Raw genomic sequence first — 57,671 nt, forward strand, 5'->3', positions numbered from 1 at the left:
ATCGCATCATGCTCTGATACTTGGCGTCTCTATCTGTCGAGCTTCTTGAGAATATTTTTGTCGGCGCAGCCATGAACGAGCGCGCCTGACCTTGGGGATGCTGCTCGCCAAAGTCGCCGGCGGCGAGACCAGCCCTTCCACCTAAAAGAATTCTCTGCGAGAACGATGCCTCCCGCCAACTGGCCTCCGATCCGGTTGCTCCTGGCGGCCAACAATGCCCACGGCGAAATAGACGTCCGGTCGTTTTTCGAATTGGCGCGCCGGGGAAGACCAAGGAACAACGTCCAGCGGTGATGTCTGCGGGTCAACCGCGCGGTGGGCGCTCGCCGTCGCTTTCGCACAGTTAGTTGTGAATGTCGGTTGCAGCGACCGCTGCGTGCCCGAATGCGACCGCGAGCTGGTTGAAAGACACAGGAGGCGAATGAGGGCTTCGCTTTGGATAGTGAGGGCGCATCGCCTGGCTTGATCCGGCGACGCGAGTCCGACGGCGAGGGATATCTATGAGGAAGCCTGGATGATCAGACCGCCAAGACGACAGGGCGAATACGCGGATCGGGAGATCGATTGCCAAGAGGCCTCGATTTTTTACTATGTGGTGATCGCCTTAGTCCTCGAATTGATCGCTGGACATTACCTCAAGAAAATAGGTGCTGAATTGAAAGCACACCGCAAGGGCATATAGCGCGTCGTCCTGCGGCGGGTCTGCGGGCCCGTGCCGATGGAGTCGTGCTCACCTCGCGTCCCGGCTGTCCTCGGCGCTGCCTTGCTGCGCTGATTCTGGGCGCGACCTTTATGTAGAAGACCCGCCGCTATATTTGCGAAGCGACGGGCCTCCACCCCATGCCCCATACTTGACCATGCAATTGCGGTGCCAGACGTATTGAACCATTGCGAGGCACCTTATCGCTTTTACACAGCGGAATTACCGCCGAGCCGGAACGCTTGCTTGTCTCGTGGGTTGAGATGCAGGAGATGCAGGCGTGGCCAAGAAGCTGTCCATCGCCGGAATATTGCGACTTACCTCTGACCAACTGAAGAGGATCCGGAAACGCGTCGCCAATGGCGGTCACGTGGACCAGATGCAGGAGGTCGATGCCCTGGTGGGCCTCGCTAAAGAAATGGCCGACCGGCAACTAGCCGGGTTAGAAAGCCCGGCAGATGAAAACGATGGCTCTGTGCAAGACGGTGACGATGCAAAGGACTGGCGTGGCGCCGGCCACCCCCCCGCGAGCGACTGACAGTCGCTCACAAAATCATCCCCGAAATCGTTCGGTGAACCACGCTTTTTGCCACCCACCACCTTTCATCGGCTTATGGGTCATCAGGCGCTTCGGCAAGTGCTCGGTGTGCACTTCAAGCAGGGGCTCGTTAATTCCTTTAGGCGATGGCGGGGTGCAGACGAAGGATTGTCATTGAAGTGCCCCGCCAGGAAAGCCGATGGAATCTGCGTTATCCGATCCTCGTTCAACGGCATGTGCGATTTGTTTCAGCATCGCATGAGCCGCGCCTGCCGACATGACGAGGCGGCACACAATCACGTGTTCGAACTTTCCACGCTCGTAGATCGCTCGCTGCCGGCTGTAAAATATGCACCGGAAATTCCCGTCTCCCAAATTTTCCATGTCGGCCATCCCTGAAATGAAGACATCGGGGATGATGGCCGTTTCGACTAAGTCCATAATGGGATCGGTCATGATGCGTCTCCCCAATTGCCCCAATTGCCGGGTTCCAATACCCGGCGTTGCTGACACCTGCAATTTGCAGGCTAAGGGAGCAACTGTCGTTTGATCAACTTGGAGATTGGGGGTAGCCGGCACCTGCAATGGGAGAAGGATCTCGCATGCCGCATCCGCCTTACTATATTAGCAGTAGCGCATGAAGGGGATTAGAGTGCCACCCCAGCCGGCGCCGCTCCCAATCCCCTCACGCCGGTTAGGCCCGGCGGCCCGCTGGTCACCCCGATAGGCTGTCGGGCCGTCCTATCAAAAGCACGGTGTTGACCAACGTGAGACGAGATCGAACCAACAACCCCGGCAACCGGCATCAAGGGCAGGCGCCACGGGCTGCCGGCCAACGACCAAGCAGGGCATTTCCAGTTCTGCCCCGTCTGTGGCCAGACATCATGCGTGACCTCGGCCAGGCGCTCCACAATGCAGATTCTGACCATGAGCCGCTGCCGACAGAACAATAGGTTCCCTCACAGTGTTCGTTCGAATGATGCTATTCCGTTGCCTTGAGCGCAAGTTTTTGGGCAGGCCACCACAGCGCCTCCTCTTACGCTCGCTGGTGGTCAAGGCCCAGCGGCCTCCAGCTGCCAGTCCCCCTCGCAACCAAGCCGCTGGGCCGTCTCCGGTAGAGGCAACGCGCAAGGCGATGCTGGCGCCGTTTGCGAGGGAGTCGCCAAATCGCTGACGGATTCCGCAGAAAAGGCACTGAAACAAGCCGTAGGCCGTCTTGGCGAAGCCCTGACCAATTCGGAACGGGTTCGCAGCGGCGTTTGAGGAGGTCGACCGACGATCCTCCGGCGCCCTTGACGATTCATGGGGCTCCTCGCCCCATCAGTTACGCACCGTAATTTCCCGCCTCACGCGGCTGCGTCAAGCCCTTGCGCCGGCACATAGTTGAGTATCGGGCCTAGCCAGCGCTCGACCTTGGCGAGCGGCATGCTCTTGCGCCTCGCCTAGTCCTCGACCTGGTCGCGTTCGACCTCGGGCACGCCGAAAAAATAGCTTTCGGGATCCGACAGGTAGATGCCGGAGACGGAGGAGCCGGCCAGATGTCAAAGCTATCAGTCAGGCTGACGCCCGCGTTGCGCTCGCCGTCGAGCAGGCGGAAAAACGTCGCTTTCTCGGCGTGATCGGGCTGCGCCGGATAGCCGGCGCCGGGTGGATGCCGAGATAGGGTTCGCCGATCAGCTCGTCCGGTGCCGGGTCCTCATCGGGTGCATAGGCCCCCAGAACTCCTGTGCAGTGATCGGCCCAATCTCCAATCCCAAGACTGAAGCGTAGCGCTACTCTGTAGGTGGGCGTATGCGCACTTATACTCTACCCAACCGGAGCGGTTCATCCAAAATCCGTTCAGTGCGCAGATGCCGAGATCGAACGAAGGCCTTTAGTCCGTCGCAATCCAACGCATGCCCGAAGGCATAACCCTGCAATATGTCGCAGCCCAAGCTCTTGAGTGTCTGTGCGTGCTCCATCGTCTCGACACCCTCCGCTACGACCTCGATACCCAGGGATTTGCCGATTTCGATGATCGACGAGACGACCTGCCTTCGTTGCGGCGATTTGACAATTGGAATGACCAGTTGGCGATCTATCTTCAACCGGCGAGGCTGCAGCTTGAGCAAGCTGACTATAGAGGCATAGCCCGTTCCAAAATCGTCTATTTCTACGTCAATGCCGAGCGCTTTTATCTGCTCAAGATTCCAGGTAACAAAGTCATCATTCTCGTCAAGAAAAATTGACTCAACGAGCTCGAATGAAACTGTCCCCTTCTTGATATTCAGCTTCCTGAGGCTCTTTATGAGTTCCTCATCCTGAAGGCGGCGTGCCGAAACATTTACCGACACCCGCGGAATGTGAAGATTCGCAGCAGACCACCCTTCGAGATCCAAAAGCGATTGCTCTAATATGTTTCGATCGATGATCGAGACGACATTCAATTCTTCCGCAATCCTTAGGAAGACGTCGGGCGCCAAAATACCCTTCTCCGGATGCCGCCATCGCGCCAGCGCCTCAACCCCAACAATTTCAAGCGTTTTTGCGTCAAATTGCGGCTGGTAGAAGGGAATGAACTCGTTGCGCTCAAGACCGCCGAGAATTTCGTCAGCAATCCGTTTTGTGTCGACGATCTCGCTCTGCATTGCCTCGGTGAAGAATTCGTATCGATTGCGCCCACGCCTCTTTGCTCGGTAAAGCGCGATGTCAGCGTTGACCAGCAGGTGTTTGGCTTCGATATCTTTTCCGTTATCGACTGCAATGCCCACGCTGACGCCAAAACGGCATCGATGGCCCTGATAGTAGACCGGTTCCCGCATCTGGCAGATGACCCGGTCAGCGAGCAGCGCCAGTTGCTTGATATCGTCATGCACCACGCACAGGACGATGAATTCATCTCCTCCGATCCGAGCGACGAAACCCTCACCATCGACCTTGGATCGGAGGACAGTCGAGGCGTGAACAAGCATTGCGTCGCCTGCGGCGTGACCAAGCGTATCGTTGATGTGCTTGAATCGATCCAGATCAATGTGAAGCAGTGCCGCATACCCGCCGGTCCGCCTGGCGTTTGCCGCGTAATCTTCCAGCACCTGGTCAAGGTAACGCCGGTTGGGCAAACCGGTCAACGAATCGTGGAGCGCAATGTGCTCTATGCGCGCCTTAGCCGACTCGAGTTCTGCATTTTTCGACTCGGAAAGCTGTTTTGCGCGAACCAGGTCCTTGTTCAGCAGGACATCGGCTGTCACATCCCATTCGGCGCCAATCATTTTTGGGGTGTCGTTTGCGACCCGGTAAATTATCGCCTTGGATCGGACATGGCGAATCTCGCCATCCGGCCGAATAATCCGGTACTCCGACAAATATGGCCCGCCGCCGGCCGTCGCGCGATCGAAATCGGCGTTGGCGCCAGCCAAATCATCCGGGTGGATTGCTCCCGCCCAGTCCAGGTAGCCGCGGCACTCCCCAGCTGGTTTGCCGTATATTTCATTGACGCGGTCGTCCCATTTAAGTTCGTTGGTCGCGAGATCGTGTTCCCAAACGCCAATAGCCGACGCTTCCAGAGCGAGTTCCAGGCGTCTCGACAATCGACTCAATTCCGCATAGTTGCGCTGTCTCTCGCCAATCAGACGACCCGTGACCAGGAATGGGATCACAACCAAAGCCCCGGCCACCGCCATGATGGCGCGCAAGAACCACGCGTTGTCGGGCGTCGAAGGCCAGCCGTTTTTGGGAATGGCTGCGATCCGCCACGAACCGGACGGGAGCAGAACGTCGGCTGTCACCGGATTGCTTTTGGCGACGCGCTCATTGCCGAAGAATTGCTCTCCACCTGGACCGAGAGCGTCCTTACCGATCAGCGCTATGTCAATCCCGAGATCATCGTCAAGCAGGCCGCTCGCCTTATAAAGGCGCTGAACGTCGACAACGGCCGAAATGATGCCCCAGAACCTTTCGGTGTTGCCCGCGCTGCGTACAAAGACCGGAATACGACCGACGAAGCCCTGCCCGCCCTGCCTCAAGTCGACGGGACCGGCAAGAATTAGCTCGCGCTCGTCTCGCGCCCTTAGCGCGGCCACACGCTGCCGCTCGTCCTTGCGGTAATCGAGGCCTATCGCCTTCTCGTTGCCCTCCATCGGGTACATCAGGGAAATGACCAGATCGGGCGCGCCGGCAATATTCTTCAATTGCGAGCCCCTGCCAAACAGGTTGCGCGCCAGCGAGGCGAAGCGTTGCTGTCCCATATAGGGCTCAGTCACGACCGTCGCGACCAGTCCCCGCACCAGTTGAAGGTTTCCATTGATGTTACCTTCAAGCTTGGCGCGGATAAGATTGACCTTTGCCAGGACATCCGCTCGGGCGGCTTGATCCGAGACGACTTTGTTCTGGTGGTCCGCGAACGCTGCGCCAACGGCAATAACTATCACCGCCATTGCCGCCGGGATATTTGCCGACGAGAAAACGGCCTTCTTAATACCGCCGAACCTAGCGCGGAAAAGAGCCAATAGGCGATTCCTCAAATGCTATTCAGGTTCTGGGCCAACCCGACCAGGGTATATTAGCTATCAATATTTAATTTTGACCTTCACGGGTCCTAAAATTTTTGCACGTTCCAACCGCCTGAGGTGGCCGGGGTGGTTGACACGGACCTGCGGCTCCGGTTGACACCTTGGAACTGTCTGCAGTCGCTGAAGGTGTGGATTTGTGCTCCGGCATGCGGCGGCCGAGATCATTGGTGACGCCGATATAGATCGTGCCGCGCTACTTGCCCGCGGTCATATAGGCATAGCCGGCCATGGTCGAAGGATAACTTGCGCCTTTGCGGATACAAGCGTCGTTCTGAGCCGCTGCATTCTTCGGCTGATGTCACGGCATGGGATCCCAGGGTCTGCGCCGTGTCGCTTCGCCCCTTGCTCCGCCCTAGGATGACGAAGGCGCGCGGTGGGATTTAGCTAATCGCCAGCGTTGGATCAGCGGCTGCAGGCCGGCCGGCAGCGACCGTCAGTCAAAGAACCAAATCCCTGCGCAGGGGAACTCTAGTGACCCTCAATCGCCTTGGGGGTAACCAGGTAGGGTATCTTGCCGACGCTGCGCTTCGTCGCGCCGATGGAATAGGCCATCGGGATCTTGGGAGAGTTCTCTGGCAAGCCGAACATATCCTTGCCGGCCCTCACGGCAAATGAAAAGTGCTGCCACGAAACCGTGTCATGCTCATTGAGAAAATCCAGCGTCAGCCCAGCTGAAATCAGCGCGTTCACCACGTCACTGACCGGATGAATCCACTCATAGTAGCGCGGATGTTTCAAGACGCGGTCGTCGCCGGTATAGGTGAGTTCCTCGTTCCAAGCGAGTGGTCGAGCTATTGGCGTTCGCCAGTCATGCTTGAACTCCAGCGCCGCAGCCTTGCGGTCACACTGGAACATCAACGGATGGCCCTCGGCGAGATAGAGCCGGCCGCCGGGCCGCAGGAGATCGGCAACCACCCGCGCCCAGCGGAACACGTCGTCAAGCCAGTTTACCGAACCCCAGGTAACGTAAGCGATGTCAAAGGTTCGGCCAAGCGCTTCGACTGCCTCGAACAGTGGCGCCTCCACGAAGCGCACGTCAGTGCCTGCCTTTGCAGCGAAATCCCGCGCCGCTGCGATCGCCGTCGGTGAAAAGTCGAGCCCGGTCACGCTGCCCGCGCCCAGATTCTTCAAGCTGATTGTGTCAAGCCCGATATGGCATTGCAAATGGACGATATCCTTGCCGACAATGTCACCGACCTCGCGCGTTTCCAGCTCATAGAGATTGGATCCGCCAGCCAGCACATTTTCTATGTGGTAGCTGCCCGTTGTGTCGGTCGAATGCAGCTCGGCCCGATCATCCCAATTAAGGCGGTTCGCACCCAGAAACGGTTCCAAATTGCCCCCCAAGTCCCTGCCGAGACTAATATTTGGTAAACAGAACGTTAATATACTTTGCAGCTAAAGTGTCGCGCGTCAATCCGAGGCGGTACGGCGCACCACCGGGGCTGAACTGAAAACGCGTGTGCGCAGGGTCCTGCGATACGACCCACCTGTGCCCTTTATGCAAGCCTCGCGCTTCACCGGCCCCCCCGATCGATTGGGTCAGCGATTTCGGCAAGCCCCATGGCGAGGTCGGTCGACGGGCAGCGCCGAAAGAAGTTTGTTGTCGTGCGAAACGTCGCGGGGCTACGACTGAAACTCCGGCTGTGGCTGCATTGTCCGGAGATCGATCGGCATAGATATGTGTTCGTGCGTGATCATCCAGCGGTCGCTCATCTTCCGCAAACCCGACGTCACACGCACCCAATAGTCGGCTTTCTCCCCGTTCGTTCTTTTGCTTCTGACGTGGCACAGACTATGGCAGAATGCCACGTCGTCTCTGACTGTGACGAGCAGCTCGTGCACTTCATAATCAATCGGACCGTCAACCGTGGCAAACCACGCCTCGAAGTTCTCTCGATAGGCATCGGCGCTCTCAATCCGCTGCGGCGCCTGATGTCGAATACGACAGTAGCCGCGGCATAGTGTGCCATCAGGGCTTCTATATCCTTGGCCCGCAATGCCTGCACCAGGTCATCCAGGCCTTTGCGGATTTCCGCTTCTTCAGTCGGGGTCTGCATAGGGTTCTCCTTCATTGCATGAGGCATTAGCCCTGAGCGGGCGAGGCCGTTGCTCTCGAAATATCAAGTCGGTCGTGCTCGATCTCGCGGATGATCTGGGCCATGTGCTGCGCGCCAGGCGCTGCCCCTCGGCGTCCCGGAAGATCAAATAGAGCTCCCCGAATCTTTCCCAGCCTCCGGCAGACGAAGCGGAGGAAGACGACGCACCTGGTCATCGGCCGCGATGGCCAGGTCAAAAGCTGCTGCCTTACTCCGCGGCTTCGGCGAAGGGGGTCGGCACATAATTGAGTATAGGGCCGAGCCAGCGCTCGACCTCGGCTAGCGGCATGGCCTTGCGGCGCGCGTAATCCTCGACCTGGTCGCGTTCGACCTTGGCGACGCCGAAATAATAGCTTTCGGGATGCGACAGGTAGATACCGGACACGGAGGAGCCCGGCCACATCGCAAAGCTTTCGGTCAGGCTGACGCCGGCGTTGCGCTCGCCGTCGAGCAGGCGAAAAAGCGTCGCTTTCTCGGTGTGGTCGGGCTGCGCCGGATAGCCGGGCGCCGGGCGAATGCCGCGATAGGGTTCGCCGATCAGCTCGTCCGGCGCGAGTTCCTCGTCCGGCGCATAGGCCCAGAACTCCTTGCGCACGCGTTCGTGCAGGCGTTCGGCGAAGGCTTCGGCGAAACGGTCGGCCAGCGCCTTGACCATGATCGACGAGTAATCGTCGTTGGCCCTTTCGAAGCGCTCCGCGATTGCCGCTTCCTCGATGCCGGCGGTGACGATGAAACCGCCGAGATAGTCGGCCTTGCCGCTGTCCAAAGGCGCGACGAAATCCGATAGCGCGACGTTCGCCTTGCCGTCGCGCTTGGTCAGTTGCTGACGCAGCGTGAAGAAGGTCGCCAGCTCCTGCGACCTGGCGTCATCAGTGAACAGCCTGATGTCGTCGCCGACGGTATTCGCCGGCCAAAAGCCGATGACGCCCTTCGGCGCGAACCATTTTTCCGCGATGATCTTGGCCAGCATCGCCTGGGCGTCGTCGAAGAGTTGGCGTGCCGCCGGTCCTTGCGCCTCGTCGTCGAGGATTTTCGGGTAACGCCCCTTCAGCTCCCAGGTCTGGAAGAACGGCGTCCAGTCGATATAGCGCGCGAGCTCGGCCAAATCCCAGGCTTCGAAGGTTTTCAGACCGAGGAAGGACGGTTTTGGCGGCTCGTAGGCCCACCAGTCGATCCTGTGGGCGTTGGCCCGCGCCTTGGCGAGCGGCAGGCGCTGCTTGTCGGCTTCGCTGCGCGCATGCGCGTCGGCAACCTTCTTGTACTCGGCACGAACATTGTCGACATAACCGCCCCTGGTCTCGTTCGACAAAAGTGCCGACACCACGCCGACGGCGCGGCTGGCATCGGTGACGTAGACCGTCTGGCCCCTGATATAACGTGGATGGATCTTTACCGCTGTATGCACGCGGCTGGTCGTAGCACCGCCGATCAACAGCGGAATGTCGAAACCTTCGCGCTCCATCTCGGCGGCCATATGCGCCATCTCGTCGAGCGAGGGCGTGATCAGGCCGGACAGGCCGATGATGTCGACCTTTCGCTCGCGCGCAGTCTGCAGGATTTTTGCCGCCGGCACCATGACGCCGAGGTCGATGATCTCGTAATTGTTGCAGGCCAGAACGACGCCGACGATGTTCTTGCCGATGTCGTGGACATCGCCCTTCACCGTCGCCATCAGGATCTTGCCGGCGGTCTGGCGCTCGCCGGTGTCAACGCCATTGGCGGCGTTCGCCAGCTTCTCCGCCTCCATGTGCGGCAGCAGGCCGGCCACGGCCTGCTTCATGACGCGGGCGGATTTCACCACTTGCGGCAGGAACATCTTTCCCGCGCCGAACAGGTCGCCGACGACATTCATGCCTGCCATCAAAGGACCTTCGATGACATGCAGCGGACGCTCGGCGGCACGTCGCGCCTCGTCCGTGTCGGCGTCGATGAATTCGGTGATGCCGTTGACCAGTGCGTGCGAAATGCGCTGCTCGACCGGCCAGTCGCGCCAGGCGAGATCGCGTTCCTGCGCTTCTTTGCCCGCCGTGCCCCTAAAACGTTCGGCGAGTTCCAGCAGGCGTTCGGTCGCGGTGCCGCCGCCCTTCGGCTGACGGTTGTTGACGACGTCCTCGCAGGCTTCGCGCAGCTCCGGATCGATTGTGTCATAGACGGCAAGCTGTCCGGCGTTGACGATGCCCATGTCCATGCCGGCCTGGATGGCATGGTAGAGGAACACCGCATGCATGGCCTCGCGCACCGGTTCGTTGCCGCGAAACGAGAAGGAGAGGTTCGACACGCCGCCCGATATGTGGACATGGGGAAGCGTCGCGGTGATCTGCCTGGCGGCTTCGATGAAGTCGACGCCGTAATTGTTGTGCTCGTCGATGCCGGTAGCGATGGCGAAGATGTTCGGATCGAAAACGATGTCCTCGGGCGGGAATCCGGCCTGCTCGGTCAACAGTCTGTAGGCACGGGTGCAGATTTCGACCTTGCGCGCCTGGGTGTCGGCCTGACCGTCCTCGTCGAAGGCCATGACGACCACCGCCGCGCCATACGCGCGGACGAGCTTCGCATGGTGCAGAAAAGCCTCCTCGCCCTCCTTCATCGAAATGGAATTGACCAGCGGCTTGCCCTGCGCGCATTTCAGCCCGGCTTCGATGATCTCCCATTTGGAACTGTCGATCATCACGGGAACGCGGGCGATATCTGGCTCGGCGGCGATCAGGTTGAGATAACAGACCATCGCCTGCTTCGAATCGATCAGGCCTTCGTCCATATTGATGTCGATGATCTGTGCGCCATTGGCGACCTGGTCGCGGGCGACGTCGAGCGCGGCGGCATAGTCGCCCGCCGTGATCAGCTTCCTGAATTTCGCCGAGCCCGTGACGTTGGTGCGCTCGCCGACATTGACGAACGGAATCTCGTCGGTCAGCGTGAACGGCTCGAGCCCCGAAAGGCGCATCTTCGGCTCGATGTCGGGAACAGCGCGCGGCGGATGTTTCTTCACTGCCTGTGCGATGGCGCGGATGTGGTCGGGCGTCGACCCGCAGCAGCCGCCGACGATGTTGACCAGGCCGTCGCTCGCGAAATCCTCGATCTGCGCGGCCATGAACTCCGGGCTTTCGTCATATTGGCCGAATTCGTTGGGCAGACCGGCATTCGGATAGGCGCAAACAAAGGTGTCGGCGACGCCGGATATTTCGTCCAGATGCGCGCGCATGGCTTTGGCGCCCAGCGCGCAATTGAGGCCTATCGTGAACGGGTTGGCGTGGCGGACCGAATGCCAGAAAGCCGTCGGCGTCTGGCCCGACAGCGTGCGGCCGGACAGGTCGGTGATCGTGCCGGAAATCATCACCGGCAGATGCACGTCCTTCTCGATGAAGATCTCGTTGCAGGCGAAGATTGCCGCCTTGGCGTTCAGCGTATCAAAGATGGTCTCGATCAGGATGATGTCGGCGCCGCCGTCAATGAGACCGCGCAGCTGCTCGCCATAGGCAAGGCGCAATTCGTCGAATGTCACGGCGCGGTAACCGGGATTGTTGACGTCCGGGGACATCGAGGCGGTGCGGTTGGTCGGCCCCAGCGCACCGGCGACGAAACGACGCTTGCCGTCCTCCTGCTCAGCCCTTACCGCTGCCCTGCGCACCAGCCGTGCACCGTCGCGGTTCAGAGCGTAGACCGCGTCCTCCATGCCGTAATCCGCCTGGGCGATGGAGGTCGAGGAGAAGGTGTTGGTTTCAAGGATGTCCGCCCCGGCGATGGCGTATTGATAGTGAATCTCCTCGATCGCCTTGGGCTGCGTCAGGATCAGCAGGTCGTTGTTGCCCTGCTGATGGCAGGCGCACTCGGCGAATTTGTCGCCGCGGAAGTGGTTCTCGTCGAAGCCCAGGCCCTGGATCTGCGTGCCCATGGCGCCATCGAGAATGAGGATGCGTTCGCGCGCCGCCGCCGTCAGCGCCGCAAGCACTTCCGAACCGTCGGGCTTGGCCGCGACGGGGCCGAACAGGTCGTCCAGCGATGATGGGTTTTGCGACATATTTCGTCCTCAGGGCGACGGTCGCGCTTAAGCGACATAAAGACATCTTTATGTGAATATACGCTATTTGCTTGCTGCTGTCACCCCTGCCGCGGGAAGGCTCAGGGGAATGGCTCGACGTTTGCGCTGCCCCTCATCCGCCTGCCGGCACCTTCTCCCCGTATAGTGACTGTATAGTGACGGGGAAAAGGGAAGCTAGCCGCGAGGCCGCCGGCTGTTCCGCAACGTTGCCAATTTGCGAAACCGTTTGCGATGCGCCTTTCTCTCCGTCGCTATACGGGGAGAAATGCCCGGTGTCCGAACCGGATAGATAGGTAACAGAATGGACTGATTGCATGGGTGACAGTTTTCTAGTCCGCCGGGAGGACCGGCGATGGTTTGGCGAGAGACTGGCATCATGGATGGGCGGCTTCGGTTTGTTGTGGAGTGCCTGGCGGGTGATGAGACGATGACGCAGCTTTGTGCGGCCTACGGCATATCGCGCAAGATCGGCTACAAATGGCTGGGACGGTACCGGGAGTTCGGCCCGGAAGGTCTGCATGACCGGCCGCGGGCGCCGCTCAATCATGGCCGGGCGACGGCCGTGGATCTGGTGGAGCGGATCGTTGCGGCGAAGGAGGCACATCCGCTGTGGGGGCCGAAGAAGATCATGGCGCGGCTCAAGCGCACCGCACCCGAGCTGCTGTGGCCGTCGGCCTCGACGGCTGGCGTGATCCTTGCGCGGCATGGCCTTGTCGGTCGGCGGCGCGCCCGCTGGAAGGCGGCGGGCAACGGACCATGGCCGCAAGCCGAGGAGCCGAACGCGGTGTGGACGGGCGATCACAAGGGCTGATTCCGGACCCGTGACGGGTGGCGCTGCGAACCGCTGACGGTGATGGATGCGTCGTGCCGCTACCTTTTGGCGCTCGAAGCGACGGGCTCGACGGCGGACGAGGAAACCTGGCCGGTATTCGAACGGCTGTTTGGGAAACATGGCCTGCCGGATCGGTTCAGAAGCGACAATGGCCCGCCCTTCGCGTCGGCCGGCGTCACCGGGCTGACGCCGCTTGCGGTTTCGGCATCACACTGGAGCGGATCGCGCCCGGCAAGCCACAGCAGAACGGACGCCACGAGCGCTTCCACCTGACCATGCTGCCGCTGGCCAAGGCGCCGGAGGCCGACAGAACCGCCCAGGGCCAGGCCTTCGAGGCCTTCCGGCGCAGCTACAATGAGGAGCGTCCGCATGAGGCGCTGGCCATGGACACCCCGGCGCAGCATTACCGGCCGTCGCCGCGCGCCATGCCTGCGACACCGCCCGAGCCCGACTATCCGGCCGAGGCGGCGGTGCGCAGCGTGCGCCACAATGGCGAGATCCGGTGGAACGGCGGCTTCGTCTACGTTTCCAAGGCGCTGGCCGGCGAAGCGGTCGCCGCCATCGAAACCGAGGATGGTCAATGGGCGCTCAGCTTCCATGCCCACCCGCTCGGCATCCTCGACACCAGGCGCATGAAGCTTGTCCGCCGCAGCGCCGCGCCAACCAAACCGCATGGCGCTGCGGCGGACACTACAGGGGGAAAACTGTAACCCATGTATCCGGTTCAAAGTGTTACCCATCTATCAACTGGACACCGGCAGGGCAATGAGGGGCGGCGCCGACTGACGATACTTGAGGAGCCCTCTCACTAGGCCGGTTCAAACGCCCCTGCTTTACCCCACCCACTTCTCGTAGTCCGACACCAAGAGGTGCAGCGGCGCGACATCCTCGTCGACATCCGCGAAGCGGCCGATCGGCTCGCGGAAGACATTGTCGGTGAGATCGTCGTTGACGGTCGACACCTCGCCGATCAGCACATCCTTGCCCTCGGCCCAGAAGGCATGCCAGACGCCTGGCAAAAGCGTGACGCTCTCGCCCGGATCGAGCTTCAAGAGCCCGCCCGCCGGCAGCCGGTGGATGGTCCCGTCGACCGGCACAGACACTTCCGCCTTCGGATCGATGCCGCCATCGCGATCGTGCATGAACAGTTCCAGCACCAGCTTGCCGCCACCACGATTGATGATGTCTTCGGCCTTGATGTTGTGACGATGCATCGGCGACAGCTGATCCTTGCGCGAGATCATGATCTTCTCGGCATAGAGCATGCCCATGCCGTTCTTCATATCCTCGTAGCGACCGTTGCGAACGGTGAACAGGAAGAGGCCGAGCTCGTCGAACTTGCCCTGGCCGTAATCGGTGATGTCCCAGCCGAGCCGCGAGGAGAAGATGGCCGACGAATCCTGCCGGCGCGCCTTCATCTGTTCCGGGGTCCAATAGGCGAAGGGCGGCATGATGTAGCCGAACGAACGGATAAAGGCATCGGCGTCGCGGATGATGTCGTTGATAGCGGAGCGTTTCATGGTTGTGGTTCCTTCCCGTCGGCCTAGGCGATCTCCAAACCGAATAGCCGAACACCAATCCGGTGTCGACGTAAACCGCATGCTGGCACCATGACATCCGGTCCGATCAAGGCCATAAGTCCAGGCAAATCCCAGGGTGAAAATCCATGCTGAGCATAGACGACCTCGATACGCCGGCGATCCTGATCGATGTCGATCGCGCCGAAGCCAACATCGCGCGGGCGCAGGCCCACGCCGACCGCCACGGGCTGAAGCTCAGGCCGCACATCAAGACTCACAAACTGCCTTACTGGGCAAAGAAGCAGATCGCGGCCGGTGCGGTCGGCATCACCTGCCAGAAGATCGGTGAAGCCGAGGTGATGGCCGATGCCGGGCTCACCGACATTTTTCTGCCGTACAACATTCTGGGCAGGGCCAAGCTGGAGCGCCTCAAGGCGCTGCACGGCCGCGTGACGGTGTCGGTGACGTCAGACAGCATGGAAACGCTTGCGGGTCTCGCCGCCACCTTCACCGATCCAGGCCAGCCGCTACAGGTGCTGGTGGAATGCGATACCGGCATGGGCCGCTGCGGCGTCCAGTCGGCCAGCGAGGCGGTCGCGCTGGCCAGAGAGATCGACAAGGCCAGGGGGCTCGCCTTCGGCGGGCTGATGACCTATCCGGCGGCAGGCCGCGCTGCCGAGGCCGAGGCGTGGCTGGCCGATGCGCGCCAGGCGCTCGCCGCATCCGGCCTCGCCTGCCAACGCATCTCCAGCGGCGGCACGCCGGATATGTGGCGCGCAAGCGAGGCTTCCGTCGTCACCGAGTACCGCCCCGGCACCTACATCTATCTCGACCGCTACCAGGTCGCCAAAGGCGTCGGCAGCCTTGACGACTGCGCGCTGACGGTGCTGTCGACGGTGGTCAGCCATCCGACGTCGACACGGGCCATCCTCGATGCCGGCAGCAAAGCCTTGTCCAGCGACACGCTGGGGCTGCCCGATTTCGGCGAATTGCTGGGCGTTCCGGGCGCCACCGTCACCGGCCTCAGCGAGGAGCACGGCAACGTCACGCTTTCCGGCGACGCCAAGCTGCGTATCGGCGAGCGCGTGCGCATCGTGCCCGACCATTGCTGCGTCGTCAGCAATCTGTTCGACGAGGTTCACCTGATCGCCGGAGAACGGGTGCTGGAGACGCTGCCGGTGGCGGCGCGCGGCCGGATGGGGTAGCGCTTCAACTTCTTGAACGCTGGCGGGACAGCGCCCCCCTCTGGCCTGCCGGCCATCTCCCCCTCAAGGGACCCTCAAGGGGGGAGATCGGATGTCGCTTTGCCCTAGCCAATCACCAGCGTTGTGAAGTGAGGGCCGTCGACGGAGCTGCCAATCTCCCCCCTTGGAGGGGGAGATGTCCGGCAGGACAGAGGGGGGCGCCACGGAACTCAGCTAGCCTGCCTCGCCGCGACGCGGCGCATGGAAATGACCCGGCGACGCCGGATTTCCGTGCGCATCGCCATCAGATGCAGCGCGAAGAACAGCACGGTAAAACCCAGAGCCATCACCAGCAACGGCCGCAACAGGCTGGGATCGATGGTCGGCCCGCCGAGCCGGAACACCGAAGCCGACTGATGCAGCGTGTTCCACCAGTCGACCGAGAACTTGATGATCGGGATGTTGATGAAGCCGACCAGGGTGATGATTGCGGCGGCCCAGGCGGCGCGCGCGGCATCGTCGAGGGCCCGCGTCAGCGCGATGATGCCGAGATACATCAGGAACAGCACGAACACCGAGGTCAGCCGCGCGTCCCACACCCACCAGGTGCCCCACATCGGCTTGCCCCAGATCGAACCGGTGATCAGCGCGAGCGCTGTAAAGACGGCGCCGATGGGTGCCGCCGATTTCAGCGCGACATCGGCCAGCGGATGGCGCCATACCAGCGTGCCCAACGCGAAAACCGCCATCAGCGTGAAACACATCATGGCCAGCCAGGCGAAGGGCACATGGATGTACATGATACGTACGGTGATGCCTTGCTGGAAATCCTCCGGCGCCGTGAAGCTCATGTAGAGCCCGGCGGCCAGGAGGAGTGTGGCGATGGTTGCCAGCCACGGCACCACCTTGTCGGCCAACCCGACAAACCGTGTCGGGTTGGCGAAATCCATCCAGCCGCTGAGGCGCGAAGTCATGTCACTCATGCAGCTTTACATAAACCGGCGATGCGTTTGGGGCAATCGAGTGGCGGTGTCGCAGGCGACACTTTACCCTTCTGTGGGAGAAGGTGGATCGGCGCGTTAGCGCCGAGCCGGATGGGGGGTGCTGGACGGAGTGAGGCGGGCGAATGATCCTATCTGCCGCGCGCCTGACTTTCGATTCTGGATGGGAGGGTTGCGCCATGCTGGAACACCCCTTCCGGCCGCTTCGCGGCCACCTTCTCCCACAAGGGGAGAAGGGCGAGCCTGGCCGCTCAGGCGGCCTCGTCCGTGATGGTGCGGCTGAGGCGGCGGACTTCCTCGTCGTTGAGCAGGCCGCCGGCGCGCAACAGGCTGGCGAAGCGGCCATTGCGCATCGACAATTCGGCGAAGCCACCCGTTTCGACCACCTTGCCGTTGTCCATGAACACGACCAGATCGGCATCGCGAACAGTGGTCAGGCGGTGCGCGATGATGAACGTGGTGCGGCCGCGCCGCAATTCGTCGATCGCTTCCTTGACGCGGTCTTCCGTCTCGACATCCAGCGCACTGGTCGCTTCATCGAGGACCAGAATGGGCGCATCCTTCAGCACGGCGCGCGCGATCGCGATACGCTGGCGCTCGCCGCCCGAAAGCTGTCCGCCGCGTTCGCCGACGACCGTGTCGTAGCCGTTGCTCTTCGACAGGATGAAATCCTGCGCGGCAGCGGCGTTGGCGGCGGCGTGGACCTCATCATAGGTCGCCTCGGCGCGCCCGACGCGGATATTGTCCTCGATCGAGCGGTTGAGCAGGCCCGCATCCTGGAACACGGTGGCGATCGAGTGGCGCAGCGACTTGCGGGTCACCGTGCGCGTATCGATGCCATCGATGAGGATGCGGCCGCTGGCCGGCGAAAAGACCCGCTGCAAAAGATTGATGAGCGTAGTCTTGCCTGCGCCCGTCGGACCGACGATCGCCACGGTCTGGCCGGCATGGACCTCGAACGACACATCGTTCACGCCCTGCCCCGAATTGGCGAATTCGAAATTGACGTTTTCGAAACGCACATGACCAGTGACGTTGACTAGGTCACGCAACCCGTCCGGCTCGGCGGCGTCTGCCGCGGAGTCCTCCAGGCGATAAAATTCCTCGAGCTTGGCCCTGGCTTCCGAAATCTGGTTGGCGAAGGCCGACATCTGATCGAGCCGGGCAATCAGCAGCGTGGCAAATCCGGTGAAGGCGATGACGTCACCGATACGCAGTTGGCCATGCATGACGAGATAGGAGCCGATCAGCAGCACGACCATCATCGAAATGGTCGACGACAGACGGTGAAGAGCGTTGGCCAATGCCCACCAGTCGAGCACCGGATACTGAGCATCAAGCAGGTTCTTGACGTAGCGCTTCAAGGCGTCGGTCTCGTGGCCGATGCGATTGTAGCTCTGCAGCACGGCGACATTGCTGACCGAGTCGCTCACATGCGCGAACACCTGGTGAAAGTGCCGCTCCACGGACGCCTGGCCTTCCCTGGTACGACGCATCACCAGCCGCCCGATTCCGACGTAGAGAGCGCCCAGCGCCAGCAGTACCATCGACATGCGAATGTCCATGCTGAGCGCCGTCGGCACCAGCAGAACCAGTGCGACAACAGTCGACAAATGCTGCCTCATGAACTCGAGCCAGAGGCTGAACAAGGTCTCGACCGCGCGCAGCAGCGTATGCAGAGAATTGGAGGTGCCGCGCTGATGATGCCAGGCAAGCGGCATGGTGATCACGCGCTCGAATGATTGGCAAAGAACCTCGCTGCGCCGCGCATGGGCAAAGCGGTCCGCGCCGCGCGCCACCAGAACGAAGGCGACGACGTTGAAGACGCCAATCCCGGCCCACAGGCCGAGCGTCGAAAAGACCGAGCCGCCGTCCGAAATGGCATCGATCACTCGTCCGAACATGATCGGCTCAAGGATGGCGATAATCGCAAGCGCGACATTCGCCCCACAGATAAACGCGACGCGTTTTCTGTCGGCAGCGAGATAACCGAGCGCTCTCCAGTAGATTTGCAGAAGGGACACTTCAGCTACTCCGGCAAATTGTTATTGTGCACTGCATCATTTTCTGACTCGTACCCGTTGACGTGTCGCGAAACAATGCCCGTCTATCCCTTCAGTTCCCAATTCGCGAACAAAAGATGGCGACGCTGCGAAATCTGTCGTGATCACCTAACGGTTTGAGAAGAAAGGTAAAATGTCAGCCTTGCGGCAAAATCGTGGCAGGTTGGAAGCACTGCCGAAATTTTAATCAGCAACTGGCCATGTACGAATCCCAAAAACCTGCATCGGCCTTTGGGAAATCTCATGCGCAATAGAATTGCTAGAGCAACTCTAAATAACGCGTATCCTCAAGATGTACAAAGAGGCTCCAAATCCTTGAAGCTACGCCGGTATCCTGACGACCAGATCGGCCTTGTCGCCGGCTTTCGGTTCGAAAGACGAAGCCTTCGTCTTTTTACCATTTATCTCGAGCGAGACGGCTTTGGCCTTCTTGTCGCGGACAACCTGAACCCTGAGCTCGGCCCCCAGCACCTTGAGCGTTGCCGCATAGCCATCCCAATGGCTGGGCAGTTTCGGCCTGAACTGGATGCGCTCGCCCCTGCGCTCGATGCCGAGGATGCCTTCGACAGCCGCGCGATACAGCCAGCCGGCCGAGCCCGTATACCAGGTCCAGCCGCCGCGGCCGCCCTTGCCTTGCCCGGCGTAGACGTCTGCCGCGACGACATAAGGCTCGACGCGGTAGTGCTCGGCAGCGGCCTCGTCGAGCGCATGGTTGACCGGGTTGAGCATCGAGAAACAGCGGTAGGCGTCGTCGACGCGCCCCATTTCGGCGAGCGCAATGACGAACCATGTCGCCGCGTGGGTGTACTGGCCGCCGTTTTCACGGACACCCGGTGGGTAGCTCTTGATGTAGCCTGGGTTCTGTTCCGTCCTGGAAAAGGGCGGGGTGAAAAGCTTGACGATGTTGAGTTCGTCGTCGACGAGCATTTTCATCGCCTGCTGCATCGCCGTCGTCGATCGCGCCGGATCGCCCTCGCCCGACAGCACGCTCCACGACTGGGCAATCGAGTCGATCTTGCACTCCTGCGAGCTGCGCGATCCCAGCGGCGTGCCGTCGTCGAAGCTGCCGCGACGATACCATTCACCGTCCCAGGCCGTGCTTTCCAGCGCCCGCTTCAGCACGTCGGCGTGTTTTGTCCAGGATTGCGCGCGCTTGGCGTCGCCTTCCGCCTTAGCGACAGTTGCAAAGTCGTCCAGTGTCTTCAGCAGGAACCAACCCAGCCAGACGCTCTCGCCCTTGCCGTGCTCGCCGACACGGTTCATCCCGTCGTTCCAGTCACCGCCGAGGATCAGCGGCAGTCCGGCGGGGCTGCTGCGCTTGATTGCAAGGTCAAGTGCGCGCGCGCAATGATCGTAGAGTGAAGCGGTCTCCTTCGATATTTCCGGGGTGAAAAAGGCGTCGTGCTCGCCTTCTTCCAGCGGCGGCCCTTCGATGAAGGGCAGTTGTTCCCTGAGGATCGCGGTATCGCCGGTCACCTGCAAGTAGTGTGCCGTGGCATGGGCGAGCCAGACCACGTCGTCGGAAATCATGGTGCGGACGCCTGCCTCGGTTCGCGGCAGCCACCAATGCTGCACGTCGCCTTCGGGGAATTGCCGCCGCGCCGCGTTGAGGATCTGATCGCGCGCCAGTTTCGGATCATGGACAAGCAGGGCCAGCGTGTCCTGCAACTGATCGCGGAAGCCAAAGGCGCCGCTCGCCTGGTAGAACGCCGAGCGGGCGCGGATGCGGCAGGCAAGGCTCTGATAGGGCAGCCAGTGGTTGACCATCGCGTTGAGCGCCTTGTCCGGCGTCTCGACCTGGATGGTGTCGAGAAACCCTCGCCAGGTGTGTTCATTGTCAGTCAGCCGCTGATCGAAATCCTTGCTGCAATGATGCTGTACCAGCGCGCTGGCTTCCTCGGCAGAGGCTGCATCGCCGAGCAGCCAGAGCAACGTCACGTCGCCGCCGGCAGGGATGTCGACGTCGCGTGCAATTGCAGCACAAGGATCGTCGCCCGCCTCGACGCGGCCTGACAGGCTTGCGCCGCTGAGCACGGCTTGCGGGAGTTCGCTGGTGCCGTGGCGGCCGATGAACTCGCCGCGGTCGGCCGTCACCGAGTGTGCCGCGCCGCCGGCGGCCAGGAAGGCGACCCGCTCGCTGAAGTCGAGCCCGTAGGGATTTTGCGCCAGCAATGCGCCCGTCGCGGCATCCCTGGACGGGACGATGGTCGCCGCCGTGCGCGAACGATGGCTGCCAAGAACCCATTCCGCATAGGCGTAGACGCGCAGTCGCGCCGGCGACGAACCGGAATTCTGGATGCGCAATCGGGAGATCTTCACCGGATCGACGGGATCCACCACATGGGTAAGGTCCATCGACAGCGGCCCGCGCTTTGAACGGAAGGTCGAAAACCCCTGCCCGTGCCATGTTTCGTAGGTCATGGCGGGATCGCGCACGACGGCGGCCAGCGGCGAGAACGCCCGGCCGCTGGCATGATCGTAAATATAGATGCCCTCGCCTGGCCGGTTGGTGACCGGGTCGTTCGCCCACGGCGTCAGTTGATAGTCGCGGCTGTTTCGGCTCCAGGTGAAGGCAGCGCCTTCAGCCGAAACGTGGAAACCGAACGAGGCGTTGGAAACGACGTTGATCCAGGGCTGCGGCGTCGTGCGCCGGCCAGCAAGGCGCACGACATAGTGGCGTCCGTCGCCCTCGAAGCCGCCAAAACCGTTCCACTGGTTGAGCCCGCTGCCGTCGGCACTGCCGTCAAACGAGGCTTGGGCCCACGTCTGTGGCGCCGGCGGAGACGGTTCACGAAGCGCTGCTGCACCCGCCGGCTGCAACGCGTCCCGCGCTTGCAGCGCAGCGGCCTCGGCGCGCTCGATCTGATCGAAGATGGTGCCGTTGCGCGTGTGCAAAACGACGCGGGCGACGGCCAGCAGCGTCTTGTAGGTCGCCTCGTCCATGAGATCGCGGCGCACCGCGAAGATGTGCTGGCGGGGTCCTAGCTCCTTGCCGCGCAGGCGGCTGTTTTCGCACAGCGTCTCGACCGCCCGTTGCAGGTCCTGCACGTAGGACGAAGCCTGCTCGTTGACGACGACAAAGTCGATCATCATGCCTCGGGCGCGCATGTATTCCTGGAAGCGGAGCGCCTGGGCAACGATTTCGAGATCGGCGACATCGCCGATCCTGACCAGGAAAATCGGAAAGTCGCCGGATATGCTGGTCGGCCATAGGCCCGATTGCCTACCGAGCCCGGAAGCGATCGATTCGGCCGGAAGCCGCAGGAACGGATCCGGATAGATCAGATAGCGCGCCAGATTCTGCACGTTGGCGGCATCGGCAAGGCTGAGACCGAGATGCCGGGTCTGCACCTGTGAGCGGGTCCAGGCGAGCATCGCCTGGCGCGCGAAAGCTTCCGGATGATCAAGCCGCGCAATGGCTTCTTCGAGTTCGGCACGGTTGGCGCCGACGGCGGTCCAGAAGGTCAGCGATATCTTCTTGTTGGCCGGCACGCGCACCTGTCGGCGAAGCGCTGCGACCGGGTCCAGCGTGAAGCCGGAATGGCCGCCAAGCTTGGCGCCGGGATCGAAGGCGGCGGCCTCGGTAATGGTGCGGCTGCGGCCTATGAAGGCGCGCCGGTCGGTTTCGGCCTCGGCGTCGCGCGTCGACCCAGACGGGTCGGTGACGAAATGCACCATGGCGACATCAGGCTCGTCCGTTTCCCGCTTACGTCTCGTGGCGAAGATCGCTCCGTTATTCGCAGCGATTTCGGTTTCCACGAACATTTTCGAGAACGCCGGATGCGCGTTGTCGGATGCTTCGGAGCCCAGCACCAGTTCAGCGAACGAGGTCACTTCGATATGCCGGTCGACCGGGCCGTCATTGTAGAGGGTCACCCGCCGGCCTTCGCCGTTTCCTTCCGAAATGACGATGCATTCGACCTCCGAACGCAGTGATCCCACCGACTTGACGAAGCTCGCCTTGTCGTCGGAGAACAGCGTCCGCACCTCTTCGTGGGTGGCAGGCTTCGGCTCGGCGGTGGCCGACCACCAGTCGCCGGTGCCGGAGTCGCGCAGGAAGATGTAGGAGCCAAGCCGATCCTCGGTCGGATCCGGCTGCCAGCGCGTGACGGCAAGCTCGCCCCAGCGACTATAGCCGGAGCCGGTCGCGGTAACCATGACCGAGTAGCGGCCATTGGACATGACGCTGGTTGAACGCAGCGCCTTGAGCGGGTTGAGCACGATGCGCGTGTCAGGGCTCTCGGCTTCCGTTTCGTCCTTCGACCGTTCGTCGGCCTCGGTTCTGACGGTGGCGGTCGGGATGTCGCGCGGCGCTCTTTCCTGCAGCAGCAACTCGGCCGACTCGATCACCGGATCGCTGTGGAAGCGGTCGCGCAGGCGTCCTTCGAAGATGGCGTCGGCGACGGCGGCGATCGACATGCCGGAATGGTGGGCCATGTAGTTCAGCACGACGACATGGTCGGTGCCCTCGGGCACGCGCTGCGGCGTGAAATCGACCGCATCGTAGAAGCCGTGCCGGCCAAGGGCGCCGAGCCGCCTCAGCCTGGCCAGGTTCTGCACCGATTCACGCGGGGTGAACTGCGCCGCCAGCACGGTCGCGTAAGGGGCAATTACCGTGTTCTGGCCAAGACCTCGCTTCAGGCCCAGCCCAGGCACGCCGAAATTGGTGTACTGGTAGGTCAGTTCGCGATCGCGGGCGTTGTAGGCCGCTTCCGAAATGCCCCAGGGCACGTTCTTCGAGCGGCCGTACTGGATCTGGCGCTTGATGATGAGCTTGCTGGTCTGGTTGAGGATGCTGCCTTGCGGCTCCTTCATCACCAGCGGCGGCATCAAATACTCGAACATCGAGCCAGACCAGGACATCAGAGCGCCCTTGAACCCGATCTCGACGATCGGCCGACCGAGGTGGAACCAGTGCTCCGTCGGCAGATCGCCCTTGGCTATGGCGAACAGGCTGGTCAGCCGCGCCTCGGAAGCCAGGAGGTCGTAGCAGCTTTCGTCGAGCTGATGCTCCTCGACCCGGTAGCCGATCGACAGAAGCTTGCGTTCCTTGCGCATGAGGAAGGAGAAATCCATCTCGAAGGCAAAGCGGCGCGTGCGCTCGCGCAACGAAAGAAGCTTGGCCCGCAGCGCCTCGACGGCATTGTCGTCGCTATGCGCGTCATGGACATGGGCTTCGCAGGTGGCTTCCAGTCTCGCCGCCCAGTCGGCGATGGTGTCGCTCTGCGTCGAGGCGGCCTCAGTATGGATAGCGATGGCGAGCTTGCGGATCTCGCCAGCCAGAACGGCCAGGTTGATGGTGCGGATCGACGCCATCTCGGGCTGTGCCTTGATCGATTCGACCGCGCGTCGCATGCCGTCGAGGCGATCGGCAAGTCGCTGGCGCAACGGCCGCAACTGGCGACGGTCGTCAGGCAACTCCGCCAGGCTTTCGTCGAGGATCGTCACCGTATCGAGGATACCCTCAAAGTCGCCCTGAAGGTGGACTGCAGGCGCTTCCGCCCATTCGGCACAGGCTGCCGCCACTGCCACCAGATGGCCTGCGAGATTGCCGCTATCGACGGCGGAAATGTAGAGCGGATAGAGCGGCTTCAGCGTCGTCGTGTCATACCAGTTGAAGAGATGGCCGCGCTCACGCGGCATGCTCTCGATAGTCGACATCGTCGCGTCAATGCGGGTGGTGGCGTCGGACAGGCTGATCCAGCCGAAATCGCGCGCCGAAACCACTGACAGGAGATACACGCCGATATTGGTCGGCGAGGTGCGGGGCGCCACGACAGGGGCCGGACTTTCCTGGAAATTGTCAGGCGGCAGATTGTGATGCTCGGCCGTCACGAAGGTCTCGAAATAATGCCATGTGCGCCGCGCAACCGTGCGCAGCACATGGATGTCGGCCGCCGATATGCGCAAACGGTCCTCGGTTTCGGCCGAGCGGCTGATAAAGAAGGCGAAGGCCGGCGAGCCGATCCAGAACAGCGCGAAGAAGAAAGCGACGAAAGCTCCGGTGGAATCGGCCACAACAGGGATGGCGAGGCCGACGACACCGACAATCACCGCGCCGTACATCATGCCGTAATAGGAGCCGAGATCGTTGTCGCCGTTCTTGTGAGCCTGCGAGGCCGTGCGCCATTCGAGCAGGTCCTTCCGGCTGACGAACAGGCGGTAGAGCGTGCGAATGATGGCATCGCCCATCATCCAGGCCAGATGCGCCATCAGCACGATCTTCAGAGCCACCAGGGCGGTGCCGAAGACGACGTCGCGCGCCAGCGCCGAGAAATGACCGCGTGGCGTCTGGTCGCCGCTTTTCGGCAGGATGGCGTGGACGATGTCGAACGTCGGCGCCATAAAAAGTGTGAGGATCAGCAGCGCCTGCCATTGCGCGGCCTGGGTGAAGGGCAGCAGCGTCCAGCCGGCGATCGCGGCCATCACCCAGAAGATCGGCGTCAGCGACCGGCGCAGATTGTCGACCATCTTCCAGCGCGACAGCGCCGGCACACCGGAGCGCGGATTGAGAATGAAGCCCAGAAGCTGCCAGTCGCCGCGCGCCCAGCGATGGTGGCGCGACGCGTCGACCGAATAGCGGGTCGGATAGTCCTCGACCAGTTCGACGTCGGTGACCAGTGCCGCGCGCGCCAAGGCGCCTTCGAGCAGATCGTGACTAAGCACGGTGTTTTCTTCGATGCGGCCCTTCAGCGCCGCCTCGAAGGCGTCGACATGATAGAGCCCCTTGCCGGTGAAGGAGCCGTCGCCGAAGACGTCCTGGTAGATGTCCGAGACGGCAAAGACGTAGGGATCGAGGCCGCGATTGGCCGAAAAGACCCGCTGGAAGAAGGATGCGTCGTCGCCGCTGGTCAGCGAAGCTGTGATGCGCGGCTGCAGGATGGTGTAGCCGGCGCTGACGACGCGCTTTGCCGCATCAAAATGCGGGCGGTTGAGCGGATGGCAAAGCTTGCCAGCCAAACTGGCGACGGCATCGCGGGTGGTGCGCGTGTCGGCATCCAGCGTCATCACATGGATGACGTTTTCCGGCAACGGCACGTCCAGCGGCAGAAAGGTGGTGTCGCTGTCACCACGCAGCAGAAGATTCAGTTCGTGGAGCTTGCCGCGCTTGCGTTCCCAGCCCATCCAGGCACCCTGGGATTCATTGTAGAGCCGCCGGCGGTGCAGGACGTAGAAACGCGGCGCGCCTTCGCTGGGATAGCGGGCGTTCAGCCGCGCGATCTCGTCGCGAGCATATTGGAGGATCTCGATATCCGCCGCATCGATTTCGGTTTTGCTGTCCGGCCAGTCCGAAAGCAGAGCGAAATGGATTTCGTCCGCCGTGTTGGCCAGGTGGTGCACTTCGATGTTGCGGATGTTCTCCTCGACGTCGTCGCGCGAGCCGATCAGCGACGGCACCACCACCAGCGTGCGCGCCTCGGGCGGCATGCCGCGTCTGTAGTCGTAGCCGACGAGGCGCGTGGGCTTCAGGAACAACGATACGACGGTGTTGAAGAAGGCAAGCGCGCCTTCGCTGGCCGGCACGGCAAACAGCGCCAGCATCAGGACGATCGACGGTATGGACAGGCCGAGATTGGCAAGGGCGTTGCCGGAGAGGACAAGAAGCAGGACCGTCAGCGCGAACACCGGCACGACAATGCCCAGCCATCCGGTCTTGCGGAACGCCCGTTTGATCGTGACGCTGACGGTCGGCCGATAGCCGATCGCCTTTTCCAGTTCCAGCCGGCGCGGGCCGACCAGAAAGAACCCGACGTCGGTGTGAGCGGTCGGACCGGTGACGGTGGTATCGGCGGCAGCGGCATGGCCGGCGAGTTCGATCGCCTTTTCAGCAACGCGGAATTCGGAACGATCGGAGCGGCGCGCCATTTCCTCGATCGCGGTCCTGTACTGGTCGCGCGAGAAGAAATCGAGTGCGGCGAAATCGGTGCGCTCGCGCAGCAAGGTGTCGATGCGGCTGACATCTTCGAACCAAACCGTCCAGTCGATATCGTTGATAAGCCTGAGGCCGCGGATGATGTTGCCGGTGGTTACGTTGCCGCTGGACAACGTGCGATGCTCGCTGATGATGATTTCCTCGGCATCGGAGCCGGACTTTTCAAGCTCGCCCTCCAGCCATTCCAGCGCCCTGCCGGCATTTTGCGACCCGTCGCGCAGGCGGTAGAGCAATTGGGTGGCAAAGGTGGTGTCTTGTGCATGGGCGACGTAGTTCGACAGGATCGCCTGACGGTCGGAGCTGTCGTCGATCGCCAGCACGCCGTCGGCAACCTCGTTGGCAATCTGGCGCATCTGCCGGGTACGATTGACCCGGACCGCGATCCGGCGAAGATTTTCGATCAGAACGAAGCGCAGCAGCGACGGCAGCGCCCAGAGTTCGCCAATCTTCAGCGGTTCGACGGACTGAAAGCCTTCGACGATCGCCTTGAACATGGCCGCCGAGACGGAACTGTCCGAATGCGCGACATAGGTCCAAGCCAGCGCAAGCGCGCGCGGCACACTAGCGCCGTCGCGCAGCTTCAGGGTCGGCAACTCCCGATAGAAACGGTGCGGCAGGTCGCGCTTGACCTGGAAGATGGTTTCCTCGACCAGATAGTTGTTGTCGAGCAGCCATTGCGCCGCCGGCGTAATCGTCTCGCCTCTAGCCTGCGCGGCATTGGTCGAGCGGTAGACTTCGAGGACCTTCCTGGCGCTGTCGCGGATGCGTGGCTGGAAATCGAACGCCCCTAGGCCGAACAGATCTTTGACGTCGCCCTTGGCGAGGCTTGTACCCAGCGTGCGCAGGCGCTCTTCCGGCAGGAAATTGGAGCGTATCGGCTCTTCCGTGATAGCCGGGAAGCTCGCGCTCGTCTTTTCCATTTGGGTAGGGTCTGTTTGGATATTCATTGAAAATTCCGCATGGGGGACGCATTAGCGGCGTCATCGCCACGGCAATGTCCCTAAAACCGATTGAAATGCAATTGGTTGCATCGAAACAAGGGCCGAAAGTTTGTTTTCGTACCACAACTTACAGACGAACCACCTCTCCCTCCCGCCGGGACTTGATCGACGGAAGAATTCGGGCTTTTTCGTGATCCGGGCTTGAGCTTACGGCATATTTCGCCGGTGTTGTGATCATGTTTCGAAACAGGCGTTAATCGTTGCAGCAACGCGATCGATGCGGATCACGAACAGCGTCGCCGGTCGCGCAGGCTCCAGGCGCCACTTCAAGGCGTCCGGCCCGAGCAACAGCGTATCGCGCTGTCCGATGCGGACAGGCGCCGCACCGGCCACCGTGATCTCGCCGTCAAAACACAGGATGAGAGTCACATCGGCCACCGAGTGGATGTCCGTCGAGGTCGAAATCATCACGCGTTCGACGGCATGGGTCATCCGTCCGCGCCGGGTCATGACATTGAGATCTATGATCGGACCGGCGATCAGCGCCGCTTGCGTCGGCACATCGGCCGGAAAGGAAAGCGGGGCGGAAGCTTTGGTCACCGTAGCCGCCGGGCGGCCGGCGATATCAAGGACAATCCCCTCGCCTTCCAACACGGCCAACGTTCGGTCCACTCCGGCAAACCCGGAGAATGGCCCGCCGCTTTCGACGCGCGCCATGGAGACGCGCCAGTCGAAATCGTCGAGCGCGGCACCTGTGGGCGAGACGGCGATTTCCGTCGTCGCCCCGCCGCCGTTCTTCCACGGCATAGACCGGTATTCGGCTGCCCGGAGAATGCGCAAGGCGCGGTTCAGCCGAGGATGCCTGGCAGGTTGAGCTGGTGCTCCCTAGCGCACTCGATGGCGAGGTCATAGCCAGCATCGGCGTGGCGCATGACGCCAGTCGCAGGGTCGTTCCACAGCACCCGCTCCAGGCGTTTGGCGGCTTGGGGCGTGCCGTCGGCGACGATGACCATGCCGGCATGTTGCGAAAAGCCCATGCCGACGCCACCGCCATGATGCAGCGATACCCAGGTTGCGCCGGACGCGGTGTTGAGCAGCGCATTGAGCAGCGGCCAGTCGGACACGGCGTCGGAGCCGTCCTTCATCGATTCCGTCTCGCGGTTCGGCGAGGCAACCGAGCCTGAATCGAGATGATCGCGGCCGATGACCACCGGCGCCTTGAGCTCGCCTTTCGCCACCATCTCGTTGAAGGCGAGGCCGAGTCGGTGACGGTCGCCGAGACCGACCCAGCAGATGCGCGCCGGCAGACCCTGGAACGCGATGCGCTCACGCGCCATGTCAAGCCAGTTGTGCAGGTGGGTGTTGCCGGGCGTCAGTTCGCGCACCTTGGCGTCGGTCTTATAGATGTCCTCGGGATCGCCGGAGAGGGCTGCCCAGCGAAACGGACCGATGCCGCGACAAAACAGTGGCCGGATGTAGGCCGGCACGAAACCCGGGAAGGCAAAAGCGTTGTCGAATCCTTCCTCCTTCGCGACCTGGCGGATGTTGTTGCCATAGTCGAGCGTCGGCACGCCGGCGTTCCAGAACGCCACCATCGCCTCGACATGTTCGCGCATCGACGCGCGCGCCGCCTTTTCGACCCCCTTTGGGTCGCTGGCGCGCTTCTCGCGCCATTCGGCGAGCGACCAGCCCTTGGGCAGATAGCCGTTGAGCGGATCATGCGCCGACGTCTGGTCGGTGACCAGGTCGGGGCGCACGCCACGCCGCACCAGTTCCGGCACGATGTCTGCGGTGTTGCCGACCAGGCCGACCGAATTCGCCTCGCCAGCCCTGGTCCAGCGCTCGATCTTTTCCAGCGCCTCGTCGAGCGTGTCGGCGCGTTCATCGACATAGCGGGTGCGCAGCCTGAAATCGATGCGGTCGGGATCGCATTCGATCGCCAGGCAGCAGGCGCCGGCCATGACCGCGGCCAGCGGCTGGGCGCCGCCCATGCCGCCGAGACCGCCGGTCAGGATCCATTTGCCCCTGAGGTTGCCGCCGTAATGCTGGCGGCCGGCCTCGACGAAGGTCTCGTAGGTACCCTGGACGATGCCTTGGGTGCCGATATAGATCCACGAGCCGGCCGTCATCTGGCCGTACATCATCAGGCCCTTCTTATCGAGCTCGTTGAACTTCTCCCATGTCGCCCAGTGCGGCACGAGGTTGGAATTGGCGATCAGCACGCGCGGCGCATCGATGTGAGTCCGAAACACGCCGACAGGCTTGCCGGACTGCACCAGCAGCGTCTCGTCGTCTTCAAGCGTCTTCAGAGAGGCGACGATGCGATCAAAGTCGTTCCAGGTGCGCGCCGCCCGGCCGATTCCGCCATAGACGACCAGTTCGTTGGGGTTTTCGGCGACGTCGGGATCGAGATTGTTCATCAGCATGCGCAACGGCGCTTCAGTCAGCCATGTGCGGGCGTTGAGCTCGCTGCCACGCGGGCTGCGGACTTCGCGGATGTTGTGGCGAGGATCGGTCATGGCGTCACTTTTCCTTTCAAATGAGCTGCGCGGCGAAGCGTCAGCGCCCGGCCCAGGCAATCGCGCTTTCCAGGATCCGCTTCAGCCTGGCGCGGATCGGCGCGGCGAATGCGGGGTCGTAAGGCACCGGCCAATTGTCCGGCGCACCCTTGCTTTCGGGCTCGCGCATATAGCCGCGGTTGGACAGTTCCATCTGCAGCGCATGAATGCCGTTTTGCGGCTGCCCGAAATGGCGCGTGATCCAGCCGCCCTTGAAGCGGCCGTTGACGACAAAACTCTCGCCGGTCTCGGCGAGGACCTGGCCAACCGTTGCCTGCAAGCCAGGATCGGCGCTTTTGCCGTCATTGGTGCCGAGGTTGAACACCGGCAGCGTGCCTTCGAACAGCCGCGGCAGCACCGAGCGGATCGAATGGCAGTCATAGAGGACGATCTTCGGGTGCAAGGCGCGCAGCCTGTCGAGCTCGGCCTGCAAGGCGGCATGATAGGGCACGAAGTATTTTTCGCGGCGTTCATCGACCTCTGACGGTCCAGGCTCCTCACTCTCGCGATAGAGCGGATCGCCATCGAAGGTCTCGGTCGGGCACAGGCCCGTCGTGGCCTGGCCGGGATAGAGCGAGGCGCCGGACGGGTCACGATTGACGTCGATGACGGTGCGCGAGATCGCGGTATGCACCACCGTAGCGCCGAGCTCTTCGGCAAAGTCATACAGCTTGTCGATCCACCAGTCGGCGTCGCGGCGGCCGAGCCAAGGCGACACCAGCCGGTTCTCAAGGCCGGCGAGATCGATGCCGGTGTGAGGGATCGAGACCAGCAGGGGTGCCTTGCCGCGGGTTACTGTGAGCCAGGAGGGTAAAGTCATGAGAAATCCTCCCGCGGTTGCGTTCTACGGCGCGAAGGAACGAGGCCCCTCATGGCGCGCATCCTCACGACGCAATTCCCGGCAGTGCCACCGCGCCCGCTGCCTTCACGGCAGCGCCGCTGCGCACCATGACGATGGCCTTTTCCATGTCGGGATGGAAATGCCGGTCATTGTCGAGATGCGGCACTTCGGCCCTGACCAGCCTGCGCACCGCTTCGAGCGGCGCACTCGATGCCAGCGGCGCATGGAAATCGCAGCCTTGCGCAGCGGCCAGCAATTCGATGCCGATGACGGCCGTCGCATTCTCGATCATGCCGATCAGCCGGCGCGCGCCATGCGCCGCCATCGAGACGTGGTCTTCCTGATTGGCCGAGGTCGGGATCGAATCGACGCTGGCCGGATAGGCCTTTTGCTTGTTTTCCGAGACGAGTGCTGCCGCCGTCACTTGCGGGATCATAAAGCCGGAATTCAGGCCTGGCTTCGGCGTCAGGAAGGCCGGCATGCCCGACAGCGCCGGATCGACCAGCATGGCGATGCGCCGTTCCGACAGCGAGCCGATCTCGCAGACGGCGAGCGCGATCATGTCGGCGGCGAAGGCTATTGGCTCGGCGTGGAAGTTTCCGCCGGAAAGTGCTGTGTCGTCCTCGGCGAAGATCAGTGGATTGTCGGTGACGCCGTTGGCCTCGGTGCCCAACGTGTCGGCGGCCTGGCGCAGCACGCTGAGCGCCGCACCCATCACCTGCGGCTGACAGCGCAAGCAGTACGGGTCCTGCACGCGTTCGTCTCCGACCCGGTGCGATTCACGGATGGCACTGCCGGCCATCAGGTTGCGCAGCGCCTCTGCCGTCTCGATCTGGCCGGGATGCCTCCTGAGCAGATGAATACGCGGATCGAAGGGGGCGTCGGAACCCTTGGCGGCATCGGTCGAAAGCGCACCGGCGACCAGCGCCGACTGGTAGAGCATTTCGGCGTCGAACAAGGCGGCCAACGCATAGGCGGTCGAAAACTGTGTGCCGTTGAGCAGTGCCAAGCCTTCCTTGGCGCCTAGCGTGACCGGCTCCAGCCCGTGCGAGACAAAGGCGACCTTGGCCGGGAACCGGCCATGCGGGGTAAAACATTCGCCGACGCCGATCATCACCGCCGTCATGTGCGACAGTGGCGCAAGGTCGCCGGATGCGCCGACCGAGCCTTGCGCCGGCACCACCGGAATGACGTCGTTGGCGAGCATCGCTTCGAGCAGCTCAATGGTCTGCGGCCGCACGCCGGAAGCGCCTTGCGCCAAGCTGGCCAGCTTCAGTGCCATCATCAGCCGGCAAACACCGACCGGCATCGGTTCGCCGACGCCGGCGGCATGCGACAGCACGATGTTGCGTTGAAGTGCCTCTAGATCGGCGGCGGGGATACGGACGCTGGCCAATTTGCCAAAACCGGTGTTGATGCCATAGACCGGCTCACCCTTGGCGACGATGCGCGCAACGGCTTCGGCGCTGGCCTTGATCTTTGGCCAGCAGGCCGCGTCCAGCTTCGGCATCGCGCCACAATAGATTTCGCGCCAGTCGGCCAGCGTCGTTTTGCCCGGCTTGAGTTTGAGTTCACTCATTGTCCCCTCCAGATGCGGGCATGTAGCGGGTTGAAGCCCATGCGGTAGACGAGCTCGGCCGGGCGCTCGATGCCCCAGATCGCCAGGTCGGCTGATTTTCCAGCCTCCAGCGTGCCGGTTGTTCCGAGCCGTCCGAGCGCGCGGGCGGCCTCGCGGGTAACACCGGCAAGGCATTCGTCAACAGTCAGACCGAACAAAGTCGCCGCCATGTTCATGGTCAGCAGCAGCGAGGTGAGCGGCGAGGTGCCGGGATTGCAGTCGGTGGCGACCGCCATTTTGACGCCATGCTGGCGAAACAGGCCGATCGGCGGCTTCTTGGTCTCACGGATGAAATAGTAGGCGCCGGGCAGGATCGTCGCCACGGTTCCGGCCCTCGCCATCGCCGCCGCACCCGCCTCGTCAGCGTATTCGAGATGGTCGGCCGACAGGGCGCCATAGCGCGCCGCAAGTTCTGCGCCGTGCAGATTCGACAATTGGTCAGCGTGGATTTTTACCGGCAGGCCTGCTGCTTTCGCCGCGTCGAACACGCGAGAAATCTGCTCGGGCGAAAAGGCGATGCCTTCGCAAAAGCCATCGACCGCGTCGGCCAGGCCCTCGGCGGTAACGGCCGGCAAAATCTCGTTTGCGACCAGATCGATAAAAGCGTCCTTGTCGCCTTTCGCTTCAGGCGGGAGTGCGTGCGCGCCGAGGAAGCTCGTTGTTATCGTTACTGGACGGTTTTCGCCCAGGAGCCGCGCGGCGCGCAGCGATTTCTTCTCGTTTTCGAGATCGAGCCCGTAGCCCGACTTGACCTCGATCGTGGTGACGCCTTCAGCGATCAGCGCGTCGAGGCGCGGCAGCGACTGCGCAACCAGTTCCTGCTGGCTGGCAGCGCGCAGCGCCTTGACCGACGAGACGATGCCGCCGCCGGCCTTGGTGACCTCTTCATAGGTGGCGCCGGCCAGCCGCATCTCGAATTCGTTGGCGCGATTGCCGGCATGGACCAGATGAGTATGGCAGTCGATCAGGCCGGGTGTGATCCAGCGGCCTTCGCAAGCGACAATCTCGGCGTTTTGGCTGAAGGCTGCCGGTATATCGGCTTCCGGGCCGGCATAGACGATCAGGCCATCGCGCGCGGCGATCGCGCCATTTTCGACGATGCCCAGTCCAGCGGCGCTTTCAACCATGGTCGCCAGACGCGCATTGCGCCAGAGGCGGATCTCCCCTGCCCGGCTTTTGCTCTCTCCAGCCATCATCTTTTCCGTTTCAATCGGCCGCGGTTATGTATATACATATTGAAACGGACTGCAAGTGGTATCATTGCGCGGGACACAGGGAATCGGAGACAAAAACGTGACGGCGATCTTTGCGGAACAGGCGCTTCTGCCCGACGGCTGGCATTCCAATGCCCGGATCGTCGTCGGTGACGGCCACATCACCACGGTCGAGCCGAACACCGCATCCCAGCCCAGCGACGAACGCCATGCCATTTTGCTGCCAGGCATGCCGAACCTGCACAGCCACGCCTTCCAGCGCGGCATGGCCGGTCTAGCCGAGCTGCGCGGCCCTTCCGCCGACAGTTTCTGGAGCTGGCGCGAGGTGATGTATCGCTTCGCGCTGTCGATGACGCCGGATCAGGTCGAGGCGGTCGCCGCGCAGCTCTATGTCGAGATGCTTGAGGCTGGGTTCTCACGCGTCGGCGAGTTTCACTATCTGCATCACGACCGCGACGGCCAGCCCTACGCCAACATCGCCGAAATGGCCGACCGCATCACCGCCGCGGCTGCCGAAACTGGCATCGGGCTGACGCTGCTGCCGGTCTTCTATGCGCATTCCTCTTTCGGCGGCACTGCGCCGAACGAAGCCCAGCGGCGATTCATCAACGATGTGAATCAGTTCTCGCAGCTTGTTGAGAAATGTCACGAAACCGTTCGCACCTTGAATAACGCTGTCGTCGGCATCGCCCCGCACAGTCTGCGCGCCGTGACACCGGAGCAGTTGGAAAACATCGCGACAATGGCACAGGGCGGACCGATCCACATCCATATCGCCGAGCAAGTGAAGGAGGTCGAGGACTGCCTTGCCTGGTCCGGGGCGCGGCCGATCGAATGGCTGCTCGCCAATGCCAGGGTCGATAATCGCTGGTGCCTGATCCACGCCACCCACATGACCGAGACCGAGACGGCGGCCATGGCGAAAAGCGGAGCAATCGCCGGCCTCTGCCCGATCACCGAGGCCAATCTCGGCGACGGCACCTTTGCAGCAACTTTGTTCAAACAGCATGGCGGCCGCTTCGGCGTCGGCTCCGATTCCAACGTGCTGATCGGCCTGCCGGACGAATTGCGGCAGCTCGAATATTCGCAGCGCCTCGCCCACCGCGCCCGCAACCTGCTGGCGGTCGCCGGCGGCTCGACCGGGCGCGCACTGTTCGATGCCGCGCTCGACGGCGGCAGTGCGGCGCTTGGCGCAGGCCCCTCGCGGATGGCCGCCGGCGCCCCAGCCGATTTCGTCTCACTGGACGCCAACCGCCCGTCGCTTGCCGGCAAGACGGGCGACGCGGTTCTCGACGCCTGGATCTTCGCCAACGGCAGCAAGGTCGATTGCGTCTGGGTGCATGGCAAGAAACTGGTCAGTAGCGGCAGGCATGCCAGGCGTGATGCCGTTGCCGGGCGTTTTCGCAAGGTGATGACGGCGCTTTCGGCATGAGCATGATCCAGACAATGGATGTGGATGTCGGCGAGCCTCTCTCGCTGCATCAACGCATCCTGTCCGACATCAGCGAACGGATCCTGTCCGGCGCCTGGGCGCCCGGCCACCGCATCCCGTTCGAGCACGAACTGACGGCCGAGTACAAATGTTCGCGCATGACGGTGAACAAGGCGCTGTCGCAGCTTGCCAAGGCCGGGCTGATCGAGCGCCGCCGTCGCTCTGGCAGCTTTGTCCGCCGGCCGCAATCGCAAGCGGCGGTGTTGGAAATCCATGACATCAGGATCGAAGTCGAGGCGCTCGGCCTAGCCTATCACTACGAGCGTGTGGCGCGACATAAAAGGCGCAGCAGCGCCGAGGATCGCACCTTGTTGGAACTCGACTCCAACGGGCCGGTGCTGGCGCTGGAATGCCGGCATTTCGCTGGCAAGCGGCCGTTCGCCCACGAACAGCGGCTGATCAACCTGGCCGCTGTGGCCGAGGCCGCCAACGAGGAATTTTTCGCCGTCGCGCCTGGGCCGTGGCTGATCGCCCGCGTGCCATGGAGTGCCGCCGAGCACCGCATCCGTGCCGTCGCCGCCGACAGACACATTGCGGCTGCACTCGATATCGAGGCCGGCGCCGCCTGCCTGGTGGTCGAGCGACGGACATGGAGCGCCGAGCACCCGGTCACCCATGTCCGTTTCACCTATGCGGCCGAGAGCCACATGCTGGTCGCGCGGTTCACGCCGTCGCAGAGGTAACCCTCCCCCTCGAGGGGAGGGTCGCGGAGGAAATGCCGCATGGCGGCATTTTCTGACGCGGGGTGGGGGTCGGTGCAATCTTGCCGACCCACCCCATCTCGCAATCTCCGCTTCGCTCCGACCCTCCCCTCAAGAGGGAGGGTAAAGCGCCCTGCTTCAAACCGCGGCGGTAACGATGATCTCGACCAGATATTCCGGTCCGGCAAGCTTGGCCTCGCCGGTGGCGCGGGCCGGGGTATGGCCCTGCGGCGCCCACTTGTCCCATTCCGCGTTCATCTCGGCAAAGGTGCTCATGTCGGCCAGCCAGATGATCGCCTGCAGGATCTTGGTCTTGTCGGTGCCGGCCTTGGCCAGCAATTCGTCAATGGCCGCCAGGATGTCCCTGGTCTGGGCGCCGACGTTCCCGCCTGGTTCGCCAACCTGACCAGCCAGATAGACGGTGTTGCCGTGGATGACGATCTGGCTCATGCGTAGGCCAACATCGATGCGACGAATGCTCATTGGACGTTTCCTTCGTTTGTGGGTCGCGCCTCTTTAGAGTCGCGGTTCGCTGGGGGCAAGGTTGCATGCGCGAATCCTCTTGAGCCAGCAGGCGTGAGCGAAAATAGGCGCACGCCAAACTGCTCCGGTCGCCGCAATTCCGCCGGATTGACTTGTTGACTAATGTAATAACATCACATATCCACCGCCGCTGCCGTATTGATCGTGTCCCACGGATCGTCACATGACCAAAACCTGCTTGACCTTCCGCGACCTGACGCTGGGCTACAACAGCCATCCGGCGATCCATCATCTCGATGGCACGATCCGCCGAGGGTCGCTAACTGCCGTCGTCGGCGCCAATGGCTCGGGCAAGTCGACGCTGATGAAGGGTATCGTCGGCGTGTTGAAGCCGATGGCCGGCACGGTTGTCCGGGCGCCCGGGGTGCGCGCTGCTTATCTGCCGCAACAGTCGGAACTCGACCGCTCGTTTCCCGCCCGGGTCGTCGATCTGGTTTCGCTCGGCCTATGGCCACGGCGCGGGCTGCTCGGCCGCTACACCAGGGAAGATCGCGATGCGGTCAGCCAGGCGCTGATGGCCGTCGGCCTCGGCGGCTTCGAGAAGCGCCCGATCGACACCCTGTCGGGCGGCCAGCTGCAGCGCACGCTGTTCGCCCGCGTGCTGCTGCAGGACGCCGACCTCATTCTGCTCGACGAACCGTTCAACGCCGTCGATACCAAGACCGTCGGCGACCTGATCGCACTGATCAAGCGTTGGCATGGCGAGGAGCGCACGATCTTGGTTGTCGTCCACGATCTGGAACTGGTGCGCCAGAACTTCCCCGAGACGCTGCTGCTGGCGCGCCAGCCGATCGCCTGGGGCGAGACAAAGGAAACGCTGCGGCCGGAAAACCTGTTGCGCGCGCGCCGCTTCCACGAAGCCTGGGAGGAGAACGCGCCCTGGTGCGAGCCCGACGACCACAAGCATGGTGGTCACGCTCACGACCATGGGCACGACCATCATCACGGCTCCGGGCCGCGGGCAGCATGATGGAAACGCTCTACGGTCTTCTCATCGCTCCGTTCGCCGATTTCGCCTTCATGCAACGGGCGCTTGCCGGGTCGCTGATGCTGTCGCTCGGCGCCTGCCCGGTCGGCGTGTTCCTGATGCTGCGGCGCATGAGCCTTTCCGGCGACGCCATGGCCCACGCCATCCTGCCGGGTGCTGCCGCCGGGTTCCTGTTCTATGGGCTGGAGATCCTGCCGATGACCATCGGCGGGCTGATTGCCGGCATCATCGTCGCGCTCGGCGCCGGCGCCGTCTCGCGCTTCACCATCCAGCGCGAGGACGCTTCGATGGCGGCCTTCTACCTGATTTCACTGGCGATCGGTGTGCTGATGGTGTCGATCCGCGGCTCCAGCGTCGATCTCATGCATGTGCTGTTCGGCACCGTGCTGGCGCTCAACAATGAAGCGCTGACGCTGATCGGTGGTATCGTGCTGGTCACGCTAGTCAGCCTCGCCATCTTCTGGCGGGCGCTGGTCGCCGAATGTCTCGACCCGCTGTTCCTGCGTTCGGTCAGCCGACTGGGCAGCCCGGTGCATTTCATCTTCCTCGGCCTCGTCGTGCTCAACCTGGTCGGCGGCTTCCAGGCGCTCGGCACGCTGTTATCCGTCGGGCTGATGATGCTGCCTGCGGCCGCCGCCCGCTTCTGGACCATGCGCGTCGAGCCGATGTGCGTGCTGGCGGTGCTGATCGGCTTTGCCTCCTGCGTCGCCGGGCTGCTTCTGTCCTACCACGTGTCGCTGCCTTCCGGACCGGCCATCATCCTGTCGGCCGGCGTTGTCTATTTTGCTTCGATCCTGTTCGGCACGCGCGGCATCCTGCGCGCCCGTATCGTCCATCACCGCCACAGAACCGCCTGATCCCAAGGGAGTGCTGTCCATGCTGAAATCGATCCGCGCCGCCTTGGCAGTGGGCGTTATGACATTAACCGCCTTTGGCGCGTCGTCAGCCATCGCGGAGCCGTTGAAAGTGGTCGCCAGCTTCACGATCATTGCCGATTTCGCCAAGAATGTCGGTGGCGACCGGATCAATCTGACCACCATCGTCGGGCCGGATGGCGATGCCCGTGTCTACGAGCCGAGCCCGGCTGACGCGGTGGCGATGGCGGGTGCAGATGTGGTGCTGGTCAACGGCCTGCATTTCGAAGGCTTTCTGCAGCGCCTGGTCGACGCCAGCGCCACCAAGGCGACAATCGCCGTTTTGACCAAGGGCGTCACGCCGATCAACTTCAAACCCGAATTCGCCGATGCCGAAGCCGCTGACGCGCTTGAGGGCGAAGTGCAGACGGCGATCCAGTCGATCCCGCAAGAGAAGCGCGTCGTCATCACCTCGCATGACGCCTTTGGCTATTTCGAGAAGGCCTATGGCCTCACCTTCCTGGCCCCCGAAGGGGTGTCGACCGAGTCGGAGCCGTCCGCTGCCGACGTCGCCAAGCTGGTCAGCCAGGTGAAACAGGACAAGGCGGCGGCGGTATTCATCGAGAACATCACCAACGCGCGGCTGATCGAGCAGATCGCCAGCGAGACCGGCATCAAGGTTGGCGGCACGCTCTATTCGGACGCGCTGTCGCAACCCGATGGCCCGGCCTCGACCTATATCGACCTGATGCGCAACAACATCGCCCAGATCAAAGGCGCGATCCTCGGAAGCTGATGCCTTCCTATCCAGCCGGGCCGCGTCGGCTCGGTTGGATTCTCCGTCGAAAATAACTATCTGCGCATGAGATTTCATTGTGCGCGGATTGCCGATCTCGTCGGGGAGTGGCAAGACTGCGGCCAAACCGGTTTTGCGAGGAAACATGGAATATCGTCAGATCAGCGAGGACTATTCGGTCTCCGGCCAGATCCAGCCCGAAGAAGTCGCCGCCATCAAGGCCGCCGGCTTCAAGAGCGTCATCTGCAACCGGCCTGATGACGAGCAGCCCGGCCAGCCTTCGGCGGACACGGTCAAAGCGGCAGTCGAAGCCGCCGGGCTTACCTTTCGCTACATCCCGGTCATCAGCGGCCAGATCACGGCCCAAAATGTCGAGGACCAGGCTGAGGCGCTCGATGAACTCGAAGGCCCGATCTTCGCCTATTGCCGTTCCGGCGCACGCTGCACCAACCTTTATGGGCTGATCCAGCAGTCGAAGGGCTAAAGCGCGTCGCGTTTGTCCGGCCTCATGCGACGCGCTTTAGGTTGCTGATTTATGCATGTCGTTATCGCAAAACCGCTGCACACCCTCGGGTCCAGGCCCGAGGGCATGCTTTTGCGCGACATGCATTAAATCGGCAGCGCGCCGGTTTCCTTCAGCGTTTCCAGCACGATCGCCGTCTTCACATGCTGCACGGATTCGTGCGGCAGGAGCACGCCGTTGACGAATTCCGACAGCGATTTCAGGTCGGGCGTCACCACTTTCAGGATGTAATCCATCTCGCCGGTCAGCGCGTGCGCCTCCTGCACCTCCGGCAGCCGCGCCACCAACTCGCCGAAGCGCCGCGCATTGTCGCGGTTGTGGGTGGCGAGCGTCACCGAGATCACGTTGACCAGTGAGAAGCCGAGCTTGTCCCGGTCGAGCACCGCGCGATAGCCCCTGATATAGCCGTCCTCCTCCAGCCTCTGGCGGCGGCGCGAACATTGCGACGCCGACAGGTTCACCCGTTCCGACAAGTCGTTGTTGGTCAGCCGTGCGTCGCCCTGCAACAGAGCCATTATCTTGCGGTCAAACTGGTCGATGCGCGCATCATCCATGATCTTTTCATCCACCATGCACAATTCCCGCATGATCTATTCGTTTAAAGCGTTTGAATGCAAGCACCATGCACCTCCTCCGCGCTATAGTAGCGTCAAAATGGCTCTTTCCGGCCAAGCAGCTTTTGGAGGACAACATCATGGGTCCCTTCCCGCACGATGCACCGCCCGCAACGATCAGCAAGGCCAATCCCGCCGGCACCGACGGCTTCGAATTCGTCGAGTTCGCGCATCCCGAGCCGGAAAAGCTCGCCGAGTTGTTTACCCGCATGGGCTATGTACCGGTAGCCAAGCACCGCACCAAGAACATCACCGTCTGGCGGCAGGGCGACATCAACTATGTCGTCAATGCCGAACCCGGCTCGCATGCGATGAAGTTCGTCGACAAGCACGGCCCCTGCGCTGCCTCGATGGCCTGGCGGGTCGTCGATGCCAAGCATGCGTTCGACCATGCCGTCGCCAAAGGGGCCACGCCTTACGAAGGCACCGACAAGGCGCTGGACGTGCCGGCAATCGTCGGAATCGGCGGCTCGTTGCTCTATTTCATCGAGGTCTACGGCGACAAAGGCTCGGCCTACGATGCCGAGTTCGACTGGCTGGGCGAGCGCGACCCGAAGCCGGAAGGCGTCGGCTTCTATTATCTTGACCACCTCACCCACAATGTCTACCGCGGCAACATGGACAAATGGTGGGATTTCTATCGCGACCTGTTCGGCTTCAAGCAGATTCATTTCTTCGACATCGACGGCAAGATCACCGGCCTGGTCAGCCGCGCCATCACCTCGCCCTGCGGCAAGATCCGCATCCCGCTCAACGAGTCCAAGGACGAGACCAGCCAGATCGCCGAATATCTGAAGAAGTACAATGGCGAAGGCATCCAGCATATCGCCGTTGGCACGGACGAGATCTACGGCGCCACCGACAGGCTGGCAGCCAACGGGCTGAAGTTCATGCCCGGCCCGCCGGAAACCTATTATGAGCTGTCCCATGCCCGCGTGCACGGCCATGACGAGCCGATCGAGCGGATGAAAAAGCACGGCATCCTGATCGACGGCGAAGGCGTGGTTGACGGCGGCACGACCAAGATCCTGCTGCAGATCTTCTCGAAAACCGTAATCGGGCCAATCTTCTTCGAATTCATCCAGAGGAAGGGCGACGAGGGTTTTGGCGAAGGCAATTTCCGCGCGCTGTTCGAATCGATCGAGCAGGACCAGATCAAGCGTGGCGTGCTGAAGGTGCAAGCGGCGGAGTGAGGCGCAGACGCCTCCAAATTCCTTGCGGTTCGATCAATTATGACCTAAATTCTGGTCATAAAGGATTAGCCCATGAATATCTCGATCGCCGAAGCCAAAGCGAAATTGTCGGAACTTGTCAGCCGTGCGGAAGCCGGCGAAGAGATCGTGCTCACCCGGCACGGCAAAGTCGCTGCTCGCCTCGTACCGCCAGCATCGCCCGACCTCCTGCCTCGCATTGGCGCCTTGAAGGGTAAAATCCGGATCGCAGACGATTTTGATGAACTCGGTCCCGAATGGGACGAGTACGTTAAATGACGAGTGGCCCGTTTCTCGCCGACACGCAAATTATCCTTTGGTCGATTGCGGACAATCCTCGTCTTCGCGACCCGCATCGTGCCATTTTAGCGTCAGATGCGGTCGTCTTTGCCAGCGCCGCCAGCATTTGGGAGATCGCCATCAAGCGCGCTATCGGAAAGCTCGAAGCTCCCGATGATCTGGCAACGCTGCTTCCGAAGATGCGCTTTCTTCCCCTCATCATCACGTTTCAACATGCGCAAAAGGTTGGCGGCCTGCCTCATCACCACGGTGATCCATTCGATAGACTTCTCATCGCACAGGCGCAAGTGGAGAACCTAACCATTCTGACGGCTGACCCGCATTTCGCCCGTTACGATGTCGTCTTGGCCTGATTGCCAAGTTCCAACCTCTCCACCTCCGCTATCCTGAGTTTCAGATCATAGTCGAGGAAGAACTCGTCGAGCTGCGGCGGCTTCACCGACGTGCCGGACAGCATGGCGTGCACCTGCCCGCGATGATGGATGTCATGGATGAAGAGGTGGGCGAGCAGGTCGCCGATGCGCTCCGGTATTTTTCCGTCCTCGCGCCGGTCGGTGGTGACGCGGCGGTCCAGATCGTCGGTCGACAAATGATCGCAAAAGGCGATCAATCGCCGGTCGGCCGCAACCTAGGCGGCAAACAGCGCCTGTGGTTCATCGAACGGCACGAAATCGTCATGAGCCGCGGCGCCAACGCCGCCCTCTTCGAGAAAATCGAGATAGAGATGATCGACAGCCAGGATGTGATTGAGCGTTTCGTTGATCGACGGGAAGAAGCTGGTGCGCTCAGCTTCGAATTCACCTGGCTTGAGCTGCAGCACGGCGCGGTAGAGCCGGTCGTTCGACCAGAGGTTGTTGGCTGCCATGCGGCTGAAATGGTCCAGCAGGTTCATCGTTTCAGACGCGCCCCAAGTGCAATCTTACCTGAGGTACTCCTCGACCTTCTGCTCGATTGCACCAAAAATCGAATGTCCGGTCCTGTCCTTCATCTCGATGCGCACAATGTCGCCAAGGCGCAGGAACGGGGTTGTCGGCTCGCCGGCTGCGATCGTCTCGATCATGCGCAATTCGGCAATGCAGGAATAGCCGGCGCCGCCTGCCGAGACCGGCTTGCCAGGGCCGCCGTCGAGCTTGTTGGAGACCGTGCCCGAACCGATAATGGTGCCGGCGCTCAGCGGCCGGGTTTTCGCGGCATGCACAATCAGAGCCGGAAAATCGAAGGTCATGTCCACGCTGGCGTTGGCGCGGCCGAACGGCTTGCCGTTGAGATCGACCAGCAGCGGCAGGCTGACCTTGCCGCCATCCCAGGCCTCGCCAAGTTCGTCCGGCGTCACCGCGACGGGGGAAAAAGCCGAGGACGGCTTTGATTGGAAGAAGCCAAAACCTTTGGCAAGCTCTGGCGCGGTGAGGGAGCGCAGCGTGACGTCATTGACCAGCATGATCAGCCGGATCGCGGCACTTGCCTCATCGAGGCTTGCCCCCATCGGCACGTCGTCGACAATGACGGCGACCTCCCCTTCCATGTCGACGCCAAGGGCCTCGTCGAACGTGCGGATCGGATCACGCGGCGCGATGAAACTGTCCGAACCACCCTGGTAGATCAGCGGATCGGTCCAGAAGCTTGCCGGCATCTCGGCACCGCGCGCCTTCCGCACCAGTTCAACATGATTCACATAGGCCGAGCCATCGGCCCATTGGTAGGCGCGCGGCAGCGGCGAATGGGCGTCATGCTCGTGAAAGCGCGCTGACGGCACCGCATTGTTCTCCAGCGATTCCGCTATTGTCGCCAGATGCGGCGCGATCCGGCTCCAGTCGTCGAGCGCCGCCTGCAGCGTCGGCACCAGAAACGAGGCATCGGTGAACCGCGTCAGGTCGCGCGAGACGACGACCAGCTTTCCGTCGCGCGTCCCGTCCTTCAATGTGGCGAGCTTCATGCGGTTTCCTCTCCTGATGCGGCTTTGGTGCCGCTTTGAATTTTGTTCTACGCATGATCTCTTCCGAAAACCGGTTCTCACTTTTCGGGATCATGCTCCAGTCCCACAACAAGGCCGTCGCGGGCGATCGTCAAGTCTCCAGCCCATGTTTTCCTGACGGCGGCGATCCAGTCGGCCTCGCCGATCTCGGGATCATCGGCCGGAATGAGGTGGTTGAGCACCAGTCTCCTAACCCCGGCATCGGTGGCGATCCGCCCTGCTTCTTCGGCAAGACTGTGGCTGGCGAGCAGATGCTCTCTCAGCCGCGCGCCATTGCCGGTTTTCGCGACGAGCCGCTCGATGCCATCTTCCAGCATGGCTTCATGCACGAGGATGTCGGCGCCTTTGGCGAAATCCGCCAATGGCGGAAAGAACGCCGTATCGGCGGAGAATACGATGCTTTGTCCGGCATGCTCGAAACGCAGCGCAAAGCAGTCGGTCACCGGCGGATGGTCGACGCGTAGCGCCAAAACTTTCAGGCCGCGCTCGTCCATCACCCGGCCTTCGCCAAACTCGATGATCGAAACCATATCTACGATATCAGGCCGGCCTTCGTCGACGATGCGGATTTCGATGTCGAATTCCATCGCCTGGCAAAAGCGCTGCCAGTAATGGCCGGTGCCGGGCGGGCCGAATACGGTGACCGGTGTCGCCAGACCCGCCGTCCAGGCCGTGTGGATCAGCGGACCGAGTTCCAGCAAATGGTCGGAATGCAGATGCGTGATGAAGACCAGGTCGAGCGCCTTCAGGCTGACGCCGGTTTCGGCCAGCCCGCGCGTCACGCCAAGCCCGCAATCCACGACGATCGTGCGCCCGCCGAATTTCAGCAACGACGAACTTGGCCACGGACCGCCCGGCCGGAGCGCCGGGCCGCCCTTCGAGCCCAGCAGCACCAGCCGATCCCGGGCTGGATCAGCGTTCAAGACCAGTCGCCCTCGGGCGTGCCGTTGAAGCGCTTCTTCAGATCGGCCCAGCATTCGATGTAATTCTCCTGTCGGGTTTCAACCTCGGCGGCGTAGCGGGTCAGCATCTGCGGGAATCGCGTCTCGAACATGAAGGCCATGGTGTTGTCGAGCTTGACCGGTTTCAGTTCGGCGCGCGAGGCCTTTTCGAAGCCAGACGTGTCAGGCCCGTGGGCCAGCATCAGATTGTGCAAGCTGATGCCGCCGGGAACGAAACCCTCTTCCTTGGCGTCGTACTGGCCGTGGATCAAGCCCATGAACTCGCTCATGATGTTGCGGTGATACCAGGGCGGACGGAACGTGTTCTCGGCCACCAGCCAGCGCGGCGGGAAGATGACGAAGTCGATGTTGGCGGTGCCCTCTTCACCGCTCGGCGCGGTCAGCACCGTGAAGATCGACGGATCGGGATGGTCGAACAGGATCGCGCCGACCGGCGAAAACGTTGCAAGATCATATTTATAGGGCGAGTAATTGCCGTGCCACGCGACTACATCCAGCGGTGAATGATCGAGTTCGGTGACATGAAACTGGCCGCACCATTTGACGATCAGCCGACACGGTGTTTCCTTGTCCTCGAACCAGGCGCAAGGCGTCTTGAAATCGCGTGGATTGGCCAGGCAATTGGCGCCGATCGGGCCACGATCCGGCAGCATCAGCTTGGCGCCGTAGTTCTCGCAGACATAGCCGCGCACTGTTTCATCGACCAGTCCGACCTTGAACACGAGGCCGCGCGGCAGCACGGCGATCTCGCCCGGTCGCAATTCGATGACGCCCATCTCGGTGACGAAGCGCAGCGCCCCCACTTGCGGCACGACGAGCAACTCGCCGTCGGCGTTGAAGAAATGGTCGTCGGCCATCGAGCGGTTGGCAACGTAGACATGGGCGGCCATGCCGGTCTGGCCGAGCACGTCGCCGGCGGTGGTGATCGAGCGCATGCCAGCAATGAAGTCGGTCGGCTCCTTCGGCATCGGCACCGGGTTCCAGCGGTACTGGCCAAGCGCCAGTTCGTGATCGCCGACATTCGGCGCGCTTTTCCACAGCGGATAGTTCGCCGCCTTGAAGCGACCGGTGTGCCTGACGCTCGGCCTGATGCGATAGAGCCAGGAACGCTCATTGGTGCCGCGTGGCGCGGTGAAGGGCGAGCCTGAGAGCTGCTCGGCATAAAGGCCGTAGGCCGGCCGCTGCGGCGAATTCCGCCCTTGCGGCAGCGAACCAGGCAAAGTCTCGGTTTCGAAGTCGTTGCCGAACCCCGGCATGTAGGAAAAGGCCATGGCATCCTCCCTGGATTGACCAAATTGGTTTCGTTTGTAACCATCGAAAATGTAACTATCAATCGTGATGGAGCGGACCATGGAGGCTGACACCCTCGAACTTGAAAGCTTCCTGCCCTACCGGCTCTATCGCCTTGCCGATGCTGTCAGCCGCGAGTTTTCCAGGGTTTACAAGGACCGTCACGGCCTGACGCGGCCCGAATGGCGCACGCTGGCCGGTCTCGGCCAGCACGGCACGATGACGGCAACAGCGCTCGGCGAACAGTCGGCCATGCACAAGACCAAGGTTTCGCGCGCCGTCTCCCGACTCGAACGGCGCCGCTGGCTGGCGCGAAAACCGGATGAAAAGGACCGCCGTGTCGAGCATCTGACGCTGACCAACGCGGGCCTTGCCGCCTATCGCGAGATGGTGCCCTTGGCAAAAGCGTTCGAGCGGGAATTGCTGTCGAAACTCAGCACTGGCGAGCGCGTGGCGATCGCGGAAGGATTGGCGGCCCTGGAGGCAGCGTTGGGCAGGTGAACGAAGCTGCTACGCAGCGATCCTTCCCACCCCCCTCTGGCCTGCCGGCCATCTCCCCCGCAAGTGGGGAGATCAGATGTCACTAATGCTTTCGCCAATCATCAATGTTGCAGAGATGGGCGCAGCGGCGAAGCTGCCAATCTCCCTCCTTGCGGGGGAGATGCCCAAGTTTTGGCAAAGAGGGCAGGCCAGAGGGGGGTGCTGTCCCTCCAACGTTTCGGCACCCGGCCAACGCCTACCAGTCCATCACCACCTTGCCCGAATTGCCGCTGCGCATCGCGTCGAACCCAGTCTGGAAGTCGTCAATGCCGATGCGGTGGGTGATCAGGCCGCTGACATCGAGCGGGCCCTGCACCAGGGCGATCATCTTGTACCAGGTCTCGAACATTTCGCGGCCATAGATGCCCTTGAGATGCAGCATCTTGAAGATGACCTTGTTCCAGTCGATCTCGAAGCCGGTCGGCGCGATGCCCAGAATGGCGATCTTGCCGCCATTGTTCATGGCGTCGATCATGTCGCGGAAGGCAGGTGCCGCACCCGACATTTCGAGGCCGACGTCAAAACCTTCGGTCATGCCGAGCGCCGGCATGATATCGCGCAGCTTTTCCTTCGACGCGTCGACCACATGCTGGACGCCGAGTTTTTTCGCCAGCGCCAGCCGCACCGGGTTGATGTCGGTGATGACCACCTTTCGCGCGCCGACGCACTGCGCCACCAGCGCACCCATGATGCCGATCGGCCCGGCGCCGGTGACCAGCACGTCCTCGCCGACGAGGTCGAAGGACAATGCGGTGTGAACCGCATTGCCTAGGGGATCGAAGATTGCGGCGATCTCGTCGGGCACGTCGTCGGGGATCGGCACGACGTTGTGCTGCGGGATCGCCAGATATTCACCGAAGGCGCCCGGCCGGTTGACGCCGACGCCGAGCGTGTTGCGGCACAGATGCCCCCTGCCCGCCCGGCAATTGCGGCAATGGCCGCAGACGATGTGGCCTTCGCCTGACACACGCTGACCGATCTTGTATTCGGTGACCGCCGCGCCGAAGTCCGCGACTGTGCCGACGAATTCGTGGCCGGTCACCATCGGCACCGGCACGGTCTTCTGCGCCCACTGGTCCCAATTGTAGATGTGGACGTCGGTACCGCAGATCGCGGTCTTCTTGATCTTGATCAGAACGTCGTTCGGGCCGATTTCCGGCACCGGCACTTCTTCCATCCAGATGCCCGGCTCGGCCTTGGCCTTGACCAGCGCCTTCATCATGTTCGACATTCTTTTGTCCCCAGAATCTTAGTCGCCAGAACTTAGTCGCTTGAATTTCTTGATCCGGAATCGCTTCTCGGTTCCGGCCGTTCAGGAAATCACACCAAGTTCGCGCCCGACCGCGCCGAACGCCTCGACCGCACGGTCGATGTCGGCGCTGGAATGGGCGGCCGACATTTGCGTGCGGATGCGTGCCTGGCCCTTCGGCACCACCGGAAACGAGAAGCCGATGACATAGATCCCGCGCTGCAGCATGCGCGCCGCCATCTCCTGCGCCAGCGTCGCATCGCCGAGCATGACCGGCATGATCGGATGATCGGCGCCGGCCAGCGTAAAGCCGAGCTTACCCATCTCAGACCGGAAGCGCGCCGCATTGGCATAGAGGCGCTGACGCAGCGCATCGCCATTTTTGATCAGTTCGAAAACCCGGATCGAGGCGCCGGCGATCGCCGGCATCAGCGTGTTGGAAAACAGATAGGGACGCGAGCGCTGGCGCAGCCAGTCGACCACCTGGCTCTTGCCCGATGTGTAGCCGCCCGACGCGCCGCCCAACGCCTTGCCAAGCGTGCCGGTGATGATGTCTACCCTGCCCTCGACGCCGCAATGCTCGGCCGAGCCGCGCCCATTCTTGCCGACGAAGCCGACAGCATGGCTGTCGTCGACCATCACCATTGCATCGTACTTGTCGGCGAGATCGCAGACGCCCTTCAGATTGGCGATGATGCCGTCCATGGAAAATACACCATCGGTGGCGATCAGCCGAAAACGGCAATCCATTGCCTCCTTCAGCCGCGCTTCCAGATCGGCCATGTCGTTGTTGGCGTAACGGAAACGCTTCGCCTTCGACAGCCGCACGCCGTCGATGATCGAGGCGTGGTTGAGCGCGTCGGAAATGACAGCATCCTCCTCGCCGAGCAGCGTCTCGAACAGGCCGCCATTAGCGTCGAAGCAGGAGCCATAGAGGATCGTGTCCTCCATGCCGAGAAATCCAGAAATCGTCGCCTCGAGCTGCTTGTGCTCTTCCTGCGTGCCGCAGATGAAACGTACCGACGCCATGCCATAGCCATAGCGGTCGAGTGCCTGCTTGGCCGCATCGCGCAACTCGGCGCTATCGGCGAGGCCAAGATAGTTGTTGGCGCAGAAATTCAGCACCCTCTCGCCGCCCACCTCGATCTTGCCCGATTGCGTCGAGGTGATCACCCGCTCGGATTTGTAGAGGCCGGCCGATTTCAGCCCTTGAAGCTCGCTGTCGAGGTGGGAGAGGAATGCCGCGCTCATGATCTGGCCCTGTTGAGAATAAATGGACTGTCGCCCCGTGTGGACGAAAAATCCACCGCAAAAGCGACGGCTTCGGTGACCCGACGGTCAGCGGCCAGAGTGCCGCCCCAGAATGCCGCCAAATGGCGGATATTCAAATGCAGCTGCGGCGAGAAAGAACACGATAACCATTTCGCAAGCTTTCCACCGCTGCTGCTCTGTCGGCTTCCGGAGCTGTTAACCTTTAAAGCCAATGGTTCTCATACCCAACAATCTGTCGGCGAGAGGGACCGCCCCAGAAAATGTCGCAGCAACCGATGCAAACCATTTCGGGCAGGCTGATACTGCTGATCAAGGCAGGCTATTGGCTGGCGCTGTTGATCATTGCAGCCATGGTGATGGCCTCCTTCATCCTTCTCCAGCAGATGATGGCTGGCCAGCGGCACGACGAGACGCTGCTCGATATTGTCGGCATGCAAAAAGTGCTGTCGCAACGCATTGTCTTCCTTGCCAACGCGGCAGGTGCAGCTACGCGCAACCAACAACCGGCTCTGGTCACCGCATTCAAACAGGCCACGGCCGACTTCGAGAGGAACTACGACCTTCTGCTCGAGCGGGTGGTCGCCGACCCGGCATCACCGGCAAGGCTCGATCCAAAATCAGTCGAGAGCGTCCTTTTCGCCAAGCCGTTTCATCTCGATTACTTCTCGGTCGGGCTTATCGCCAACGGCGAACGACTGGTTTCGGCGTTCGAATCGCAACTCGGCATGGCCGATAATGGCGGCTACAAGGGTGGCGGCGAACGCGTCAATCTCGACGCTTCCGTCGCCAATGCGACCCTGTCGGGCTATGCGGCACTCGGCCAGCGCATCAGCGCCCAGGCCGATGCGCAATCGGGAAGACTGCTCGATCTCCATCGAACGCTGTTCTACTCCACCATCGGCGTCATCGTGCTGGTGGCACTTTTCATCTTCCGGCCGATGTCGAACGCCATCCTGCGCAAGACGCGTGAACTGATCGATACCCGCAATTCCATGGCCTTCATCGCCGTGCATGACGGCCTTACCGGCCTGCACAACCGAACCTTCCTGACCGACCATTTCGATACGCTGATCAAGGGCGCGCAGCGCCGGCGGGAGCGGCTTGCGGCGGTCCACCTCGACCTCGACCGGTTCAAGCAGATCAACGACACGCTTGGCCACGCCGCCGGCGACTATGTGCTGGTGGTGACGGCGCAGCGCATGCGTGATTCTTGCCGGGCGTCGGATCTCTGTGTGCGTCTCGGCAGCGACGAGTTCGTGATGATCCTCAACGGTGCCGGCGGCACCGAGGACATCAACACGGTCGCCGGGCGCGTCCTGACGCAGATCAATGAACCGATCGTCTATCGGGGCACGACCATCCTTCCGGGCGCCAGCGCCGGCGTCGCTGTCTATCCGGTCGACGCCGACAATGCGCAAGATCTGCTCGTCCATGCCGACCTCGCGCTCCACGCCGCCAAGAAGCAGGGTGGCGGCAGTCTCTCATTCTTCTCCGAGGCGTTGCGGCATGAACTCGATTACCGCAAGCGGCTCGAGCATGACATCAGGATCGCTATCGCGGAGAAGGCGTTCCAGGTCTATTTCCAGCCACAGGTTTCGTTGTCGAACGGCACGATCGGCGGCATCGAGGCGCTGGTTCGCTGGAAACATGCCGAGCGCGGCATGATTGCACCGGGCGAGTTCATTCCCATCGCCGAGAAATGCGGGCTCATGCCTGCGATCGGTCGCATCGTCATCGCCAAGGCAATCGGCGAGGCGGCGGAGTGGAACCGCGCCGGCATCGCCTTCGGACGGCTCGCCGTCAACGTCTCCGGCAGCGAATTGCGTGACGCCGATTTCGACGCCTTCCTCTTCGGTGCGCTGGAAAAGGCTGGGCTGCCGGCGCAAAAACTGTCGCTCGAGATCGTCGAATCCGTGATTCTCGACGACGAGAAGACCGGCATCGCGGCAAAGCTGCGGCACATCCGCGCCGCCGGTGTCCATCTTGAACTCGATGATTTCGGCACCGGCTATGCGTCGCTCAGCCACGTCAACCCGAACGAGATCGACAGGCTGAAGATCGATCGCCGCTTCGTCCAGAACATCAATGCGAACGGCGACAACACCAAGATCGTGCGTGCCATCACCGAACTCGCCCGCGGCCTTGGCATCTCGATCGTCGCCGAGGGCGCCGAAACCGAGGCTGAACTCGATTCACTGATGGCGATCGGCTGCGACCAGGTGCAGGGCTACTCCATCGCCTTCCCGATGCCGCAGGATCAGACACGCGAATGGCTGGTCGCGCGGACGCCGAAGAGAGCCAGGCTGAGGGTGTTGCAGGGAAGGCTGGCGTAAGGCGCCAACCTTGACACGCCTCTTCGGAGATGGCGCCTAACGGGTGAGTCCGGCTAAGGTGCCGCCGAATGCCGCAATGGCGGCAAGTTCTTCAGCGGGTTGAGCATCGGCACCCCGAGCGGTGCAAAATGACGCTCGTTGTCCGTCAGTATCGTCAAGCCGTGGACCTCGGCCGTAGCGGCGATCGCTATGTCTTCGAAGCCTGGCCGATGCGCCCTTGCCCGATCAAGAATAGACCCGGCGGCATGTGCGGCGCGCAAATCGAAGGGAAGAACCCTCTCTCCATATAGGTGCTCGACCGCTTGCCACCAGTTGCGTAGCAAAGCCGCCTTTGTCGTCGCACCCTCGCGCTCGGCCTTGGCGATCCCTGCGGCGATTTCGGACACAGTGACAACGGACAGGAACAGGTAATCGCTGGCTTTGTCGAGCCATGTTGCCAACGCTGCCCGATTCGCCTTCTTGGCGGGAGCGATTGCCGAGATGATGTTGGTGTCCAGCAGAAACATCAGGACCAATCGACCGGGTTACAACGCAACCTTGCGAACCTGTTTACGGGAACGGGGGGGAATATCGCCTTTGTCACCGGGAAACGCCGCCAGCAATTGTCCGAAGCTAGGCACCCGCGACAGCCGTTCGTAGTCTTCGAAAGACAGGATCACAGCCTGCTTACGCCCGTGACGCGTGATGACGGCAGGTTCTCCCGCCACGGCCTGATCAACCACCGCCGAAAGCCTGGCCTTGGCATCCTTCAACTGAATTTCGCGCATGCTGTGCCCCATTTTATGACCACTGAAGTCATAAATAGCATCGCGAGCCCACTGAAACAATACGTCCGGCAGTTGGGATCAATCGACATTCGCCCGTGGCGCGCAGATCGAACGGACGTGCCTGGTGGCTCTCCGTGTGGGCGTTCGACTTCGCGCCACCAATCGAGCGGTTGACGATCGTCAGATCCGCAGGCCGAACCTGATGCCGTCATAGATGGCGGCGTGAATGTTGCGCGAGGCGACCGCATCGCCGATGCGCAAGAGCACGAAACCGCCTTGCGGACCGCGCGCCGGGAAAATGTCGCCACCATTGACCAGCCGCTCGTAATCGACCGCGCCGCCGTTCTTCGACAGCGGTTTCAGTGCGAGATAGAGATCGTCGAGCGGCAGCGTGCCGTGCTCGACCACCACCTGATCGACCCGCCGCTCGTCGCGCCAGCCGTCAGCGAAGTCTGAGCCGAGCTCCGCAACCAGTTGATTGCCCTCGCGCCGCACCGAACGCAGCCGCGTGTTGATGGTGATGGTGACGCCTTGTTCCTGGAAGGCGCGCATATAGGGCACGTGGTTCATGCCGCCCATTTCCGGGGCGAAGAAGCGTTCGGGCGAAACCAGCTCCAGCTTTGCACCGCTATTGGCGATCAGCTCGGCCGCACCCATGCCCTGATGGCCGCCATTGTCGTCGTAGAGCAGCACGTTTTCAGCCGGCTTGACGCTGCCGGCCATGATATCCCAGCTCGACGTGACAAGATTGTCGCCTGCCCCCAGCGGCGGGTTCTGCGGCAGGCCGCCGGTGGCGACCACCACCACGTCCGGCGACAGAGCCAGAACATCGTCCTTCTCCGCCCAGGTGTCATAGCGGATTTCGACGCCGAGCCGGTCGAGCTCGGCCAGTCGCCAATCGATGATGCCGATCAGTTCCTTGCGGCGTGGGTTTTGCGTCGCCAGCCGCACCTGGCCGCCGGCCTGGCTTGATGCTTCAAGCACCGTCACCTGGTGACCACGCTCGGCCGCGACACGCGCCGCTTCCAGACCGCCGGCCCCAGCGCCGACGACGACCACGTTACGCTTCGGCCCCTCGGTCTTCGGGATGATGTGCGGAATATCAGCCTCGCGGCCGGTCGCCGCATTATGGATGCACAGCGCCTCGCCACCCTCATAGATGCGGTCGAGGCAATAGGTGGCGCCGACGCAAGGGCGGATTTCGTGCTCGCGGCCCTCCATCACCTTGCGGACGATATGCGGATCGGCGATGTGGGCGCGGGTCATGCCGACCATGTCGAGCTTGCCCGTGGCGATGGCGTGACGCGCAGTGGCGACATCCGAAATCCGCGCCGCGTGGAAGGTCGGGAACTTCGTCGCCGCCCTCACCTCGCCGGCGAAATCGAGATGCGGCGACGAGCGCATGCCGGTCACCGGGATGACCTTGGTCAGCGCGGCATCGGTTTCGATCGAGCCGCGGATGATGTTGAGGAAATCGACCTTGCCGGAGCCGGCCAGCCGTAAGGCGATCTCGACGCCTTCCTGTTTCGAAAGGCCCTTCTCAAAATCCTCGTCGGCAACCATGCGGATGCCGACGACGAACTTTTCGCCGACCGCCGACCGCACGGCGTCGAGCACCATGCCGGTGAAGCGCAAGCGGTTGTCGAGCGAGCCGCCGAAATCGTCGTCGCGCTGGTTGGTGGCCGGCGACCAGAAGCCGTCCATCAGATGGCCGTAAGCCTCGAACTCGATGCCGTCGAGGCCGGCGGCCTGGCAGCGCTGGGCGGCGGCCGCGTAGTCGGCCACGATGCGCTCGATGTCCCAGTCCTCGATGGTCTTCGGAAAAGCGCGATGCGCCGGCTCGCGCACTGGCGAGGCGGACAGCACCGGCAGCCAGTCGGCCTTGTTCCAGCCGGTACGGCGACCGAGATGGGTGATCTGGATCATCACCTTGCAGTCATGCTCGTGGCAGGCATCGGCGAGTTCAGTGAGCCACGGCACGATGCGGTCGTCGTAAACATGCAGATTGCCGAAGGCGGCCGGGCTGTCGCGCGAGACGATCGCCGAACCGGCGGTCATGGTCAGCGCCATGCCGCCCTTGGCCTTTTCGGCGTGGTAGAGCCGGTAACGCTCTTTCGGCATACCTTCCTCCGAATAGGCCGGCTCGTGGCTGGTCGACATAACCCGGTTCTTCAGCGTCAAATGTTTGAGCTGATAGGGCTGGAGAAGCGGATCGCTGCTGGTCATCGTTTTCCTGCTGTAAATCGTGCTAATGAGCGGCAAATTTATTACGCATGTCGTTATGACAGAACCGCTGCGCATCCTAGGGTCAGGGGCGTGGGCTGGCTTTTGGGCGACATGCAGTAAGGAACCCGCTCATGATCGATACGAAAAACCTTACCCAGCTCGGCACAAACGTCGAGGCGCCACAGAACCCTGAAGCAGCAGTCCTGGAGACCGTGCCGTTTTCGCGCGGCGACGGGCCGCCAGCCATCGTTCGCTTCACCTGCCCGGAGTTCACCTCGCTCTGCCCGGTCACCGGCCAGCCGGACTTCGCCCACATCGTCGTCGACTATGCACCCGACACGCTGCTGGTGGAATCGAAGTCGCTGAAGCTGTTCATGACCTCGTTTCGCAACCATGGCGCCTTCCATGAAGAGTGCACCGTCATGATCGGCCGCCGCATCGTCGCCGCGACCAAACCACTGTGGTTGCGGATCGGCGGCTATTGGTATCCGCGCGGCGGCATTCCGATCGACGTGTTCTGGCAGACCGGCGCGCCGCCGGAAGGCGCATGGCTGCCCGATACCGGTGTCGCGCCCTATCGCGGACGCGGCTGAGCCTGAGCTTCTATGGAACGTACGTCGCATCAGTTGAGCGGCAGCCGCCGGTAGCGGCCGGGATTGTTCGGATCATTGAAATGGCCCATCGGCCCATGTTCGGCGAAGTGCGCCGCCCAGTGCTTCATCGCAGTGGGGTCGAGCTCAACGCCCAGTCCGTTGCCCTCCGGCACACGCACGGTGTTGCCGGTCTGCCGGAACGGCCCGTCCTTGATAACGTCGCCGATCTGCCAACGAAACAGCGACTGCGATGCCTCGGTGATCCACGGCGTCGCCGCCACGACGTGCAGATAGGCTGATGTCATGATGCCGAGATCGTTCGAATAGCACCAGAACCCCTTGCCCATCGCCTCACAGGCGGCGATGAATTTCAGGGTTTTCGACAGTCCGCCGAGTGCTGCGAAATTGCAGACGAAGTAATCCGGCGCGCCGAGCGCGACCGCCCGTCTGAGATCCGGGATGTGCGTGGAAAACGGAATGCGCGAGTGCTGGCGCAGCGCCGCCATCTCCTCAAAGGTGGCGACCGGATCCTCATAATTGCGGATGTTGAACGGCTCGATCTCGCGCAGCACCCAGCGCGCCGTGGTCAGCGACCACTGCATGTTGGAATCGAGCCTGATCTGCGCCTTGTCGCCGAGCGCCTCGCGCAGCATGCGCACGGTGCTGATCTCGAGCTCGGGATCGCCCATGATCAGCTTGCCCTCGAAAATGGTGGAGCCATGCTCCTCGCGCATCTTCAGGCAGTACTCGACGATCGCTTCGGACGTCATTTCGCCACCCGCTCCGCCCTGCGCGGCGCGAAACGAGAAATATTCAGAAAACGGAATGTCCTTGCGCACGCCGCCGCCAAGGACTTTGTAGAGCGGCATGCCGAAGACCTTACCTCTGATGTCCCACAGCGCCAGTTCGACCGCGCCGAAGGCGACCGAAGCGGCATTTTCGCCGGTGTTGGCGGTGATCTGCCAGGGCGGCACGCAGCGCGCCTCGCAGTCGGCGATGTCGAGCGGATCGGCGCCGATCAGCGCCGGCGCGATCTCGGCCTTGATCACCTCGCCGAAATGCCACCACGGCGCCTCGCCCAGTCCGACTACGCCTTCGTCCGTCTCGACTTCTATGATCGATTTCGAGCCGCCGCCATAGAGACCAGCCGTCCACCAGAATGGGGCGTCCAACGGAACATTGACATGGGTGACGCGGACGTTGGTGATCTTCATCGGTCCCTTCTCACTCACACTGATACTGACTGAGCACCCATTCGCCGGTCACCGACAGAAGGTCCGATATCTTCCAGTCGCCGTCGACCTTTTTGAACTTCCATTCAAGCCGGTGCGGATTGCCGGCAACGATAAAGGCGACGATGACCTTGGCCTCATCGCCTTTGACCGCTTCAACAGTCTTCAGGCTGTTGTCGATTTCGGCCCTGTCGTACGCCGCATTGTCGAGCGCCATGTTGGGATCGAGGCACTCGCCCTGCCCCGATTTTCGCAGCGCATCGCTCTTGTCGAGCACCGACTTCGCGGGATCGACGAAATGGCTGCGCTCTGCCGGATCGAGCTCGAGCCCGACATGCTCGTAGAACGGTTTCACCACCGCCGTCGGCGAACCTGGCTGCACCGGCGCTGCCGGGGCATTCTCCGCTGGCGGCGGCGCGCCAAACAGGCCCTGGCCAGCGGTGCTGCTCAAACCCGCGGCCAGCAGGCACATAGTCGCCAGGGCCAGGGCGCGGGCCATGGCATCACTCCGGAGTCTGGCCAGCCAGGCATTCGAGCGCACTCAGCGTCCAGCCGCTGGTCTTCGAGGTGATGTCGGCGACCTTCCATTTGCCGTCAACCTTTTTCAGCGACCAGACCATTTCGCGTTTGGATTCATCGCCTTCCGGGAAAAGGTTGAAGGTCACCGTCACGCTGGCGCTGTCGCCATCCACTGCTTCAGACAGCTTCAGCGTCCTGGCGACCGTCTTCTCGTCAAAGTCCTGCGCGTCGAGACCGGGGGCGAAGTCGATGCAAGGCACCTCGTCCGGCTTGTTCTTCTGCGCCTGGTCGTTGAGGTCGAACAGCTTGGTCACCGGCTCGGTAAAACGGTCGCGGTATTTCGCGTCGGCCTCGAACTTGACCTCGGGCATGTAGAAGAACTTCACCGCATTGGAGGCCGGCCCGGCCAGGGCGGCCGCAGGCGCTGCGATCGACAGAGCGGCGGCAAGCACAGTCAGTCTCATCCGATAAACTCCAGGCTTTCGTGGTGGAAACCGTTCAATACCACGAATCCTGCATCCCGGCTTTTTTGCGGCCCACGAAATCCGGCCCATGAAATCCCCTTGGGCGTTAACTCAGGTTGGGCGTTAACTCAGGTTGGGCGTTAACTCAGGCGCCCCTGGACGTTTAGCTCAGGCGTCCAGCCAGACGTTCTGGAGATCCATCTCGAAAGTCTGGTGGACCGCGTAGTTCTTCACCTTCTTGTTCATGTGGCTGTACAGCTTCTGCCAGAACGGCTGAATGATGACGCCCGAATCCTGCAGGATCTGCTCGACGTCCTTCATCACCTCGCGGCGCTTCTCCACATCGATGAGTGAGAGGGCCTGCTTGAGCTTGGCGTCGAAATCAGGATTCGAATACGCCGTTTCATTCCAGGCCTCGCCGGTGCGATAGCCGAGCGCCAACACCTGAACGCCGAGCGGGCGCATGTACCAGATGGTCATGGAATAGGGGTATTTCGTCCAGTCGTTCCAGAAGGTCGACCCCGGCAGCACCGTGCGCTTCACCTTGATCCCGGCATCGCGCAGCTGGCCGGCAATCGCGTCGCCGGTGTTCTTTTGCCAAT

43 protein-coding genes and 3 pseudogenes (1 of these 46 cut by a window edge) are annotated in these 57,671 nt (G+C 62.2%); 16 read left to right on the top strand and 30 right to left on the bottom strand.

Going from position 1 to position 57,671, the window contains the following annotated elements; all coding sequences use genetic code 11:
* Positions 1-514 precede the first annotated feature (514 nt).
* Together NMG70_RS13900 and NMG70_RS13905 are read left to right on the top strand one after the other, a co-directional pair.
* Positions 515-682, top strand: a complete 168-nt coding sequence (locus NMG70_RS13900) for a hypothetical protein (protein WP_254025055.1) — start codon at positions 515-517, stop codon at positions 680-682.
* Between the two features lie 298 nt (positions 683-980).
* A complete protein-coding gene (locus NMG70_RS13905; protein ID WP_254025056.1) occupies positions 981-1,238 on the top strand; it encodes a hypothetical protein in 258 nt (85 codons plus the stop codon).
* Positions 1,239-1,409: 171 nt separating this feature from the next.
* On the opposite strand, the gene NMG70_RS13910 is transcribed toward NMG70_RS13905, so the two are convergent.
* The 6 genes and pseudogenes from NMG70_RS13910 to metH form a co-directional block, all read right to left on the bottom strand.
* A complete protein-coding gene (locus NMG70_RS13910; RefSeq protein ID WP_254025057.1) occupies positions 1,410-1,694 on the bottom strand; it encodes a hypothetical protein in 285 nt (94 codons plus the stop codon).
* An 890-nt stretch (positions 1,695-2,584) separates the two neighbouring features.
* A pseudogene (locus tag NMG70_RS13915) lies at positions 2,585-2,951 on the bottom strand (vitamin B12 dependent-methionine synthase activation domain-containing protein); the annotation flags it as partial.
* Positions 2,952-3,037: 86 nt separating this feature from the next.
* On the bottom strand, positions 3,038-5,650 hold the full coding sequence (locus tag NMG70_RS13920; RefSeq protein ID WP_254025133.1) for a bifunctional diguanylate cyclase/phosphodiesterase: 2,613 nt from the start codon (positions 5,648-5,650) through the stop codon (positions 3,038-3,040).
* 603 nt (positions 5,651-6,253) lie between these two features.
* Complete coding sequence (locus NMG70_RS13925; RefSeq protein ID WP_254025058.1) at positions 6,254-7,120, bottom strand: class I SAM-dependent methyltransferase; 867 nt, start codon at positions 7,118-7,120, stop codon at positions 6,254-6,256.
* Between the two features lie 291 nt (positions 7,121-7,411).
* Positions 7,412-7,786, bottom strand: coding sequence for a YybH family protein (locus tag NMG70_RS32955; RefSeq protein ID WP_367185535.1), 375 nt, complete (start codon positions 7,784-7,786; stop codon positions 7,412-7,414).
* 306 nt (positions 7,787-8,092) lie between these two features.
* Positions 8,093-11,902 carry a methionine synthase gene (metH, locus tag NMG70_RS13930; RefSeq protein ID WP_254025059.1) on the bottom strand — a complete coding sequence of 1,270 codons (3,810 nt, stop codon included), beginning with the start codon at positions 11,900-11,902 and terminating at the stop codon, positions 8,093-8,095.
* A 373-nt stretch (positions 11,903-12,275) separates the two neighbouring features.
* On the opposite strand from metH, the pseudogene NMG70_RS33270 reads away from it, so the two are divergent.
* Positions 12,276-13,465, top strand: a pseudogene (locus tag NMG70_RS33270) (integrase core domain-containing protein).
* 123 nt (positions 13,466-13,588) lie between these two features.
* On the opposite strand, the gene NMG70_RS13945 reads toward NMG70_RS33270, so the two are convergent.
* Entirely contained in the window at positions 13,589-14,275 is a 687-nt protein-coding gene (locus NMG70_RS13945) for a D-lyxose/D-mannose family sugar isomerase (protein ID WP_254025062.1), read from the bottom strand.
* Between the two features lie 146 nt (positions 14,276-14,421).
* Here NMG70_RS13945 and NMG70_RS13950 point away from each other — a divergent pair, with 146 nt between their 5' ends.
* Positions 14,422-15,480 carry a D-TA family PLP-dependent enzyme gene (locus tag NMG70_RS13950; RefSeq protein WP_254025063.1) on the top strand — a complete coding sequence of 353 codons (1,059 nt, stop codon included), beginning with the start codon at positions 14,422-14,424 and terminating at the stop codon, positions 15,478-15,480.
* 209 nt (positions 15,481-15,689) lie between these two features.
* On the opposite strand, the gene NMG70_RS13955 is transcribed toward NMG70_RS13950, so the two are convergent.
* The 8 genes from NMG70_RS13955 to hutI all read right to left on the bottom strand — a co-directional run bounded on the left by NMG70_RS13955 (position 15,690) and on the right by hutI (position 33,607).
* A complete protein-coding gene (locus NMG70_RS13955) occupies positions 15,690-16,442 on the bottom strand; it encodes a heme ABC transporter permease (RefSeq protein ID WP_254025064.1) in 753 nt (250 codons plus the stop codon).
* A gap of 269 nt (positions 16,443-16,711) precedes the next feature.
* Positions 16,712-18,484, bottom strand: a complete 1,773-nt coding sequence (locus NMG70_RS13960) for a glucan ABC transporter ATP-binding protein/ permease (RefSeq protein ID WP_254018956.1) — start codon at positions 18,482-18,484, stop codon at positions 16,712-16,714.
* Positions 18,485-18,844: 360 nt separating this feature from the next.
* Positions 18,845-27,403 carry a glycoside hydrolase family 94 protein gene (locus NMG70_RS13965; RefSeq protein WP_254025065.1) on the bottom strand — a complete coding sequence of 2,853 codons (8,559 nt, stop codon included), beginning with the start codon at positions 27,401-27,403 and terminating at the stop codon, positions 18,845-18,847.
* A gap of 228 nt (positions 27,404-27,631) precedes the next feature.
* Positions 27,632-28,237, bottom strand: coding sequence for a HutD/Ves family protein (locus NMG70_RS13970; RefSeq protein WP_254025066.1), 606 nt, complete (start codon positions 28,235-28,237; stop codon positions 27,632-27,634).
* Between the two features lie 8 nt (positions 28,238-28,245).
* Positions 28,246-29,916: a urocanate hydratase gene (hutU, locus tag NMG70_RS13975; RefSeq protein WP_254025067.1), complete on the bottom strand. Its 1,671-nt coding sequence runs from the start codon at positions 29,914-29,916 to the stop codon at positions 28,246-28,248.
* Positions 29,917-29,956: 40 nt separating this feature from the next.
* On the bottom strand, positions 29,957-30,775 hold the full coding sequence (gene hutG / locus NMG70_RS13980) for an N-formylglutamate deformylase (RefSeq protein ID WP_254025068.1): 819 nt from the start codon (positions 30,773-30,775) through the stop codon (positions 29,957-29,959).
* A gap of 64 nt (positions 30,776-30,839) precedes the next feature.
* Positions 30,840-32,375: a histidine ammonia-lyase gene (hutH, locus tag NMG70_RS13985; RefSeq protein ID WP_254025069.1), complete on the bottom strand. Its 1,536-nt coding sequence runs from the start codon at positions 32,373-32,375 to the stop codon at positions 30,840-30,842.
* A complete protein-coding gene (hutI, locus tag NMG70_RS13990) occupies positions 32,372-33,607 on the bottom strand; it encodes an imidazolonepropionase (RefSeq protein ID WP_254025070.1) in 1,236 nt (411 codons plus the stop codon). The genes hutH and hutI overlap by 4 nt, the downstream gene beginning before the upstream one ends.
* Before the next feature lie 100 nt (positions 33,608-33,707).
* Between hutI and NMG70_RS13995 the strand changes: the two genes are divergently transcribed.
* A complete protein-coding gene (locus tag NMG70_RS13995; RefSeq protein ID WP_254025071.1) occupies positions 33,708-35,060 on the top strand; it encodes a formimidoylglutamate deiminase in 1,353 nt (450 codons plus the stop codon).
* 2 nt (positions 35,061-35,062) lie between these two features.
* On the top strand, positions 35,063-35,803 hold the full coding sequence (gene hutC / locus NMG70_RS14000) for a histidine utilization transcriptional repressor HutC (RefSeq protein ID WP_436798388.1): 741 nt from the start codon (positions 35,063-35,065) through the stop codon (positions 35,801-35,803).
* 156 nt (positions 35,804-35,959) lie between these two features.
* On the opposite strand, the gene NMG70_RS14005 is transcribed toward hutC, so the two are convergent.
* Positions 35,960-36,304, bottom strand: coding sequence for a RidA family protein (locus NMG70_RS14005; RefSeq protein ID WP_254025073.1), 345 nt, complete (start codon positions 36,302-36,304; stop codon positions 35,960-35,962).
* A gap of 223 nt (positions 36,305-36,527) precedes the next feature.
* On the opposite strand from NMG70_RS14005, the gene aztA reads away from it, so the two are divergent.
* The 4 genes from aztA to NMG70_RS14025 all read left to right on the top strand — a co-directional run bounded on the left by aztA (position 36,528) and on the right by NMG70_RS14025 (position 39,486).
* Positions 36,528-37,334 carry a zinc ABC transporter ATP-binding protein AztA gene (gene aztA / locus NMG70_RS14010; RefSeq protein WP_254025074.1) on the top strand — a complete coding sequence of 269 codons (807 nt, stop codon included), beginning with the start codon at positions 36,528-36,530 and terminating at the stop codon, positions 37,332-37,334.
* Positions 37,334-38,209 (top strand): zinc ABC transporter permease AztB, encoded by an 876-nt coding sequence (gene aztB / locus NMG70_RS14015; protein WP_254025134.1) that lies wholly within the window; start codon positions 37,334-37,336, stop codon positions 38,207-38,209. The genes aztA and aztB overlap by 1 nt, the downstream gene beginning before the upstream one ends.
* Before the next feature lie 19 nt (positions 38,210-38,228).
* The gene (locus NMG70_RS14020; protein ID WP_254025075.1) at positions 38,229-39,002 is read left to right on the top strand and encodes a metal ABC transporter solute-binding protein, Zn/Mn family; all 774 of its coding nucleotides are present in this window, start codon (positions 38,229-38,231) and stop codon (positions 39,000-39,002) included.
* A gap of 145 nt (positions 39,003-39,147) precedes the next feature.
* Positions 39,148-39,486, top strand: a complete 339-nt coding sequence (locus NMG70_RS14025; RefSeq protein ID WP_254025076.1) for a protein tyrosine phosphatase family protein — start codon at positions 39,148-39,150, stop codon at positions 39,484-39,486.
* Positions 39,487-39,611: 125 nt separating this feature from the next.
* On the opposite strand, the gene NMG70_RS14030 is transcribed toward NMG70_RS14025, so the two are convergent.
* Entirely contained in the window at positions 39,612-40,079 is a 468-nt protein-coding gene (locus tag NMG70_RS14030; protein WP_254025135.1) for an Lrp/AsnC family transcriptional regulator, read from the bottom strand.
* 140 nt (positions 40,080-40,219) lie between these two features.
* Here NMG70_RS14030 and hppD point away from each other — a divergent pair, with 140 nt between their 5' ends.
* From hppD to NMG70_RS14045, 3 genes are all read left to right on the top strand, one after another.
* Positions 40,220-41,332 carry a 4-hydroxyphenylpyruvate dioxygenase gene (gene hppD / locus NMG70_RS14035; RefSeq protein WP_254025077.1) on the top strand — a complete coding sequence of 371 codons (1,113 nt, stop codon included), beginning with the start codon at positions 40,220-40,222 and terminating at the stop codon, positions 41,330-41,332.
* Between the two features lie 72 nt (positions 41,333-41,404).
* The gene (locus NMG70_RS14040; protein ID WP_095496146.1) at positions 41,405-41,629 is read left to right on the top strand and encodes a type II toxin-antitoxin system Phd/YefM family antitoxin; all 225 of its coding nucleotides are present in this window, start codon (positions 41,405-41,407) and stop codon (positions 41,627-41,629) included.
* Positions 41,626-42,003 (top strand): type II toxin-antitoxin system VapC family toxin, encoded by a 378-nt coding sequence (locus NMG70_RS14045; protein WP_254025078.1) that lies wholly within the window; start codon positions 41,626-41,628, stop codon positions 42,001-42,003. The genes NMG70_RS14040 and NMG70_RS14045 overlap by 4 nt, the downstream gene beginning before the upstream one ends.
* Here NMG70_RS14045 and NMG70_RS14050 read toward each other — a convergent pair.
* From NMG70_RS14050 to hmgA, 4 genes and pseudogenes are all read right to left on the bottom strand, one after another.
* Positions 41,982-42,542 (bottom strand): annotated as a pseudogene (locus NMG70_RS14050) (DinB family protein). The gene NMG70_RS14045 and the pseudogene NMG70_RS14050 sit on opposite strands and share 22 nt — an antisense overlap.
* Positions 42,543-42,569: 27 nt before the next feature.
* Positions 42,570-43,583, bottom strand: a complete 1,014-nt coding sequence (locus NMG70_RS14055; RefSeq protein ID WP_254025079.1) for a fumarylacetoacetate hydrolase family protein — start codon at positions 43,581-43,583, stop codon at positions 42,570-42,572.
* Positions 43,584-43,660: 77 nt separating this feature from the next.
* Positions 43,661-44,545, bottom strand: a complete 885-nt coding sequence (locus tag NMG70_RS14060; RefSeq protein ID WP_254025080.1) for an MBL fold metallo-hydrolase — start codon at positions 44,543-44,545, stop codon at positions 43,661-43,663.
* Positions 44,542-45,855: a homogentisate 1,2-dioxygenase gene (gene hmgA / locus NMG70_RS14065; protein ID WP_254025081.1), complete on the bottom strand. Its 1,314-nt coding sequence runs from the start codon at positions 45,853-45,855 to the stop codon at positions 44,542-44,544. The genes NMG70_RS14060 and hmgA overlap by 4 nt, the downstream gene beginning before the upstream one ends.
* A 79-nt stretch (positions 45,856-45,934) precedes the next feature.
* Between hmgA and NMG70_RS14070 the strand changes: the two genes are divergently transcribed.
* Positions 45,935-46,375, top strand: a complete 441-nt coding sequence (locus NMG70_RS14070; RefSeq protein ID WP_254025082.1) for a MarR family winged helix-turn-helix transcriptional regulator — start codon at positions 45,935-45,937, stop codon at positions 46,373-46,375.
* 235 nt (positions 46,376-46,610) lie between these two features.
* Here the strand turns inward: NMG70_RS14070 and tdh are convergent, their stop codons facing one another.
* Together tdh and NMG70_RS14080 are read right to left on the bottom strand one after the other, a co-directional pair.
* Positions 46,611-47,645 carry an L-threonine 3-dehydrogenase gene (gene tdh, locus NMG70_RS14075; protein WP_254025083.1) on the bottom strand — a complete coding sequence of 345 codons (1,035 nt, stop codon included), beginning with the start codon at positions 47,643-47,645 and terminating at the stop codon, positions 46,611-46,613.
* An 81-nt stretch (positions 47,646-47,726) separates the two neighbouring features.
* Positions 47,727-48,914 (bottom strand): glycine C-acetyltransferase, encoded by a 1,188-nt coding sequence (locus NMG70_RS14080; RefSeq protein WP_254025084.1) that lies wholly within the window; start codon positions 48,912-48,914, stop codon positions 47,727-47,729.
* Between the two features lie 281 nt (positions 48,915-49,195).
* Between NMG70_RS14080 and NMG70_RS14085 the strand changes: the two genes are divergently transcribed.
* Entirely contained in the window at positions 49,196-51,268 is a 2,073-nt protein-coding gene (locus tag NMG70_RS14085; protein ID WP_367185533.1) for a putative bifunctional diguanylate cyclase/phosphodiesterase, read from the top strand.
* A gap of 53 nt (positions 51,269-51,321) precedes the next feature.
* Here the strand turns inward: NMG70_RS14085 and NMG70_RS14090 are convergent, their stop codons facing one another.
* The 3 genes from NMG70_RS14090 to NMG70_RS14100 form a co-directional block, all read right to left on the bottom strand.
* Positions 51,322-51,774, bottom strand: coding sequence for a type II toxin-antitoxin system VapC family toxin (locus NMG70_RS14090; RefSeq protein WP_254025086.1), 453 nt, complete (start codon positions 51,772-51,774; stop codon positions 51,322-51,324).
* 18 nt (positions 51,775-51,792) lie between these two features.
* On the bottom strand, positions 51,793-52,035 hold the full coding sequence (locus NMG70_RS14095) for a type II toxin-antitoxin system Phd/YefM family antitoxin (RefSeq protein WP_254025087.1): 243 nt from the start codon (positions 52,033-52,035) through the stop codon (positions 51,793-51,795).
* Between the two features lie 180 nt (positions 52,036-52,215).
* A complete protein-coding gene (locus tag NMG70_RS14100; RefSeq protein WP_254025088.1) occupies positions 52,216-54,261 on the bottom strand; it encodes an oxidoreductase in 2,046 nt (681 codons plus the stop codon).
* Positions 54,262-54,392: 131 nt separating this feature from the next.
* Here NMG70_RS14100 and queF point away from each other — a divergent pair, with 131 nt between their 5' ends.
* Positions 54,393-54,854 (top strand): preQ(1) synthase, encoded by a 462-nt coding sequence (queF, locus tag NMG70_RS14105; protein ID WP_254025089.1) that lies wholly within the window; start codon positions 54,393-54,395, stop codon positions 54,852-54,854.
* Between the two features lie 29 nt (positions 54,855-54,883).
* Here the strand turns inward: queF and NMG70_RS14110 are convergent, their stop codons facing one another.
* The 4 genes from NMG70_RS14110 to NMG70_RS14125 form a co-directional block, all read right to left on the bottom strand.
* Positions 54,884-56,068 (bottom strand): mandelate racemase/muconate lactonizing enzyme family protein, encoded by a 1,185-nt coding sequence (locus tag NMG70_RS14110; protein ID WP_254025090.1) that lies wholly within the window; start codon positions 56,066-56,068, stop codon positions 54,884-54,886.
* Between the two features lie 10 nt (positions 56,069-56,078).
* Positions 56,079-56,585: a hypothetical protein gene (locus NMG70_RS14115; protein ID WP_254025091.1), complete on the bottom strand. Its 507-nt coding sequence runs from the start codon at positions 56,583-56,585 to the stop codon at positions 56,079-56,081.
* 4 nt (positions 56,586-56,589) lie between these two features.
* On the bottom strand, positions 56,590-57,069 hold the full coding sequence (locus NMG70_RS14120; RefSeq protein ID WP_254025092.1) for a DUF3828 domain-containing protein: 480 nt from the start codon (positions 57,067-57,069) through the stop codon (positions 56,590-56,592).
* Between the two features lie 168 nt (positions 57,070-57,237).
* Positions 57,238-57,671, bottom strand: the 3' end of a protein-coding gene (locus NMG70_RS14125; RefSeq protein WP_254025093.1) for an ABC transporter substrate-binding protein. It continues 1,216 nt past the right edge of the window; only the last 434 of its 1,650 coding nucleotides appear in the window; the start codon falls outside the window, past its right edge; it ends in the stop codon at positions 57,238-57,240.

The sequence above is a fragment of the Mesorhizobium ventifaucium genome, from assembly GCF_935822925.1.
GTDB lineage: Bacteria > Pseudomonadota > Alphaproteobacteria > Rhizobiales > Rhizobiaceae > Mesorhizobium > Mesorhizobium ventifaucium.

Bases quoted from the DNA above. Each gene is read 5' to 3' on its own strand.
- NMG70_RS14095 (WP_254025087.1), bottom strand. From the start codon at position 52,035: ATGCGCGAAATTCAGTTGAAGGATGCCAAGGCCAGGCTTTCGGCGGTG.
- metH (WP_254025059.1), bottom strand. From the start codon at position 11,902: ATGTCGCAAAACCCATCATCGCTGGACGACCTGTTCGGCCCCGTCGCG.
- hutI (WP_254025070.1), bottom strand. From the start codon at position 33,607: ATGGCTGGAGAGAGCAAAAGCCGGGCAGGGGAGATCCGCCTCTGGCGC.
- NMG70_RS14085 (WP_367185533.1), top strand. From the start codon at position 49,196: ATGTCGCAGCAACCGATGCAAACCATTTCGGGCAGGCTGATACTGCTG.
- tdh (WP_254025083.1), bottom strand. From the start codon at position 47,645: ATGTCGAACATGATGAAGGCGCTGGTCAAGGCCAAGGCCGAGCCGGGC.
- NMG70_RS13950 (WP_254025063.1), top strand. From the start codon at position 14,422: ATGCTGAGCATAGACGACCTCGATACGCCGGCGATCCTGATCGATGTC.
- hppD (WP_254025077.1), top strand. From the start codon at position 40,220: ATGGGTCCCTTCCCGCACGATGCACCGCCCGCAACGATCAGCAAGGCC.
- NMG70_RS14025 (WP_254025076.1), top strand. From the start codon at position 39,148: ATGGAATATCGTCAGATCAGCGAGGACTATTCGGTCTCCGGCCAGATC.
- hmgA (WP_254025081.1), bottom strand. From the start codon at position 45,855: ATGGCCTTTTCCTACATGCCGGGGTTCGGCAACGACTTCGAAACCGAG.
- aztB (WP_254025134.1), top strand. From the start codon at position 37,334: ATGGAAACGCTCTACGGTCTTCTCATCGCTCCGTTCGCCGATTTCGCC.
- NMG70_RS14100 (WP_254025088.1), bottom strand. From the start codon at position 54,261: ATGACCAGCAGCGATCCGCTTCTCCAGCCCTATCAGCTCAAACATTTG.
- hutU (WP_254025067.1), bottom strand. From the start codon at position 29,916: ATGACCGATCCTCGCCACAACATCCGCGAAGTCCGCAGCCCGCGTGGC.
- NMG70_RS14115 (WP_254025091.1), bottom strand. From the start codon at position 56,585: ATGGCCCGCGCCCTGGCCCTGGCGACTATGTGCCTGCTGGCCGCGGGT.
- NMG70_RS14005 (WP_254025073.1), bottom strand. From the start codon at position 36,304: ATGAGCATTCGTCGCATCGATGTTGGCCTACGCATGAGCCAGATCGTC.
- hutH (WP_254025069.1), bottom strand. From the start codon at position 32,375: ATGAGTGAACTCAAACTCAAGCCGGGCAAAACGACGCTGGCCGACTGG.
- hutC (WP_436798388.1), top strand. From the start codon at position 35,063: ATGATCCAGACAATGGATGTGGATGTCGGCGAGCCTCTCTCGCTGCAT.
- NMG70_RS13910 (WP_254025057.1), bottom strand. From the start codon at position 1,694: ATGACCGATCCCATTATGGACTTAGTCGAAACGGCCATCATCCCCGAT.
- NMG70_RS14090 (WP_254025086.1), bottom strand. From the start codon at position 51,774: ATGTTTCTGCTGGACACCAACATCATCTCGGCAATCGCTCCCGCCAAG.
- hutG (WP_254025068.1), bottom strand. From the start codon at position 30,775: ATGACTTTACCCTCCTGGCTCACAGTAACCCGCGGCAAGGCACCCCTG.
- NMG70_RS14020 (WP_254025075.1), top strand. From the start codon at position 38,229: ATGCTGAAATCGATCCGCGCCGCCTTGGCAGTGGGCGTTATGACATTA.
- NMG70_RS14045 (WP_254025078.1), top strand. From the start codon at position 41,626: ATGACGAGTGGCCCGTTTCTCGCCGACACGCAAATTATCCTTTGGTCG.
- NMG70_RS13955 (WP_254025064.1), bottom strand. From the start codon at position 16,442: ATGAGTGACATGACTTCGCGCCTCAGCGGCTGGATGGATTTCGCCAAC.
- NMG70_RS14030 (WP_254025135.1), bottom strand. From the start codon at position 40,079: ATGGATGATGCGCGCATCGACCAGTTTGACCGCAAGATAATGGCTCTG.
- NMG70_RS13945 (WP_254025062.1), bottom strand. From the start codon at position 14,275: ATGAAACGCTCCGCTATCAACGACATCATCCGCGACGCCGATGCCTTT.
- NMG70_RS14070 (WP_254025082.1), top strand. From the start codon at position 45,935: ATGGAGGCTGACACCCTCGAACTTGAAAGCTTCCTGCCCTACCGGCTC.
- NMG70_RS13900 (WP_254025055.1), top strand. From the start codon at position 515: ATGATCAGACCGCCAAGACGACAGGGCGAATACGCGGATCGGGAGATC.
- NMG70_RS14080 (WP_254025084.1), bottom strand. From the start codon at position 48,914: ATGAGCGCGGCATTCCTCTCCCACCTCGACAGCGAGCTTCAAGGGCTG.
- NMG70_RS13920 (WP_254025133.1), bottom strand. From the start codon at position 5,650: ATGGCGGTGATAGTTATTGCCGTTGGCGCAGCGTTCGCGGACCACCAG.
- NMG70_RS14055 (WP_254025079.1), bottom strand. From the start codon at position 43,583: ATGAAGCTCGCCACATTGAAGGACGGGACGCGCGACGGAAAGCTGGTC.
- NMG70_RS14110 (WP_254025090.1), bottom strand. From the start codon at position 56,068: ATGAAGATCACCAACGTCCGCGTCACCCATGTCAATGTTCCGTTGGAC.
- NMG70_RS13965 (WP_254025065.1), bottom strand. From the start codon at position 27,403: ATGAATATCCAAACAGACCCTACCCAAATGGAAAAGACGAGCGCGAGC.
- aztA (WP_254025074.1), top strand. From the start codon at position 36,528: ATGACCAAAACCTGCTTGACCTTCCGCGACCTGACGCTGGGCTACAAC.
- NMG70_RS14040 (WP_095496146.1), top strand. From the start codon at position 41,405: ATGAATATCTCGATCGCCGAAGCCAAAGCGAAATTGTCGGAACTTGTC.
- NMG70_RS14120 (WP_254025092.1), bottom strand. From the start codon at position 57,069: ATGAGACTGACTGTGCTTGCCGCCGCTCTGTCGATCGCAGCGCCTGCG.
- queF (WP_254025089.1), top strand. From the start codon at position 54,393: ATGATCGATACGAAAAACCTTACCCAGCTCGGCACAAACGTCGAGGCG.